The following is a 57,125-nucleotide window of genomic DNA, read 5'->3' on the forward strand; positions in this document are numbered from 1 at the left end:
GGGAGGTAAGGCGAGCGTGAGCGAGCCAGGGCGAGCCGTAGCCGGAGGCGAGGCGACGTGGCCGAGACCCTGACCCGGCCCCCGCTGTCCATGGCGCCCATGACGCCCGAGGATCTCGACGAGGTCTTGCCCATCGAGCGCGCCTCCTTCAAGACCCCGTGGTCTCGGGCCGCCTTCAGCTACGAGATCACCCAGAACCGCGTCGCCCGCTGCATCGTCGCCCGGGCGGACTCTCGGCTCGTGGGGCATGTGTGCCTCTGGGAGATCGGCCACGAGATCCACATCACCAACCTGGCCGTCCACCCCGAGTGCAGGCACAGGGGCATAGGCCGGGTCCTCCTGGAGACCGCCCTCGCCGAGGGGCGCGCCCGCGGCGTGCTCCTCGCCGTCCTCGAGGTCCGCCCCACCAACATGGAGGCCATCGGCCTCTACCAGAGTCTTGGCTTCCGCGTGATAGGCCAGCGAAAGGGCTACTATTTCGACACTGGCGAGGACGCCCTGGTCATGGAAGCCGACTGGCGGGCGTCACAGGGGGAGTCTCCGGCCTCGGACGGCAGATAGGGGAACGACCCGCGGAGCCCTCACCGCTGAAGTCTCTGGCTGCGCCGTCGGGCTCCCGTACCTCGTCGAATCTCGGCCGGGGGCTCCCGCCTCTGAAGGGCCGGCTGCCGGACACACCCCACACACGGAGGATGGAATGAAGAAGCGTCCCATGCTGCTGACTCTGCTCGTGGTGGCCGTCGCCGCCTCGACCGCGCTCCCAGCCTCGGCGGCCGAGATCGCGTTCAAGCTCCTCCCCACCTACTCCCGGGCGACGTACAAGTCGGACGCCCCGCTGGAGACCATCGTCGGGACCACAGCCGGACCCGGGGTCACGGGTTCCCTCGCCCTGGACCCCGCCCGGCCCCAGGGCGCGAAGGGCACGGTGAAGGTGGATCTGACCACGCTCAACTCCGGTGTGCCGAAGCGGGACGAGGATGCGCGGAGCCCGCAGTATCTCGACACGGCCAACGAGGCGAACCGCCACGCGGTTTTCGAGCTGAAGAGCGTGGACATCACGGGCCCGCTCGATCCGGGCAAGGAGATGCCGGCCAAGGTCCGGGGTATCCTCACCATCAAGGGCAAGCCGGTTGAGACCGAGGCCAAGGCCCGTGTCACCTACATCAAGCTGACCCCCGAACAGGTGGAGGGCCAGAAGCGCTTCGGCTTCACCACCGACAACGTGAAGGTGAGGGCGACCTTCACCACCAGCTTCACGAATCACGGCATGCAGATCCCGCAGCTCCTCTTCCTCAAGGTGTCCAACGAGATCCAGCTGGAGACGGACCTGACCTTCGTCCGGCAGTGACGGGCAGGCGGGAGGCCGCCGCCGCCGGCTCCCCGCCTCCCCGCCGGCTGTTCTTGTCGTCCGGGGCCGTGTGCCTTAGAATGCCTGGGTGCGACCCGACCCCGCGTCCGCCCCGCTGCAGTCTCTCTGAGAGCCATGGATCTCGTCACGCGCATGCTCGACGGCGATCGGCTGGCGCTCGCGCGCCTCATCACGCGGGTCGAGAACCGGTCGGACGAGGTCCCCGCCGTCATGCGGAACATCCATCCCCGCCTGGGTCGTGCCTACGTGCTCGGCATCACCGGTCCTCCGGGGGCGGGGAAGTCCACGCTCGTGGACCGGCTGACGGCCGGGCTTCGCCGCGCGGGCGCGGCCGTCGGCATCATCGCCGTGGACCCCTCGAGCCCCTTCACCGGGGGCGCCGTGCTCGGCGACCGGATCCGCATGCAGACCCACACGCTGGACTCCGACGTCTTCATCCGCAGCATGGCCACCCGCGGCAGCCTGGGCGGGCTCGCCCGCGCCACTGGCAACGTGGTCAAGCTCATGGATGCCTTCGGGTTCCCGTGGATCATCATCGAGACCGTCGGAGTGGGGCAGACTGAGCTGGACATCATCAAGCAGGCCGACACCACGGTGGTGACGCTGGTGCCGGAGTCGGGCGACGCCGTGCAGACCATGAAGGCCGGGCTCATGGAGGTGGCCGACATCTTCGCGGTGAACAAGGCCGACCGGGACGGGGCGCATCAGCTCATGGCCGACCTGCGCTTCACCGTGCACCTGCACTACACGAGTACGGTCTCGCCCAAGGACATCGACTGGGAGATCCCGGTGCTCGCCACCCAGGCGGTCAACGACACGGGCGTCCCGGAGCTCTTGGCCCAGATCGAGCGCCACCGGGTCGCCCTGGAGGCCGGCGGGGCCCTGGAGAAGCGCCGCCAGGCGCGGCGGCGGGCGGAGCTGGAGGCACTGCTGGTAGAGGAGCTCAGCGCGCAGGTGATGGAGCGGGTGCACGCCGACGAGGATCTCTCGCGCATCCTCGAGGCGGTGACCGGCGGCGCGCTCGATCCGTACTCCGGGGTGGGCGAGATCCTCGCCTGGACCCTCCGCCGCCCTTGACAGGGCGCTCCACCCGCTTCACTCTACGCTTACCGGAGGCTCGAACTACGCTTACCGGAGGCTCGAAGGGGACGAACCGCCGAGCCGAGTGAACGTATAACAGCACCAACGAAAAGAGTCGCGCCGAATGTCCCCCCCTCATCAGTGGTACGGGCTCATCCCGGGCTGGCTCCCCTTCTACGCGCTCATCCTCGTGGCCCTCGTCCTCTTCGGGCGGCGGGTGAACTACCTCGTCCGCGTCATGCTCACGGGCAAGCCGGCGGCGCGCTGGGACGACGTCCCGTCGCGGCTCCGTGCGGTGCTCGTGTTCGTGCTGGGCCAGTTCCGGCTGATCCGGGGAGACTTCTGGCCCGGGCTCATGCACGCCACGATCTTCTGGGGCTTCTGCACCCTGACCCTCGGCACCCTCGAGTTCTTCGGCCGCGGCGTCACCGAGTCCTTCGCGCTGCCCTTCCTCTCCGACACGCCCGGCTTCCTCGTCCTCGAGGATCTCTTCACGGTGGCCGTCGTGGTCGCGGTGGGCTACATGGCGTTCCGCCGGCTGGTGACCAGACCCAAGCGCCTCACGCTCTCCCCCGAGGGGCTGCTGATCCTGGGGCTCATCTTCGGCCTCATGGTCACCGATCTCCTCGCCGATGGCGCCCGCATCGCGCTCGCGCCGGCCGCCACCGATCGCTGGGGCTTCGCCGGCAGCGCCGTCGCCTCCGGGCTCGGCGGGCTGCCGGGGGGCGCTCTCCAGGGGGTCTTCCACGTCTCCTGGTGGCTCCACGCAGTGATCCTGCTGGGCTTCCTCGTGTGGCTGCCGTACTCCAAGCACACCCATGTCATGTCCGCCCCGTTCAACGTCTTCTTCGCCCCGCTGGGCCCCAGGGGGCGCTCCTCGACGCCGGACCTCGAGAACGCCGAGAGCTTCGGGGTCGGCCAGGTCACCGAGTTCACCTGGAAGGATCTCTTCGACCTCTACAACTGCACCGAGTGCGGGCGTTGCACCTCCCGCTGCCCCGCCAACATGAGCGGCAAGGAGCTGGACCCGAAGATGCTGATCCTGAACCTTCAGGAGCATCTCCTCGAGCGCGGCCCCGGGCTCCTGGCCCCCGCCCCGGCCGGGCAGGGGCATGCCGAGGGAGCGCCCATGGTGGGCGGAGTGATCGCCGACCGCGTCCTTTGGGCCTGCACCACGTGTCGCTGGTGCGTGGACGCCTGCCCGGTGTTCATCGAGCACGTGCCGAAGATCGTCGACATGCGCCGCTGGCTCGTGCTCACCGAGTCGCGCTTCCCGGCGGAGCTCGCGCCCACCTTCCGCAACCTGGAGAACAACGGCAGCCCCTTCCAGGTGGCGTGGCAGACGCGGGCCGACTGGGCGGCGGACCTGGGCGTCAAGCTCATGAGCGACGTGAGCGAGGCGGAGTACCTCTACTGGGTCGGCTGTTACGGATCCTTCGATGAGCGCAACCGGAAGGTCGCGCGCGCCTTCGTCCGGCTGCTGCAGGCCGCCGGCGTGGACTTCGCCATCCTGGGGAACGAGGAGAAGTGCAGCGGGGAGCCCGCCCGGCGCCTCGGCCACGAGTACCTGTTCCAGACGCTGGCCCAGGGGAACGTGGAGACGCTCAAGCAGTACAGGTTCCAGAAGATCGTCACCGCGTGCCCCCACTGCTTCAACACCCTGCGCCACGAGTACCCGGACTTCGACGGCCGCTTCCAGGTGATCCACCACTCGGAGCTGCTGGACGAGCTCATCGCCGCGGGGCGGCTCCGCGTCTCGCGCGAGCGGCGCGAGCGGATCACCTATCACGACGCCTGCAACCTGGGCCGCTACAACGACGTCTACGAGGCGCCGCGGCGGGTGCTCGGCTCCGTGGCGCGCACCGAGCTGGCCGAGATGGCGCTGTCCCGCTCGAGTGGCTTCTGCTGCGGCGGGGGCGGCGGGCGCGCCTGGATGGAGGAGAACGAGGGGCGGCGCGTCAACCAGCTGCGCGTGGAGCAGGCGATGGAGGTCAGACCGGACATCCTGGCCTCGGCCTGCCCCTTCTGCCTCACCATGTTCGAGGACGGGGTGAAGGCGAAGGAGGTCGGCGACAGGATCAAGACCCGGGACATCGCCGAGCTGCTCGCCGAGAACCTGACGCCGCAGGCGAGCGGACGGCCCGCGTGAAGGACCTTCTCCTGCTCCTGCCCCGGCTGGCGCGCATGATCGCCTCGCTCCTGACCGATCGCGAGGTGCCGACGGCGGCGAAGGTGGTGCTGGCCGCGGTGGCCCTCTATCTCGCCAGCCCGGTGGACCTGATCCCCGATTTCATCCCGCTCGTGGGCTACCTGGACGACGTCCTCCTCGTGGCAGTGGTCGTGGACGGGCTCCTGAACTACCTCGACCGGCGGTTGCTCATCAAGTACTGGCCCGGCGGGGTCGCCTCACTGGACGCCACCGCCGCCGTGGCGCGGCGGCTGGCGCGCTGGGTGCCCCGCCGCGTCAAGGCGCGGGTCTTCACGGGGCGCTGAGCGTTCGCGAGAGGTTGCCCATGGACGCCTCCTATCACGACCTGATCCGCCGCCGACTCGAGCTCCCGTACGAGGAAGGGCCCGACAAGACCTGCGCGCTCGAGGAGGCGGTGCGGCGTCACGTCAAGGCGGGCGACGCGTTGTACCTGGGCGCCGCCCACGGGCGGGCCAACCCGCTCGTGCGCGAGGTGGCGCGCCAGTGGTGGGGGAAGACGCCGGGCTTCACCCTCGCCACGGTGGGCATCAGCTCGCCCTGGACGGCGCTGATCCACGGCGGTCTCGTCACCCGGGCCATCACCACCTTCATGGGCGAAGGGTATCCCTTCCCGACGCCCCAGGCGCTGATCTCGCGGGCCGTGCTCGACGGCCGGCTCGAGGTCCAGAACTGGTCCATGCTGACCTTCCCGCTGCGTCTCCTGGCCGGGGCCATGGGGCTGCCGTTCCTGCCGACGCGCTCGCTTCTGGGCTCGTCCATGGAAGAGGAGAACGCGCGCGCCGGGGATTTCATCGCGACAGACGACCCCTTCGGGGGCGAGGGGCGCGTGGGCTACGTGAAGGCGCTGGTCCCCGACGTGGCGCTCATCCACGCCTGGGCCGCGGACCGGGCGGGCAACGTCATCATCGCGCCGCCCACGAACGAGAGCCTCTACGGCGCCATGGCCGCCCGCCGCGGGGCCGTGGTCACCGTCGAGAAGATTGTCTCGACGGAGTTCATCCGCCGCCACGCGAGCCTGGTGAGGCTTCCCTCCCAGTACGTCCGGGCCGTGGTGGAGACACCCCACGGCGCGCATCCGGGAGGCATGTGGGGGATGAACGTGCCCGAGTTCGAAGGCTATGCCGAGGACCTCGACTGGATCCTCGACTGCCGCCGGGCCTTCAGGAAGCCTGACTCGGCGGCCGCCTGGATCCGCGAGTGGATCCTGGAGCTGCCGACGCATCAGGCCTATCTGGCCAAGGTCGGCTACCCGAAGCTCATGGAGGCCAAGGGGCGGGCGCATGCCGATGCCTGGGCGCCAGAACTCGAGTCGCTGTCGGCGGCGCTGCCGTCGGGGCCGGCGGGGACCGGGACCGAGTGGATGGTCGTGGCCGCCTCCCGACTGCTCGCCGAGAAGGTGCGCGCGAGGGGCTACAAGACCTTCCTCGCCGGCGTCGGCAACTCCAACCTGGCGGCCTGGCTCGCGGCCTACGAGCTCAAGCGGAGCGGCGTGGACGTGGAGCTGATGGCCGAGACGGGGATGGTCGGGTACCTGCCGCGCCCCGCCGAGCCCTACGTCTTCTCCTTCCGCAACTTCCCGTCGTCGAAGATGCTCACGGACATCCTGCACGTCATGGGGATCTTCATGGGCGGGCGGCACAACCAGTGCATCGGCGCCCTCGCCGCGGGGCAGGTCGACAAGCTCGGCAACATCAACTCCACGATCATCCCCGGCGTCACCTATATCACGGGCTCGGGCGGAGCCAACGACATCACCTCCTCGGCGCGTGAGGTGGTCGTCTGCCTCGAGCAGCGTCCCACGCGCTTCGTGGACAAGGTGCCGTACATCACCGCTCCCGGCCGCGCGGTGCGCACCGTCGTGTCCGACCTCGGCGTCTACGAGAAGGACCGGGAACACGACGAGCTCCGGCTCACGGGGATCTACGGCGAGGGAGACGGGACGGAAGCTGTCAGCCGGGCGCGCGCCGGCTGCGGGTGGGATCTCGAGGTTGCGCCCCGGCTTCGCCGCTTCGCGGCGCCGACAGGTGATGAGCTGGGACTGATCCGGCTCTTCGACCCGCGCCGCTACTTCCTCGGGTAAAGGGTCAGGTCTTGCAATCCGACACGCAGCCCCGGCGCAGCCGCTGCTGCGCTCCCGGGGGTACACGATGCCCAGTGCCTGACCTCCATCACAGTCTCCGATCGCGCGCATACGGTGTCGTAATGCAAGACCTGACCCCGTGATCGGCATCGTCTCGGCGGGAGCCTATGTCCCGCGTTACCGGCTCGGCGGCAAGACGCTCCAGGCCGTGTGGGGCAGCGGCGGCGGCGGCGAGCGCGCCGTCGCCGGCTACGACGAGGACAGCCTGACCATGGCGGTGGAAGCCTCCCTGGAGGCGCTGGCCGGCCGCGAGGCCTCAGGCGTGGGCGCCTGCCTGCTGGCCTCGACGACGGCGCCCTATGTCGAGAAGTCGAGCGCCACGCTCCTGGCCACCGCCACGGACCTCGGCGCCGAGGTGCTCACGGCCGACCTCGGCGGCTCTCTCCGCTGCGGCACCACGGCGCTCAGGCTGGCGCTGGACATGGTGCGCGCGGGCTCGGTGCCGCAGGCGCTCGTGGCCGCCTCCGACATGCGCCCGGTGGCTCCGGGCTCCCCCGAGGAGGTGCTGCTGGGCGACGGCGCCGCCGCGTTCCTGGTTGGGAGCGATGAGGTGATCGCCAGCTTCGAGGGCGCCTTCAGCGCCTGCCGGGAGTTCACCGACGTCTGGCGCGCTGCCGGCGATCGCTACCTGAACATCCTGCCCGACATGACCTTCGTCAAGGGCCATGGCCTGGACAGGCATATCTCCGAGGCCGTGGACGGGCTGCTGGCGAGGACGGGGCGCAAGCGGGAGGACATCGCGAAAGCCGTCGTCTACGGCCCGGACGCGCGCACCCAGGCGGCGCTGCTCAAGCAGCTCAGCTTCGCGGAGGCTGCCGCGCCCCGGGAGGCGGTGATGAGCCGGGCGGGGAACACCGGCTCCGCCGCCGTCCCGCTGGGGCTGGCGGCGGTCCTGGAGGAGTGCAAGCCGGGCGATCAGGTGCTCGTCGTCTCCTACGGCAACGGCGCCGAGGCCCTCCTCTTCCAGTGTACGGATGCCCTCGCCGGGCGCCAGCCCCGGCGGCCGGTCGCGGCCCAGCTGGCTGCCGGCAGGCCGCTCACCCAGTACGGCAAGTTCCTCAGCTTCAAGCGCCACGTCGAGACCGAGGTGATCCGCGCCTTCACGAGTATCCCGGCGCTGGTGCGCGAGGAGAAGCAGGACATGCGGCTCTACGGCCAGAGGTGCCAGGACTGCGGCGCCGTGTCGTACCCGCGCCGCCACCTCTGCTGGCAATGCTCCTCGACCAGGTTCGCGGACCACAAGCTCTCGCGCCGTGGGAAGGTCTTCACCTTCACCAAGGACCACCTCGTCCCGAACCCCGATCCGCCGACGATCATGGTCTCGGCGGATCTCGACGGCGGCGGACGCTTCTACACCCAGCTCACCGACTGCGATCCGGCCGCGGTCGCCTTCGAGATGCCCGTGGAGCTCTGCTTCCGGCGCGTCCACGAAGGCGAGGGGATCATGAACTACTTCTGGAAGTTCCGGCCGGTGCTGGCTCCCTGACACCGATCGCCGCCCTCGTGGCGGCGGCGCGGGACCACGGCGAGATCCTCGGCGTCCTCCCGGAGGCCCACGGTACCGCCTGGGCCGGCGCGGCGATCGTGCCCGTCGCGAACGGCGGGAAGTCCACGCCAGGCCGGGACGTCCCACCACGCCCGGATGCCCATGCCCGAATGCTGGTACGTTCGGGGTCCCGGCCACTGACAGGAAAACCCCGACCAGGGTGTGACCCTCGCTGTCACGGTTGAAGGCGATACAGGAGCATTCGCGGTTTCCGGGTGCCACCCGCGCCAGTGAACTGGGAACCTCGACGTGGCGGCTCGCCCGGGCCTTGTCACGGGGGCCGCAACGCGGTACACAATGGTTCCGATGCCCGATCCGCGCCGGGGCCGGAGGAGGGCGGTGGCCATCTGCCTGGTGGGGCTTTCGCCTGCCGTCGTCACCGAGACGCTGTACGCGCTGGCGGTCGCGCAACGCCCGCGCATCGTGCCGGACCAGCTCCACGTTGTCACGACCCGCACCGGACTCGCGGCGGTCGCGGCCACCCTGCTCGGAGCAGATGGCGCGCTCAACCGGCTCCGCCAGGAGTACCGGCTCCCGGCGGGCGCCTTCCGGTGTCCCGCCGAGAACCTCCACGTGCTCGCCGACGGGCGGGGAGATCCGCTGGACGACATCGTCACGAGCGAGGACAGCGAGGCCGTCGGCGAGCAGATCAGCCGGCTGGTGCAGGGCCTCGCGTCCGACCCTGACACCACGCTGCACTGCTCGCTCGCCGGCGGGCGCAAGACGATGGGCGCGCTGCTCGCCACGGCGCTGCAGCTTCATGGGCGCCCGGGCGACCGCCTCTACCATGTGCTGGTCTCTCCGCCGTTCGACCGCGTGCCCGACTTCTTCTTTCCGACGCGGCGCCCCTGCCGGCTGACCGGACCCGGGGGCCCTGTCGACGCCAGCCATGCGCACGTGTCGCTCGCCGCGGTGCCGATCGTCCGGCTGGGAAGCGCGGTGCGCGAGCTTGGCCTGATCGGTTCCGCGCTGGTGCAGGTGGCGGCCGAGGTGGAGGCAGATGCGGCGGGACGCCTGCGCCTCGACCCGCTGCGGCTCGACCTCCGACACCGGTCCGTCGAGGTCGGTGGACGTCGCATCTCGCTTCCGCCCCAGCAGATGGCACTGTATCTGCGGTATGCCGACCTCCGGCGCCAGTGCCGCGCCGGGCGCTGCGCCAGGGGAGACCGCTGCGCGCGCTGCCAGCCGACAGACGACGAGGTTTACGATCGCCGCGATCAACTGCTGGCGCTCTACCGCGAGATCCGCGGCGGAACCGGGATCGGCGTCGCACCGGCGAGCAGCGGGTCGCCCCCGGAGAGCCTCGAGGACTTCCGGCCGTGGCTCCAGCAGACGCGCAGCCGGGTCAATACATGCATTAGGAGGGTGCTCGGCGCCGGCCCGCGCGGCGCGCGCTACACCGTCACCGAGGTGCCAGCGCAGCCGGGCGCACCGCGCCGGCGCGGCCTCGCACTGCCGCCCGGCCTCGTCCGCGTGGCGGGGCGGCAAGGTTGACGACATGCCACGCCAAGCTTGTTTTCCGTCGCGGAGCGCGCACGGGCGCTACGCTGCCCTCGTCGTGGCAGGGGGCCGGCTGGCACGGTCCCGGGCCGCGACGGGCCGGAGGCTGCGGGCCGTGCGGGCCGACCGATCCTTCGCCGCGGCGCCCGCGGGACCGTCGTTCCTCGACGCCTCCGCCGTGGCACTCGCCACCGCAATCCCGGCCCTTACTGAACGATGAACTGGACATCCATGCCGCTTGACGATTACCTGGACGGCCTCGTGATCCGGCGGCGCACGCTCCGGCTGCGGGCGGTGACGCCGGTGGAGATCCCAGCGTTCTCCGGGGCCCTGTGGCACGCGGTGCTGGGGCCAGCTCTCAAGAAGGTCGCCTGCCCCGCGCCGCGGGGGACGTGTGGGGCGTGCCAGCGGAGGCCGGGATGCCCCTATCCGATCGTCATGGAGGCGGCGCCGGGCGATGGCGGGCCGGCGCCGATGGCCGGGCTGGCGCGTATCCCCGGCCCCCTGGTCTTGGATGCGGGGCCGTGGCGAACCCGGCGCTTCGAGCCGGGTGAGGAGTTCACGGCGGCCTTCGCGCTGGCCGGCCACGACGGAGCACTGATCGAGGCGGTCACCCGTGCGCTGGCGGTCGCAGCCGAGGAGGGCCTGGGGCGGTCCCGAGGGCGTGCGCGCTGCGAGGGGTACACGCACGAGGAGTGGCCATGTCCGCCAGGCGCGCGCGGGGAAGGCGCGACGGTGATCCTGAGGCTCTTGACGCCGCTCCGCCTGGTGCGCCGCGGCGCAGTGCTGACGACGTTTGATCTCGTCGCGCTCACCCGGGACCTCTCGCTGCGCGTGGCCGCGCTCGGCCACTACCACGGAGGGTTGCCCTGGCCTGCGCCGTGGCCCGAGGTGGCAGCAGAGGCGGCGGCCGCGCGGGCGCAGCCGATGCGCCTCCGGTGGATCGACGCGAGCCGCTTCTCGGCCCGCCAGAGGCGCCGAATCACGCTCGGCGGACTCGTCGGTGAGGTCGCGCTCGATGGCGTCGGCCCGACGCTCAGACGGCTCCTGGAGGCGGGCACGGTGCTGCACGGGGGCAAGGGAGCGTCGATGGGGTTCGGACAGCTTGCGCTGGCGCCAATGGCGCGCGCGGAGCGGAAGGGGACGTGACGATGAGCACCTGCTCGATGGACCTCACACTGGAGCTGCTGTCGCCATGCTTTCTGGGGGGCGCCCACCAGGACCCGGAGTTCCGCATCGCCAGCCTCCGGGGCGTGTGGCGGTACTGGTACCGCGCGCTCTACGGGCACGGGAACGAGACGGCGCCGGCGGACACCGAGATCCGCATCTTCGGCAGCACGAAGCGCCGCGGCTCCGCCCGAATCGTGCCCCGCCACCCGGTCGGGTCGCTCGAAACGACAACGTGGTCGAAGCGGGGCGGTAGGGACCAGCGGGGGGCGGACTACCTGCTCTTCTCGATGCACACGCGGGCGAAAGGCGAGGATCGGCAGCGGGCTTACCTCACGCCTGGGCAGACGGTGAACCTTCGGCTCATCCTCGGGGAAGAGGATACCGAGGCCGAGCGCGCGCTCAGGAGCCTGGGGGCTGCCTGCTCGTTCTCGGGGCTGGGCGCCCGCGCTCGGCGTCTCGCGGGGGCCGTCTCGCTGCGCACAGACGCAGGGGGTGTAGTGCGCAAGGCGCCGTGGATTGCCGACGTCCCCGCGAAGGACACCGAGGAGTTGGCCCAGCGGGTCCGCGGGTTGCTCGGCCCGGCGCTTGCGCGGGCGTGCCAACGACCGCAGTACCACGTCGTCGCACAGGGTTGGTTCTCGGCGGGCGTCGTAACGCGGACCTTCCCTGGCTGGGAGATGGCGCTCGACGATGTCGGCTCTGCGTACCGCCTTTTCCGGCAGTTCGACCCCCCGGGAAGTCAGCGAAGGCGGCGCCCGGATTACGACGTCGTCAAGAGCGTCGTGGCGAGGCAGCCGCCGCCACCCGGGCAGACGGTCACACGGGCTGCCTTCGGCTTACCCATCGAGTTCCGGTTCAATTCACTGTCAGGTAGCCCCAAGGAGCGGGTGACGCTGCCTTCGAGAGAAGGTGAGAAGCCGGGAGAGACGCGCAGGGGTTCCCCGCTGTTCCTCACGCTAGACAAACTCGCCAACGGGCGGTTGGCGCTGATCTGGTGTCTTTTCCGCTCTCCGCTGGCACCCGACGGCCGGATCAGAGTGGGACCGACAGATTACCCCGCGCCGGACCTTTCGCGGTCAATCATCGACGAGATGCTTGGGCAGCCGTTCTGGGCGTCCCACCGCATTGCGTGAGAAGGAAGGGCAATATGGACCGCGAGCTGGCAGAGAAGAAGATCGAAGCGCTGCTCCACGATCCTCCAGGCAAGGCGCCGACCCTTTGGTACCGGAGTCACGAGGCGTTCTCCGCGGGGCTCATCGAGCTGGTGCTCGGGCGGCCGCCACGCCACGAGGAGGTTGTCCGGAAGGCGGACCGGCTGGCGTCCGCCGTGGATCGCGTGGTGCTTCGGGACCCGGTCTCGTACCGCGTGGATTTCCTCCGCGAGCCGGTGATCGCGCACACCTTGTCGGGGACGCCCTACCGCCTCGCCAGCCTGACGAACGAGCGACCGGAACACTTCGAGGCCGAGCAGCGTGGGGTGCTGGAACGGCTGGTGCACGACGCGGGCGGCAAGGGCAGCGAGCCCGAGCGCTTCTACTGGTACGTGTGGCGCGGCCTCGAGCCGGCCCTCCGCGCGCGGGGTGAGGTCGGAAAGCTGTGGAGCTATCTTCCCGCCGACACGCGGGTACCGGACCACGGGATCTGGGACCACATGAGGGTGACAGCGGCATTCGCCGGGGCCCTGCCCGAACCGGCGCTCGTGCTTTTCTCCTTCGGGCCGGTGCAGCCGCTGATCGAGGCGGCGCGGCGGACGGGGGACCTGTGGGCGGGGAGCTTCCTGCTTTCCTGGCTCGCGTGGTCGGCGATGCGCGACCTGGTCACGGAACTTGGCGCCGACGCCGTGCTCTTCCCGGACCTCTTCGCCCAGCCGCTCGTCGATGGCTGGCTCCGCGAGCAGCGCGGATGGAACGGGATCCCTGGCCTCGCAGAGCGACGAGGCGGGAGCCCTGTGGCCTCGCTTCCCAATCGGTTCCTCGCGCTGGTGCCCAGCGCCTCCGCCGAGAGGCTGGCACGGGCGAGCGAGGCGGGGCTCCGCGCGGCTGCGGCGGAATTTGTCCGCGGCGGTGCCGGAGGATTGGCGGGTTCGGACCAAGCGCGGGCTGATGAGTGGGGGGAACGGGCGGTCCAGCAGGCCGCACGGACATTCGCGTGTCACTGGTTCGTCCAGCCGTGGGTCACCGACCCCGCAGATCTCAGGCGGCTGTCGCTGAACAGCGGGGGCACCTCCATGGCGCTCTTCTGGGAGACGATGGATGCGCTGGCCCAAGCCCAGCTTTACCGCCCGAACCTCGGCAGCCACTTCGCCGCGCAGAGCGCTCTTGTTGAGGTGGGCCACGCGGCCACAAAAGCGACGCGCCGATTCAGCCAAATCGATGAGCGAGGTAGTCGCTGCACGGTGTGCGGCGTCCAGGAGGCGCTCTGGACGCGCGATGCAGAGCGTCCGGCGGCCAGAGCCTCGGGCGTCCGGCGCGGCGAGCGGCTCTGCGGCCTCTGCGCGGCCCGGCGGCTCGCACCGAAGAGCGCGTGGGCTGAGCGTGAGGCTGGCCGGACCGTGATCTTTCCGTCGACACACAACCTGGCCGCGGGCCGCTTCTTCCGTGAGGTGCTGGACTGCCTCCGCGGTGAGGGCCGCGACGGGGGCAAAGCGCCCGAGCAGTCCATCGTGGACGCCGTCCGGTTGGTCGTCGATGCTGCCGGAGAGGGCGATCGGCAGGCCTACGCGACCCCGGCGCTGATGCGAGCCGCCAGGCAATGTGGCCGCCACGCCGATCTGGCCGAGGCTTTCGTCAAGCTTCCGGCCGAGCTGCTGGACCCGGCGACGCTCGATCCTCAGCAGGTGCGCGACGGTGCCCCGGAAGAGCTCGGATTCAACCCTGCGGCCGCGGCCCGCCTCCGGCAGGCGTTGACCGCCCTGCGAGAGGCGCGTCGAGCGGCCGGGATCCAGGCGCCACGCAAGTACTACGGGGTTCTCGTCATGGACGGCGACCGGATGGGCCAGTGGCTGGCCGGGGAGCGGGCGCCGGAGATCCGCGAGGTGCTGCACCCGGGAGCGCGACCGCTGGAGGCGGCCGTGCTGCTGAGCCGCCGGCGACCGCTGTCGATGGCCCATCAGATCGCGGTGAGCCGTGCGCTGAACCAGTTCTCGCTCGACATCGTGGGGCCCGTGATCGAGCAGGTGCACGGCGGGGTGGTCGTCTATGCGGGCGGCGACGATGCCCTGGCGATGCTACCTCTGGATTCGGTCCTTCCGTGCCTCCGGGACTTGCGGCGCCTGTACTCGGGGCTGCCGCTGGCGGGCGACAGCCTTGCTCGGGGAGACGGATGGGAGAGCGAGCGCGGCCATGTCCGGCGGGGAGATCGTCTGTGGCGCGTGATGGGGGAGCGGGCGACGTCCTCGACCGGAGTGGCGATCGCGCACGAGAAGTGGCCCTTGCGGCACGCGCTCCAGACCGCGCGCGAGATGGAGCGGCTCGCCAAGGACGGGCTCGGCCGGAACGCGGTGGCCATCGCCGTGCTGCGACGCTCGGGAGGGCACGAGCGCTTCGCCGCCCGTTGGGGCGAGGAGGACATGGTCAGGGACCCGGACCCGCTCGCCGTGCTGGAGGAAGTCGCGACTGTGATCGGGCGTGGCCTCGTGAGCCGGCGCTTCGCTTACGCGCTGCGCGAGGAGGCGCGCGTGCTGTGGAGTCTCGGGGAGGCGCTTGCCGAGAGGGCCTTCTGGCTCCTGCAGCGGCATCGCCGAAGGGATGCCGACGGCCTGGAGGACGGCAGGATGAAGAAGGCCGCTCTCGGCCTCCAGGACCTCGCTACATGGCTCACCGCTACGCCGCAGCGGGCTCCGTTCGAAGAGGCCGGACCGCCGGGACTTGACCGCTTCGTTGCGGGCGTCGGGCTGGCCGAGTTCATCGCGCGAGGCGGGGAGGCCGGGGAATGACAACAACGTTCATCGAGCCCTGCGACATCGTGTTCTTCAGGGACGACCTGCCCTTTGGCGACCAGGGCAGCCAGGTTGCGCGTTGCCAGTTTCCACCGCGACCGTCCGTCATTGCTGGCGCCCTCCGCACCCGGATGCTGGTGGACCAGCAGGTGGATTTCGACGCCTTCGCCGCCGGCGCGGTGTCGGAGTTGGTTGCGCGCGAGTTCGGTCGTGCACGGCGGGAAGGCGATGGGTCAACCCTCGACGGCGGGGCGTTCAGGCTGGTTGGCCTCTGGCTCGGGCAGATCGGTGGGGATCACCCTGGCGCGTGCTTCCGTGCCGGCCGAGACCTGGTCGCCGGCGGCAAGCAGGCGGTGGAGGGTACGCCAGCGCTGCTCGCGCCGTCGGCCCGAGGGGCGGGCGGAGGCGTGTCGTCGCTGCCGGCACTCGAACCGGTCGGTGTGCGGCTGGGCTCGACGCCGATCGATGGCTGGCTCCGCGGCCCCGACTACGCGCGGTACCTCGCCGGGACCGCGCCGCCCTCGCCAGAGCAGGTCGTCCGCTGGCGAGACGTGCTGGACTGGGACTACCGCGTGGGCATCGGCCTGGATGAGGGCGCGCGGACCGTCGACGAGGGGCGCCTGTTCAGCAGCCGCGGCGCCGTCCTGCGCCCGGGCTGGGGATTCGTCGCTCAGGTCGACGGGTGCTCCGCGGTGCCCACGTCAGGGCTGATGAGACTCGGCGGGGACGGCCGCATGGCGCGGCTCGCGCCCTGGCCTGTCGCGGAGCCCGACTGGTCGGGCGCCCGCGGCGCGGTCGTCGGCGAGAGGAGGTTCCGCTGGGTGCTGCAGACGCCCGCGATCTTCACGGGTGGCTGGCTGCCGGCACCCGTCCGTGAGGAGGCAGGCCGGCTCGTTTGGGAGCGCGACGGGTTCCGGGCGCGTCTCGTGAGCGCGTCCATCGGCGCGCCGGAACTCGCGGGCGGCTGGGACTTGGTGCGGCGAGGGCCAAAGCCCTTCCGCCTCATGGTCCTGGCGGGCAGCGTCTACTGGTTCGAGATCGAGCAGGGGAGCGGGGAGGACGCCTGGCGGCTGTTCCACGGCCAGAGCGTCTCAGACGAGCGCGCTAACGAGGGGTTCGGGATCATTCACGTGGGAGGGTGGGCGCATGTATGAGAGAGCGATGCTGATGTTCCTGTACGCGAACTCGCCGGTTCATTTCGGCGCCGGGGTGAGCCTCGGCGCGGTGGACCTCCCGGTGCAGCGCGAGCGGCACACGGGCTATCCCATGGCGCAGGGCTCGGGGCTCAAGGGCGCCATCCGTCACCATGTCGCCGGTCGGGCCACGGGCGACGAAAGGGAGGCCAGCCAGTGGGTGTTCGGGCCAGACGGCGAGGACCGCCAGGCGAGCGCACACGCCGGGGCGGTGGCCTTCGGCGACGGCCGTCTCCTGCTTTTCCCCGTGAGGAGTCTGGTCGGGACCTTTGCCTACTGCACGAGCGTGGTAGCGCTCGGTCGCCTTCGCCGCGACGCGGAGCTGCTCGGTGCAGGTATCGACTGGGCCGTGCCGTCAACGCCCCCCGATGGCACGGCCTGGGTGACAGGTCAGGACGCGCTGGCCTCGGGCAAGGTCGTGCTCGAGGACTTCGATCTCAAGGGTGAGGTGAGCGAGGACCTCCGGAAGGTGGCGGCCTGGATCGGAGCGTGCGCGCTGCCGGTGGCTCCGGCCTTCGAGCACTTCCGGAAGCGGATCGAGACGCACCTGGTCGTGCTCAACGACGACCTCTTTGCGCATCTCACTCGCCTGGCCACCGTCGTCGAGCCCCACGTCAAGATCGACGACGACACCGGCACGGCATCAGGGAGTGCGTTCTTCTATGCGGAGCACCTGCCGCCGGATTCTCTGATGTGGAGCCTGGTGGGTGTCGGGCGGCCGCACGTCCGAAGGAACGGCGATGACGGTGCCGACCTGGCACGGCTCGGTATCGCCGACGCCGGCGGGGTGGGCCGCTGGCTCAGGGAGCGGCTGGACGGGAAGCCCCTGCAGGTTGGCGCCGAGGCGACCACGGGCCGCGGGCTCGTCCACGTCCGGCTCGTCACGGAGGGGCAGCCATGAAGAGCCGGGAACTCGAGCGCGCGCAGCACATCCAGAGCTGCCTCGACGGGCTCAGCGGCGGCGATCTTCTGACGAAGTACACCGACCGGCTGAAGGGCGCGCCCGCCGAACTGATGGACAACGGCCTGCTGCAGACGCTCGCGTTCTTCCACTCGAAGAAGGAGGTCGAGTACGGAAGGATTGCTGGTGACATCGAGGGCTGGCTGGCGAAGTGCGGCCTCCTCGCTGCGCAGGATTCTCCCAGGGCGCTCGCGGCGCTCGACGCCGCCCCCTACCGACGCTGCAGCGAGGAGGCGATCGCGTGGCTCAACCTGGCCAAGCGCCTCGCGGCGGCTCGCGTGACCATGCGAGGCCCGTCGTGAGCCCGCCCTCGCCGGGCCGGGGCCGGCCGGGGCCACCCGGCGGTCAGGGGCGAGGCCCCGGCCGGGGTGGGGCGCCCCCGCCTGCCGGTGGCGAGCCCGCACTGCGCCGGGCGCTGCGGGATGGCGTCGAGAATCTGATGAAGGTCCCGCAGATCCGTCGCCAGATCTCACCCGGCTTCTACTTCCAGCGATGCCTCCAGATCTGGCAGCCCGACCTGCGCCAGATCGACAAGCAGCAGAAGGCGTCTGCCATGGCGCCGCTGGAAGGACGCAACGGGCAGGCCATCACAGGCGACGCGGCCCTGCATGCGGCGCTCCTCGCCCGCCAGGCGGCTGCCTTCGCGGGACTCCGCGATCGATTCCCCGGGATCGGGTGGCGGCTCCAGAGCCTGACGCCGTTCGTCACCGGGATTGGACAGCCGCATCCGCTCGAGAACGGGTTCGCGTTTCTCAAGCCGTACGGGCTGCCGTATCTCGCCGCATCCGGGGTGAAGGGGGCGGTCAGAGCAGCTTGCCTGAGCGTCTGGCGCGAACGGCACGGCAGCGACGCGGAAGCCGTCCGGCGGCTGTCAAAGCATTACTTCGGCAGCGAGGACAAGGAGATCGAACGCGGACGGGCGGTGGAGCACACCCGCGGGGCGCTCGTGTTCTTCGACCTGCTGCCAGAGCCGCCTGCGGCCGGGAAGAAGCCGCTCTTCCGGCTGGACGTGGTTAACCCCCATTACGCCAACTACTACGGCGGGCAGAAGGGGGACGTGCCGGCGGACTGGTACTCGCCGGTGCCCACCTACTTCCTGACCCTGCGAGACGATCTCGCCTGGACCCTTCGCGTGATCTACGCTCCGGTGCGGCCGCAGGACGCGCGCCCCGACTGGCTCGGCGAGGTGGGGCCCGGGATCGAGCGTGCGCTCACCGAGGGCGGGCTCGGAGCGAAGAAGACGTGGGGGTACGGGCTCTTCGCGCTTCGGCGCGAGGAGGAGATTCAGGGCGAGGCTGTCGGCGCCGGGCCCGACCGCGCGGCCGCGTTGCAGAGCAGACCCCCAGCGACGCCGCCGGTGGCCACACCGGCGCAGGAGAAGACCACCAGCGCCCGTGCCGCAGAGGACGTCATCCGCACGCTCAGGGCGAACGACGTCAGGTCACGGCTGTCAGCGATCGAGCAGTACGTCCGGGGGGCTTCGCCGGAGGAGCGGCCTGTTCTCCTCGACCTCCTGGATCGCCGGCTCCATGAGCTGGGGCTGAAGAACAGGGAGGTCGCGGAGATGCTCCAGCGAGTGCGCACGCGCATCAATCCGCCGGCGGACAGCAATGCCTGACCCGGAGCAGGCCACGACCGGGGCCGGGGCGGCACGGGCGCTGGTCGTCCCCGTCGGCGGCACACCGGGGGCGCCGCTGCGGGCCATCCAGGAGGTCGCGCCGCGGTGGGTCGCCTTCGTCGCGAGCCGTGACACCGTCACGAACATCGGCGAGATCGAGCGGCTGCTCGGGCGCCAGCTGTCCTGGAAGCGGGTGATCACGACGCCGGACCCCCAGGACCTGAACGCGACGTACCGGCAGATCGCGATGGAACTGCCGCGTGTCCTCGCGGAGTGGGGCGTCTCGTGGCCGCAGGTGACGGTGGACCTCACCGGGGGAACGAAGGTGATGACGGCGGCGCTGATGCTGGCCACGATCCACCGCGCGCAGCGCTACCTCTACGTCGGCGGGGAGGAGCGGGACCGCGGCGGCACGGGCGTTGTGGTCGCGGGCCGGGAACGACCGGTCCAGGCCATCAACCCGTGGGAGCAGTTGGCCACCGACAGTCTCAGGCAGTTCGCGTGGGCCTTCAACCGCCTCCAGTTCGCCGGTGCGATCGCGACTGCTCGGCAGGCCGCCGAGCGGGCGGGGATCGAGCGCCGGGCGTACCTGCGGGCTCTGGCCACGCTGGCCGAAGGCTTCGCCGCCTGGGACCGCTTCGACTACAAGCGCGCCCAGGGCCTGGTCGGGAGATGCGTCGCCGCCCTGGCCCAGGAGTGGGCGCACGCCGAGACCCACCGCCCGCTGATCGCCCAGCTCGAGCGGTGCAAGCGGGCGATCGATGACCTGCTTGCGACGGCTCGCCAGGAGGCCCCGTCTCGACTGCTGCTCCAGGATCTGCTGGCCAACGCCATCAGGCGCGGCGAGGTCGAGCAGCGCTATGACGATGCCGTGGCGCGCCTCTACCGCTTCGTGGAGGGCCTGGCGCAGCAGGCTCTCTGGGACGACTGCCACGTCTCCACTGGGGCCGTTCCCATGGAGGCGCTCCCCGAGATCGGAGAGTTCGGAGATCTCCGGCGACAGGCTGCGGCGGCCGGCAGGCGCACCGTGGCGATCCCGCTACAGCGCGCCTACGAGCTGCTGCAGGCGAATGGGCATGCCCTCGGCGCGGCGTTGTCCCGCGTCCAGCGAGACGGCCGGCTCGGCAAGTGCCTGGTCGCGAGGAACCGAAGCCTCCTGGCGCACGGCACGGAGCCGGTCGGCAAGGAGACGTTTGAGCGATTGCGCGACGAGTGCCTGGAACTGGGCGGCTGGAGCCGCGGGGGCCTGATCACGTTTCCAGCGCTGCCCGAGGACTGACCCTCCGGCGGGGCGAGTGATGACGCGCGCGCTAATCGACCGGCGTGGGGTGGAGGCCCAGCGGCTGGAGCCGTGCGGCGAGGGTGATCTCGTGGCCGCCGGGGCGGAGACGGGGACCGATGGCAGCTAACACCCGGTTCGTCGGAGGCACCGCCCACCACCTCCTCGCCAGCGTGGCCGAAGGCGCCCGGGCCGGGAGCGCCGAGGCGCTCGCGCGTGTGCGGGAGGCCGTGGCCGCGCGCCGCGCCGAGCGGGGCGGACACGACGAGTGGGCGCGCCTCTGCGAGGAGGCCGGGGAGTTCGGGCTGGCGCTGTCCGAGTACCAGCTGGCGATCCGCGACGACCCGGACGACGCGGATGCCCTCGGGCGCCTGGCCGCGCTCTACGAGGAGCGTGGCGAGCCGGAGCACGCGGTCGAGTGCGCCGAGCGGCGCTTCCGCCTGCGCCCCGAGGACATCGGGGCGCTGGGGGCGCTGATCGACCTGCTCATCGGCGCGGGGGCGTTGGAGCGGGCGGGTGAGGTCGTCGAGTCGGCCCGGGGGCGGATCGATCCGGTCCAGGTGGACGCCGTGGCCGGCCGGCTCCGGACGGCGCGCAGCGTCCTGGACGACGAGGAGGAGGGCGATGCCGAGGAGCCGGCGGCGCCCACGGATGCCGATGTGGTGCGCTTTGCCCACCTCTTCGCCGGCCGCGAGAACGTCTACGCTCGGCAGTGGTGGAACCAGGATGGGCGCGGCGGGTACACGCCGGTGCACGAGCCGTTCACCTTCCAGGTGGCGCGCAACCACCTCCTCGGCAACGTTACCGTCGGCACCTACCCGATCCGGCTCGACGGCACGGCCACCTTTTTCGCCGTGGATCTCGACATCACCAAGCGCGCCCTGGAGACGGCACGCTCGAGCGTGGCCGAAGCGCGGCGGCTCCGCGACCTGGTCGCACGCGAGGCCCGCCGGATGCTGGATGACCTCGCGGTGCTGGGCCTGCCCGCGGTGCTCGAGGACTCCGGCTACAAGGGGCGGCACCTGTGGGTGTTCCTGGAGGCCCCCGAGGACGCCGCGGTCCTGCGGCAGCTGGGCTCACTTCTCCTGGGAGCCTGCGGACCCACCTCGCCCGATCTCCACGCCGAGTTCTTCCCCAAGCAGGCCAGCACGGGCGCAGGCATCGGCAACCTGATCAAGCTGCCGCTGGGCATCCATCGCCGGACGGGTCGCTGGAGCCGGATCTTCCGGGCCGACGGCCTCGCCGAGCCCGCGCCGCACGCGGCGCTGCGCCAGCACCCGCGGGTGTCCCGAGAGGCGCTGCACGCGGCCATCGCCGCGCTGAAGCGCCGCGAGTCGGGACCGCGGCCGGCGGCGCCGGAGGCCGGGGAGGGCGCCGAGCAGGCGCCCGCATGGACGGCGGCGGACTTCGACACGCATCCCGAGGTGGGCCACCTGATGGGACACTGCCCGGTCCTGGTGGCCCTGCGAGACAAGGCTGAGAAGAATCGGCGCCTGACCCACGACGAGCAGGTCGTCCTGGCTCACACCGTGGGTCACAGCGGGGCGGGCGTCCTGGCCGTGAACTACCTGCTGGACCGCTGCGTGGACGTGGCCCCGACGGCGGCGCTCAGGACGCCCCTCTCGGGCAACCCGATGTCGTGCGCGAAGATCCGCAAGCGAATCCCGCACGTGAGCGGATCGGTGGCGTGCAACTGCCGCTTCGACTTCGCCCAAGACCACTACCCGACCCCGCGCCTGCACCTGCGAACGCTCGATCCGGCCGCGCTGGCGCAGCCCGCGCCCCGCGTCGAACCGGCGTGGGACCCGGCCGAGCGGGCGCGCCTCCTCGGCGGCCTGCGCCGACGCCAGGCTGAACTGGAGCGGGAAAGCAAGACGGTCGAGGGGGAGCTGCTCTGCCACCTCGAGCGCTCGGGGCTCGACATCCTCGAGCTCGATGAGGGAGTCTTCCGCGTGCGCCGCGATGGGATCGTGGCGGCGCTCGAGTGGGAGCCGAAGACGGCGTGAGCCGGCTGGCGCTGATGGAGCAGGGCGTGGCGCTGGGTGTGGACGGCGAGGTGCTGACCATCGAGCGCGGCGACCGCGTGATCGACCGGGTGCGCGTCGCGGAGATCGACCAGGTCCTGGCTTTCGGGGCGATCACCCTGCTGCCCGGCGCCGTCGCACTGCTGCTGCGGCGCGGCATCGACACCGTCTACCTGACGGCGCGCGGCCGCTACCGGGGGCGGCTGGTGGGCGGCTTCAACCGGAATGTCGAGCGGAGGCTCGCCCAGTTCGAGCGGCTCCGGAGTGGGCCCACCGCAGTGGATCTGGCGCGGAGGATCGTTGCCGGGAAGATCGCCAACCAGCGGGCGCTCCTCCTGCGCGCCCAGCGGGAGCACCAGCAGCCGGAACTGGCCCAGGTCGCCGGGCAGATGCGGCGGGCCATGGACAGCCTGCCCGCTGCGGATGACCTGGATCGGATCCGCGGCGCCGAGGGCCAGGCCTCGGCGGCCTACTTCGGCGCCTTCGGGCGGTGCCTCCGGAACCCGGCCTTCACGTTCAGCGTCCGGACTCGCCGGCCGCCGCGCGATCCCGTCAATGCGCTCCTGAGCTTCGGCTACGCCATGCTGACGACCGTGGTGGAGTCCGCAGTGCTGCGCGCCGGGCTCGACCCCATGCTAGGCTCGCTCCACGCCCCGGAGTTCGGGCGGCCGTCGCTGGTGCTGGACCTCATGGAAGAGTTCCGTCCCGTGCTGGTGGACGCCCTGGCGCTCCGGCTCGTGAACCGGCGCGCGGTGGCGCGCGAGGACTTCGAGGAGTTCGTCGAGGAGCCCGGCGACCCGCTCGGGGAAGCAGAGAGGGAGGAAGACGGCACTGCCCCCGCCGTCTGGCTCGGAGAGACGGGACGGCGTATCTTCTTCCGGGCGTGGGGCCGGCGCCTGCGCGAGACGCACTGGTACGAGTCCAGGCGCCAGACGCTGACCTTCGAGCAGATTGTGCGGCAGCAGGTCTATCATCTGGTGAGGGTGCTCATGGGCGAGGACACGGCGTACTATCCCTTCACGGTCAGGTAGGGCAATGGGATCCCGGCACCTCGTGATCAGCTACGACGTGACCGATGACCGGATCCGCGCGCGGCTGGCCAAACGGCTGCGAGGGTACGTGGACCGAGTCCAGAAGAGCGTGTTCGAGGGCCCCGTCGAGGAGGGGCGGCTGGAGGACCTTCGGGCGGGGATCCGGCAGGCCATAGACCAGGAGGCGGACTCGGTTAGGGTCTACAGCCTGTGCGCCCGGTGCCAGGGGGCGACGGAGATCATAGGCACGGGCGTGTACGTCGAGCGGGAGGAGGGCGATGTCATCGTCTGATGGGCGCGGATCTCGACGGGCCAGGGGGGCGTCGCGGAAGTGGGCATCCCTCCTCACCTGGGCCATGACGATCCGCGCGAGCTGTAAGGGCTTGAACGGGAACACGTGTTCGGCTGACCGGGCGCGTGCGGGGAGGGGGTGGTCCGCGACGAGAGGCAGGGATCCGCGCTCGACAGTGCTCGATGTCCCGTGCGACGAGGGTTTGGCAGGCGCGGGGACCGAATGGACGCCCCGAACGAAAGGGGATTACGACGCGCGCAATTCCTCTAATACGTACATGCTGCACGACCGAATGGACGCCCCGAACGAAAGGGGATTACGACGAGCCGGATCTCGTTCTGTCCAACGCGGATGAGAGACCGAATGGACGCCCCGAACGAAAGGGGATTACGACCGCGTGATCAGGAGGATGGGCATGATCAGGCTGGGAGACCGAATGGACGCCCCGAACGAAAGGGGATTACGACTCGAACAACGGCTCGCACTCCCACTCCTCGACCTCGACCGAATGGACGCCGCGAACGAAAGGGGATTACGACCTTGGCCATTCTTCCAGTCGCGAGCCGAGGGAGTCGCCGACCGAATGGACGCCCCGAACGAAAGGAGATTACGACCCCCATCAGCGTCGGTCCCGGCTTTGCCGCGCGCCGGCGAGCTGACCGAATGGACGCCCCGAACGAGGGGGATTACGACCACCTGCGCCTCCAGGTGCCGGATGCGGTCGGCGGGACCGAATGGACGCCCCGAACGAAAGGGGATTACGACATCGGGCCGGCCATGAGTCACGCCTCCAAGGTGCTGCGTGGGAGACCGAATGGACGCCCCGAACGAAAGGGGATTACGACGTCCATCAGCGCGCCGAGGCCGAGGGTGGCGAGACACAGACCGAATGGACGCCCCGAACGAAAGGGGCGTCCAGATCCGAGAGGCGGCGCCGCCGACTCGGCCATGGGGGCGGGACACTCGCGGAACGGGCGGCCGCCTTCGGTGTTTCGCCTGCGCGCGGCGGCGCGAGATCGGCCGGGCTCGCACGCGGCCTTTTTCGGTCAAGGCGAGCGAGGATCCGTGAGAAGATCGGGCCGCTCGCCGCGCCGCGGGATCGGCGAGGCGAGCCGACGCTCTCCACGGGGTACTGTGGCGGGGGCGTCAGCCGGCACGGAGTGGACTTGCGCTGCCGCCCGGGGGGAGCGCCGGGGGGGACGAGGATGACGAAGGGGCACGACGTCGTCGTCGTGGGATGCGGCATCGCCGGGCTGGCGGCGGCGGCCAGCGCCACCGAGGCCGGAACGCGGGTCGCTCTGCTCGAACGGGCGTCGCGGGATGAGCGCGGCGGCAACTCGCGCTACACGGAGTCCTACTTCCGGATGCGATCCGAGAGCCAGGTGTCCGAGGACTTCCAGTCTGGCCTGGAGGCCAATGCCGGCGGATACCTGGATCCGGAGCTGGTGAAATCGGTTCTCAAGTCGCCCGATCAGTGGCCGCCCCTGCTGCGGTCGCTCAGCTTTGTCGATCCCGAGCTGATCGCCGAGTTCGCGCGCGAGGTTCCGGGGGCCGTCGCCTGGCTGAAGCGGTCCGGCGTGCGCTTCGAGCTCCTGCCCACGCAGTTCATCACCCAGACCACGCCCCGCCTCCTTCCGGTGGGCGGGGGCCTCGCCATCGTCGAGGCGCTGGCCGAGCTGGCCGAGCGCCAGGGTGTCGCCTTCCACTACGAGACCACCGCCCTCTCGCTCTTGACGGGGGACGATGGCTCCGTGGTGGGCGTCCAGGCACGCTCCAGGGCCGCGGGGAGCATGGAGTTCCGCGGCCAGGTGGTCCTGGCCTGTGGAGGGTTCGAGGGGAACCCGGAGATGCTCACCCAGTACCTCGGGCCGGGTGCCCATTTCGTGAGGCCCGTGGCGCGCGGCGGCCACTACAACAAGGGCGAGGGGATCCGGATGGCCCTGGCTCTCGGTGCGGCCCCCGCGGGGGAGTACGGGAGCTTCCACGCAGAGCCCATCGACCCTCGCTCCGGGGCCTCCGAGCCGTCCATCATGATCTTCCCCTACGGTATCCTGGTCAACCGCCGGGGCGAGCGCTTCGTGGACGAGGGGGCGGACCGGGTGGACCGGATCTACGAGGAGGTGACGCGCGCGATCTGGCGGCAGCCTCAGGGCATTGCCTATTGCGTGTGCGACGCGCGGGTGCGGGAGATCCCGGGCTACATGCGCGCCATCAGGACCGACCAGCCGGCCGTCGAGGCCGACAGCCTGCGGGCCCTCGCGGAGAAGCTGGAGCTGCCCGTGGAGGTCTTCGAGGCCACCGTCCGCCGCTACAACGCGGCCGCCGAGCCCGGCCCCTTCGACCCCATGGGGCTCGACGGCCTGCGCACGCGGGGGCTCGTGCCCGCCAAGAGCAACTGGGCCGTGCCGCTGGAGCGGGCGCCGTTCTTCGCCTACCCCATCATCTCCTCTGTGGTGTTCACCTTCGGGGGGCTCAAGGTCACGCCCCGGGGAGAGGTGATCAACGCCGACGGGGACCTCATCCGCGGCCTGTACGCGGCGGGGGAGGTCATCGGCATGTACTACGGCTCCTATCTGGGCAGCACCTCGGTGCTCAAGAGCCTGGTGTTCGGGCGCATCGCCGGCGCGGTGGCCGCAGGAGCGCCGCGTCGCTCGTGACGCGAGGCGTGGCCGCTCTCCGTCTCCCAAGAGGACTGACCCATGGCGAGCAGTGACATCCGGATCTGGCATCAGAGCTTCACCGTCCTCGAGAAGCTTCCCGACTATGCCGCCGCCCTCCGCGCGCACATGGCGAAGGTCTCGCGTCCGGGCACGGAGGTCGTGCTGCACGGCATGCACCCGGAGACCTACGCGACGGAGTACCCCGGAGCCGACATCCGCTTCGGCTATCTCTACCTGCTCCATGCCCATCAGTTCGCCGTCAACGGGCTCGCGGCCCAGCGCCAGGGATTCGACGCCTACGCCATCAGCACGCTGCCCGACCCCGTGCTCCGGGAGACGCGGAGCCTGGTGGAGATCCCCGTGGTGGGGTACGGCGAGGCCGCGATGCACCTGGCCTGCTTCCTGGGGCAGCGCTTCGGGATCCTCGTGTTCATCGACGCGCTGGTGCCGCGCCTCGAGGAGAACGCCCGCCGCTACGGGCTTGCCGGGCGGATGGCGGGGGTGCGCCACGCGGGGTTCCAGTTCAGCGACGTGGCGGCGGCGTTCGCCAACCCGCGTCCGATCGTGGAGCGCTTCCAGGAGGCCGCCCGGCGGATGATCGCCGACGGGGCCGACGTGCTGATCCCCGGCGAGGCGGTGCTTTGCGTGCTTCTCGCCTCGCAGGGGGTGAGCCGCGTGGACGACGTGCCGGTGGTCGATGCGCTGGCCGCCACGGTGAAGATGGCGGAGGCGCTGGTGGACCTGCGCCGGATCACCGGGCTCGAGGCGAGCCGGAAGGGGCACTTCGCCGCGGCGCCGCCCCGCGGAAGGGTCGAGGAGCTGCTTCGCTTCTACGGGCTGGACCGATTCGGGCACCAGACGTGAACCAGGGCTGTTTCACGGGAGGGAAGGCGCCATGAGCAGGACACGAGCATGGATCGTCGCCGCTGTCGCGCTGGCCGCGACCGCGGCCGGAGCCGGGCCGGCGGCCGCGCAGCAGGTCGTGGTGGTGTCGGGCCCGATCGGGGGCGTCTGGTACCCCGTCGCCAGCGGCATGGCCGAGATCCTCCAGAACAAGGTGGGGGTCACGGTGACGCAGCAGCCGGGCGGCGGCATCTCGAACGTGTTCAACGTGGCCGCGGGCAAGGCGCAGCTGGGCTTCACGACCGCTGACGCCGCCGGGGCCGCCTTCGCCGGGGCGGGGGACTTCAAGGGCAAGGCGACGCCGAACCTCAGGCTCGTCGGGGTGCTGTACGGCCAGCAGTACAACCTGGCCGTCTTCGCCGACAGCCCGATCAGGAAGGTCCAGGACCTCAAGGGCCGCGCCCTCGTGACGACGCCCCGCGGCTCGTCCACGGAGCTCATGACCCGGCGCGTGCTGGAGGCCCACGGGCTGAGCTACGAGGACCTCAAGAAGGTCAACTACGGGAGCAACACCGACGGCGTGAACATGATGAAGGACGGGCACGCCGAGGTGATGTCGCACCTCATCACGAACCCCGCGGCCTACCTCATGGATCTGGCCTCCGCCAAGCCGATCCGGCTGATCTCGCTCGACCCCGCGGCCGTCGACCGCCTGGTGAAGTTCCCCGGGTACACGCGGGCGACGATCAAGGCGGGGATCTACAAGGGCCAGGACCAGGAGGCGCTGACGCTCAACTCGCCCGTCATGCTCGTGACGCGGGCGGAAATGGCCGAGGACCTCGTCTACAAGCTCACCAAGGCGCTCTTCGAGAACCGCGCCCAGCTCGTGAACGTGCACAAGGTCATGGAGCACTTCGTTGCCCAGGACGCGGCCCGGGACCCCGTTGTCCCGGTCCATGCGGGTGCCCTGAAGTACTACAGAGAGGTGGGCGCTGTCCGATAAGCCGCCGCTCGGCGCGCGGCTCGACGAGGCCCGGGGCGTCCACGAGGCGGCCCGGCTCGAGACGCCGGCCTTCTCCCGGCCCGGCGGCTGGGCGGGGCAGGTCGTTCGCGCTCTCGCGGTGGCCTTCTCGCTGTACCAGCTCTACACCGCTGCTTTCGGAGCCTTCGAGCAGTCCATCCAGCGCTCGGTGCACCTGGCGTTCGGCCTGGCGCTGCTCGGGCTGACCTACCCGCTCCGGCGCCGGGGTGCCGGGACGGCGGGGGCCCCGCCGCTGGCGGACTGGGTGTTCGCCCTCCTCGGGGCCCTGTCGTCACTGTACCTGGTCCTCCAGTACGAGCGGCTGACGACCCGGATCTCCATGGTGACGCCCCTCGAGACCCTGGATCTGGCGGCCGGGGTGATTCTCACCGTCGTGGTGCTCGAGGCCTGCCGCCGGACGGTGAGCCTGGGCCTGGCGCTGGTGGCGGTCGGCTTCATCGTCTACGGGTTCGTCGGGTGGCTGATCCCGGGCCGCTTCGGGCATCCCGGCTTCCTCTTCGATCAGCTCGTCGAGGTCGTCTTCCTGTCCAGCGAGGGGATCTTCGGGATTCCCCTCGGAGTCTCCGCCACCTACGCCTTCCTGTTCATCGTCTTCGGCGGCTTCCTCATGCGCCTCGGGCTGATGTCTTTCTTCGCCGACCTGGCGCTGGCGCTGGCCGGGGCCACCTCCGGCGGGCCCGCCAAGGTCGCCATCGTCTGCAGCGCCCTCTTCGGGACCATCAGCGGCAGCGGCATCGCCAACGCCATCACGACGGGGAGCTTCACGGTCCCGCTCATGGTGCGCGCGGGCTACCGGCCCCACTTCGCGGCCGGCGTCGAGTCCGCGGCGTCCATGGGCGGCAACATCATGCCTCCCGTCATGGGGGCCGCCGCCTTCATCATGGCGGACTTCCTCGGCGTGCCCTATCAGCAGGTGGCGGTGGCCGCCATCATCCCCGCCGTCCTCTACTTCTTCGGGGCCGGGGCGATCGTGCACTTCGAGGCGCTCAAGCGGGGGATCCCCCGCATTCCCCGCGCCGAGCTGCCCCCCCTCGGCCGCGTGCTCCGCGAGCGGGCCTACCTGGCCATCCCCGTCGCGGGGCTGATCTACTTTCTCATGAGCGGGCGGAGCGCCATCTTCGCCGGCTTCTGGGCCACGGTGCTGACCATCCCCGTGAGCTACCTGCGCCGGGAGACCCGGATCACGCCGCGGAAGATCGTGGAGGCGCTGGAGTGGGCGGCCCTGACGGCGTTGCCCGTGATCACGGCGTGCGCCGTCGTGGGCATCATCCTCGGACTCGTCGCGCAGACGGGCGTGGGCGTGAAGATGGCCAGCGCGATCCTGGCCCTCGCCTATGGCAACATGTTCGTCACGCTGGTCCTGGCCATGCTCGCCTCGCTGCTCCTGGGGACGGGCCTGCCCACGACCCCGACCTACATCATCACGGCGGCGCTCACGGCGCCCGCCCTGGTGAAGTTCGGGCTGCCGCCGCTGGCGGCGCACTTCTTCGTCTTCTACTACGGGATCCTTGCCGACATCACGCCTCCCACGGCCATCGCCCCGTACGCGCTCTCGGCCATCGCCCGGTCGGACCCGAACCGGACGTGCTGGGCCGCGTGCCTGGTGGCCCTGTCCGGCTTCATCGTTCCGTTCATCTTCGCCTACGAGCCCGCCATGCTCGACCCGCTCATGGCATGGCCCGGGACCAGCGCGTACCGGGTCGTCGGCGTGGCGCTCTCGGCGGTGCTCGGCGTGCTCATGCTGAGCGCCGCCCTCATCGGCTGGCTGCGCAGACGCGCCACCATGCTGGAGCGGCTGCTGCTCCTCGCAGGAGCCGTCGCGCTCATCACGCCCGGGCTCGCGACCGATGTCGCGGGCCTGTCGATGCTCGCCCTGGTGCTGGCGCTGCAGGCCTGGCGCGGGCGCGCCCGCCCCTGAGCGCTCCGGCTTCAGGCCCCTGTCAGCGACGCTGCCGCGGCCTCACGTGACCATCCGGCCGCCGTCCACGTAGATGATCTGTCCCGTCAGGTAATCGGCCGCCGGAGAGGCGAGGAAGAGGGCGACCCCCGCGACGTCGGCCGGGGTGCCCATCCGGCCCATGGGGATCCGGGCCAGGATGGTCTGCCGCTGCTCCGGGATGGCCAGGACATCGGCGTTCAGGTCCGTGGGGACGGCGCCCGGCGCGATGGTGTTGACCAGGACGCCCTGGGCGGCCCACTCGAGGGCGAGCATGCGGCTGAACTGCCAGATCGCAGCCTTCGTCGCTCCATACACGGTACTCTTCCAGGCGCCCGCGGCCGCCGAGGTCGAGGAGATGTTGATGATGCGGCCGCTCCTGGCGGCGACCATCGCCTCGCCGAGGGCCTGACAGCACAGGATGACCCCCTTGACGTTGATGCCGAGCATGGCGTCGCACTCCTCCTCGGTCAGCTCGAGGAGCGCTTTCCTGGCCAGGACCCCTGCGCTGTTCACCAGGACGTCGATGCGACCCGCCTCGCCCAGGCAGGCGTCCCGGAAGGCGCGGACCGAGCCCCGGTCGGTGACATCCAGAGGCTGGAAGCGCACGGCCCCGCCGCCCGACCGAAGGCGCTGCGCCAGCGCCTCGCCCGCCTTGGCGTCCCGCGACCCCATCCACACCGTGGCCCCGGCGCCCGCGAACGCCTCGACGATGCCCCGGCCGATGCCGCGCGTGCCCCCCGTCACCGCCACCACTGTCCCGCGCATGTCCCACGTCACGCTCGCCATGTCGTCTGTCACCCCGCCTTTCGCCTGGACGGCTGCCCACCTGTCATGACCCTGTCCCGCGTCCCGCCCCGCCCGGGCCCAGCCGAGCCTCTCCCGCGACGTGACGGCATCCGCCGCTCGGTACCAGGGCGGGCGCCACCGGCGCCACGGGACAGGCGCCAAGCCGGCGAACATATTGGCATGCACGTCCATGCGAAGGGAAGCGGGAGATGGGGGGCAAGTTTTCTCTTGATCGGCGGCGAGGATAAGTTCATCCTTCGGGGTGCTGTTGACCGTTTAGTCAGTTTGAACGCCGGGTCGAATCCCATGGTGAGATGGACCGACGAGTCCGCCGAAAAGAAACAGCGCCACGAGCTCCGGCGGGAGACCATCCTGCAGGCGGCGGCCCACTGCTTCAACAGGAAGGGCTACCGCGGGACGACCATCGGGGCCATCGCCCAGGAGCTCGGGGTCAGCAAGGCCGCCCTGTACTACTACGTGGAGAGCAAGGAAGAGGTGCTCTTCCTGTGTCACCAGGCCTCCATGGATCTCGGGATGGAGGGCCTGCGGCGGGCGGAGGCGCTGGGGGGGACGGCTGGCGAGAGACTTCGCGCGGCGCTGGGATACTTCATCGAGCAGATGGCGGAGAACCTGAAGGGGTGCTTCGTGATGCTCGAGGGGGGCATGCTGAGCCCGCGGCTCCACCGTCAGGTCGTCAGGCGACGGGACGAATACGAGCATCGGCTCCGCGATCTCGTCGCCGAGGGAGTCGCCTCCGGGGCGTTCGTGCCGTGCAATCCGAAACTGGTCGTGTTCGCGATCCTCGGAGCCGTGAACTGGGTGCAGAAGTGGTACTCGCCTGACGGCGAGGTGGCGGCGAAGGACATCGCCGAGACGTTCGCGGCCTTTCTGACGCGTGGCCTCGAGCGGCGAGGCGTGGAGGTCCCCCTCGACACGGGCGGCGAGGCGAGGGTGCCCATCACCGCTGCCGAGGGGTTCCGCATGAGGACTCGGGCCAACGGAGGGAACCATGTTTGACAAGGGCTTTCTCGAGCAGTTGCGGCAACGGCAGGCAGCCTGGACCGCCGCCCATCAGGGATCCTTCGAGACGGAAGTCAAGAAGGAATTCGTGTCCGAGGCGGGCGTGGTCACCCGACGCCTCTACACCCCTCTCGACCTGGCCGACCAGGGGGTCGACTACTTCGAGGATGTCGGGTTCCCGGGGGATTTCCCGTTCACGCGAGGCCTCTCCCCCGTGGGGTACCGGGCCGGGCTGTGGAAGATCGCTCAGTACTCCGGTCAATCGACCCCCGAGGAATGCAACGCGCTCTGGCGGGATCTCGCCGCTGCCGGGCTCAATACCGTGTATGCCGCCTACGACCTGCCCACCCAGCTCGGCTACGACCCCGATCATCCCATGGCGGAAGGCGAGGTGGGGCGGACGGGGGTGTCGCTGGTGTCGCTCCGTGACTGGGAGATCGCCTTCGACGGCATCGACCTCGGCAAGACGATGGTGAGCACGGTCTGCAATGCGCCGGGGGCCCTCGTCATCGCCATGAACCTGCTCACGGCCCAGCGGCAGGGCGTGGACCTCAAGACGCTGCAGGGCAGCTCGCAGAACGACATCCTCAAGGAGTACACGTCGCGCGGCAACGTCATCTTCCCGCCCGAGCCCTCCATGCGCCTCGTGGTGGACACGCTCGCCTACTGCTCGTCCGTGGCGCCCAACTTCTATCCCATCACGGTGTGCTCGGTGCACCAGTCGGAGTTCGGCGCGAACCATGTCCACGAGGTGGCCTTTGCCCTCGCCGACGGCATCGCCTACGTGGAGAGCGCCGTCAACCGTGGCATCGACGTCGACGTGATCGGCCCCGGGATCATGTGGACGACGAGCCACGACCACCACGCCTTCTTCCACGAGATCGCCAAGCTCCGCGCCATGCGGCGGCTCTGGGCCAAGATCATGCGGGGCCGGTTCAAGGCGCGGAAGCCCGAATCCATGATGTGTCGCCTGTACTCATCGGTCGGCGGCACGAGCCTGATGAAGGAGCAGTACCTGAACAATATCGCCCGCAGCGCCCTGGCGGCCCTGGCCGGCGCCCTGGCCGGTGCGCAGCGGATCGACTTGCGGACGTACGACGAGCAGTGGGGCATTCCCACGAAGGATGCCGAGATCACCAACATCAGGTGCCAGCAGATCGTCGGGTACGAGTGCGGGGTCGGCGAGACGGTCGACCCGCTGGCCGGCTCGTACTACGTCGAGTGGCTCACGAACGAGATGGAAGGACGCTTCGCCGCCGAGATCGAGAAGGTCGACCAGATGGGCGGCACCCTCCGGGCCATCGAGAACGGGTACATCAAGCGGACCATGCTGGAGGACGCGTACAAGTACCAGCTCGGCGTGGAGACGGGGGAGATCCCGCGGGTCGGCCACAACATGTTCCGGCAGGAGAACGACCAGAGCCGGCCGGTCCGGGTGTACCGGGCGGACCCGTCGGTCGAGCAGCGGAGAATCGAGGCGGTCAAGGAGCTCCGCCGGACGCGGCACGACCGGGAAGTCAGCCGAGCGCTCAAGGGGCTCCGCGCGGCGGCGGCCGAGCCGGCGACGGCGGACAACAACCTCATGCCCGCGATCATCGAGGCGGTGCAGGCCTACGCGACCATCGGGGAGATGTGCGACGTGCTCCGGGACGTGTGGGGCGAGTTCAGGGAACCGAAGGTCTTCTAGAGGAGAGCGGGTATGGGGACTCGGGTCGCGGCTCGGCGAATTCGCGTGCTGCTTGTCAAGACGGGGCTGGACGGCCACGATCGCGGAGTGCTGGTGGTCGCCAAGGCCCTGAGCCGGGCGGGGATGGAGGTCATCTACGGCGGGCTCCACCTCCGCCCCGTGCAGATCGCCAAGATGGCCGCGGAGGAATCGGTGGACGTGGTGGGGCTCAGCAGCCTGTCGGACAATCATCGGGCGCTGGTGCCGCGGATCATCCAGGAGCTGAAGACCGTGGGCCTGGACGATGTGCTGGTGCTCCTGGGCGGGTTCATCCAGGACGAGGATGTGCCGGTGATGAAGGCTGCTGGCGTCGCGGAGGTGTTCGGCGTCGGCACTCGGCTGGAGGACATCGCGACGTACATCCAGACGCACGTCCGGGCGGGATGATGTCGGACGGCGTCGGACCAGGGGCCACCGTCGAGGGTGTGCGCATGAACATTGCCAGGTGGCTCGAGCGTGGTTCTCAAGGCGGGGCAAGCGGCCACCGTGGAGGAGGTCATCACGGACTGTCGAAGCAAGATCGCGGCGTTCAAGGTTCCCCGGGTCATCGAGTTGGTCCGGGAGCTTCCGAAGACTGCCACGGGGAAGATCCTCCGGCGCAGTCTGCGGGAGCACACTCCAGCCTCGTAGAGAAGGAGGACGGTATGCGAAGCGTTCCTGCAGCACGTCGGGAGTGGGGATACGTGGCTGCCGCGGTCCTGCTGGCGCTCGGCGCCGCGCGCCTTCGCCGAGACCGCGCGCATGGCCACCGACGAGGTCAACGCGCGGGGCGGGGTGGACGGCGTCAAGATCCGGCTCATCGTGGAGGACACGGCGGCCGACCCGAAGCAGGGTATCGCGGCCTTCCAGAAGCTCGTCTCGGTGGACCGCGTGCCCATCGTCTCGAGCGCGTGGAGCACGGTCATCATGGCCACGGCCCCCGTGGCGGACCGCGAGAAGGTGCTCCTCATCAACCACGGCGCCAACGCCCCGTCGATCCGCGGCGCCGGCAAGCTGCTGATCAGCTTCTTCCCCCTGGCGGACCTGGACATCAAGCATCTGGCCCGCTACGCGGCCACGAAGCTCGGCAAGAAGCGGGGCGCGGTCATGTATGTCAACAACGACACCGGCCGCCTCAACGCCAAGGTCTTCCAGGAGAACTTCGAGGCCGCGGGCGGCAAGATCGTCGCCGTCGAGAGCCACGAGGCCGACGCCATCGAGTTCGGGGCGCAGGCCGCGAAGATGCGCGCCGCCCAGCCCGACATCATCCACATCCCGTCGCTGGTCCAGGAAGCGCCCCGGATCGTCAAGCAGTTCCGGGAGATGGGAATCAAGGCGCAGTTCACCAGCTACTCGGTGGCCGAGAGCAAGGAGATGCTGAGCGTCGCGGGCGAGGCCGCCGACGGCCTGCTCTACACCTCGCTGGCTCCGCCGGCGGACCAGCCTGGGCCCAAGGCGCTCATCGACCGGTACAAGGCGACGTACAAGAAGGACCCGGTGGCCACCGCATACCTCATGTACGTGTGGGACCTCCACAACACGGTCCTCCCGGAGGCGATCCGCTACGCCAAGAAGCAGGGGTGGGGGTACAGCGGCGAGGCCATCCGGCGCGCGATGCTGACGCAGAAGGCCTACGACACGAAGGCGAGCGGCAAGACCGTGTTCGAGGGTGACGGCACTGTGAACAAGGTCGTCTACCTGAAGCGGGTCAACGTCAAGGAGAAGAAGTTCGAGTACGCGGCGACGCTGGACTAGGCGCTCCGCTGCGCGGATGGACGCCTGAGCTCAAGGACCCGGCGAACGGCCACCGAGAGAAGACTGGAGGGAGATCCTCGTGGAGTTGCTGCTTCAGCTGCTGTTCAACGGGGTCGTCGTGGGGGCGGTGTACGGGCTGCTGGCCGTCGGCTTCGGACTGATCTTCACGACGACCCGGATCTTTCACTTCGCCCACGGCGCGGTGTACACCCTCGGGGGGTACATCGTGTATTCTCTCACCACCACGCTCGAGTGGCCGCTGGCCGTGGCCATCGTGGTCGCCATGGGCGTCTGTGGCGTGCTCAGCGGCGGGATCGAGGTGGCGATCTACCGCCCGCTCCGGGCGAGAGGCGCCTCCCCCCTGGTCGTGCTCATCGCCTCGCTGTCCATCCTGATGCTCGCGCAGAACCTGCTCGCGATCTTCTACGGGAACGAGATCCGGAGCCTGGCCGGTGCCGTGGTGTTCTCGGGCTTCGAGGCCGGTCCGATCTGGGTCACGTCCATCCAGCTCATCACGATCGCGACCTGCGCCGTGATGTTCGGGCTGCTCAAGCTGTTTCTCCGCTATAGCCGCTACGGAAAGATCATCCGGGCGCTGGCCAACAACTACGAGGCCGCGCGGATCATCGGCGCCGACGCGGACCGCACGTTTCTCGTGACCTTCGTCGTCGGCGGGATCCTGGTGGTCCCGGCCGCCGTGCTGGTCGGCATGCTCACCGGGCTCAAGCCGTTCGGGGGGACGTCGGCCGTGCTGGTGGCCGCGATCGCGGTGATCGTCGGGGGGATGGGGAGCATCATGGGCGCGGCCCCGGGGGCCTTGATCGTCGGCATCAGCGAGAATCTCGCGGTGTGGCGGATCGCGACGGAATGGCAGACGGCTGTCGCGTTCTCGGTGCTGCTGCTGTTCATCGTGTTCAAGCCCACGGGATTCTTCGGTCAGAGGGTCCGGAAGATGGAAGTCTGAGTCGTGGGCACATTCCTCCTTCACCTGCTGGTGCTCACGAACATCTACGTGATTCTCGGTGTCTCCTACAACCTGTTGATCGGGTACGCGGGCCTGTTCTCCATCGCGCACGCGGCGTTCTTCGGGGTCGGCGCGTACGTGTCCATGGTCGTGGTGCTCAGCCTGGGCTGGCCGTACCTCGTCGGACTCGCGGCGGCGGTGGTCATCGCCGCCGTCGTGAGTGGCGTGCTCGCGTTTCCCGCGCTGCGGGTCTCGGGGGATTACCTGGTCATCGCCTCCCTCGGATTCCAGGTGATCATCTTCAACGTGTTCATGAACTGGGAGTCCGTGACCGGGGGGCCCGCCGGCGTCCCGGGGATCCCGAGGCCGGGCGTGCTGGTGTGGACGGTGGAGTCGCCGCTGGCGTTTGGCGTGGTCAGCAGCCTGATGGCGGCGGCCGCGTACCTGTTCGTCCGCCGGGTCGTGTCCTCGCCGTTCGGCCGGGTGCTGCGGGCCATCCGGGAGGACGAGGTGGTGACCCAGGCGCTGGGCAAGAACGTCACGGGCGTCAAGGTCGTGGTGTTCATGGTGTCCGGTGGCGTGGCGGCGACGGCGGGGAGCCTGTTCGCGCATTACACCACCTACATCAACCCGTACTTCTTCACGCTGGAGGAGTCGATCCTGATTCTCTCCGTGGTGATCGTGGGAGGCGCGGGGAACCTCACCGGGTCCATCCTCGGTGCCGTGGTCCTGACGCTCCTGCCGCAGGCCTTGCGGCTGGTGGAGCTGCCGGAAGCGCTTGCGGCCAACCTGCGCCAGATCATCTATGCCGCGCTCCTGGCGGGGTTCATGTTCTTCCGCCCGCAGGGGATCCTCGCGGAGCGGACCCTGACACTCGCCGGGAAGGACTGATGGAGCGCCTCCTGAGGGTGGAGGAGGTGTCGAAGAACTTCGCCGGGATCCAGGCGGTCAGCGGGCTGTCCGTCTCGCTGGAAGAGGGGCGGATCGCCGGGCTGATCGGACCCAACGGCGCCGGCAAGACGACTCTCTTCAACCTCATCACCGGGTTTCACGCCGTCACCTCAGGGCGGATCTTCTACCGCGACGCCGACATCACCGGGCTGGCGCCGTACCGGATCGCGGGCCAGGGGATCGCGCGCTCGTTTCAGGACCTGCGCCTGTACACCAAGATGACGGTGCTGGAGAACTGCCTGGTCGCGCAGCCCCGGCAGGCGGGCGAGCGATTGCGCAACGTGTACCTCCGACCCGGCTGGGTGCGCCGGCAGGAGCGCGAGTGCCGGCAGCGGGCCATGGAGCACCTGACGTACGTGGGTCTCCAGGGGCAGGCGGACCGGAAGGCCGAGGACCTGGCGTACGGGGAGCAGAAGCTCCTGGCCATCGCCCGGCTCCTCGCCACCGAGGCGAACCTGCTGCTCCTCGATGAGCCGACCTCCGGGCTGGATCGTGGATCGTTGAGCGACATGATCCAGGTGATCAAGGGGCTCGTCGGCCAGGGGAAGACGATCTGCGTCATCGAGCACAACCTGGACGTGGTGCGCGCGGTATCGGACTGGGTGGTCTTCATGGATCAAGGGAAGGCCCTGGCGAGCGGAGAGCCGGAGGCCGTCCTGGCCGACCGATCCCTGGCGGAGATCTACTTTGGCGTCTGAGGCATCGAGGGCGCTCCTGGAGCTGACGGAAGTCCGGGCCAGCTACGGCAAGAAGCAGGTCCTCTCGGGCGTGAATCTCGCCGTGCGGGTGGGAGAGATCGTGGCGCTGATCGGCCACAACGGCGCCGGAAAGTCCACGACGCTCAAGACCGTCCACGGCTTGCTGCCGACCGGTGGGGGCCACATCTCGTTCGACGGACGGCCCATCGAGCACCGAAGCGTGAACCGGAACGTCCGGACCGGGATCAGCCTGGTGCCGCAGGGACGATTCGTGTTCTCGGAGCTGCCCGTCGGCGAGAACCTGGAGGTCGCGGCCTTCGTGCTCAAGGTGTCGGCGGAGGAGATCCGCGTGCGGATGGCGGCGGTGTTCGGGCTGTTCCCCGCGTTGGCCGAGAAGCGCCGGGAGCTGGCGGGGGCGCTCAGCGGCGGGCAGCAGCAGATGCTCGCGATCGGGATGGCCCTGATGCAGAAGCCGAGGCTCCTGTTGCTCGACGAGCCGTCGATCGGCCTGGCTCCGCTCCTCGTCCAGCAGGTGATGGAATCGGTGCTCAGGATCCGGGACACATTCAACACCTCGGTCCTGATCGTCGAGCAGAACGTGCGACAGGTCCTGCGGGTCTCGGAGCGCGTGTTCGTGATGAAGCTCGGGAAAGTGGTCCTGGAAGCGCCGTCGGCCGAGCTCCTGTCGCGCCAGGATCTCTGGGATCTCTTCTGAGGTCGCACGGGCACGGGGAGGTGCCGGGCCTCCGCCCCGGCGCGACGGGGCGTGGTCCTCATCAGGCCTGCTGTGAAAGGGCGAGCGCACATGGCTAACCGGCTGCAATTCGGGATCTACATGGCGGTGGCGGACCCTCCCGACGGCAAGGCGCTGGTTCGGCGCGTGGAGGAGACGCGCCGGGAGGCGGAGCTCGCGGAGCAGTGTGGGTTCGATTTCTGCCTGGTGGGCGAGCATCATCAGGATCCGGATGGATTCCTGCCGTCCCCCCTCCTGCTGCTCGCCGCCATCGCGGCAAGGACCGAGCGGCTCCGGCTCGGGACGGGCGTCCTGCTGCTTCCTCTCCAGCACCCCTTCAAGGTGGCGGAGGACGCCGCCACGCTGGACGTCATCTCGAACGGCCGCTGCATCCTGGGCGTCGGGGCGGGCTATCAGCCGCGGGACTTCACGCCCTTCGGCGTCCCGACAGCGCAGCGCGGGTCGCTCCTGGACGAGGGCTTGCAGATCATCCGCGCCTGCTGGACCGAGGAGGCGTTCAGCTTCAAGGGGCGACACTTCGTGCTCCAGGATGTCAGCCAGCGCCCCCGGCCGGTGCAGAAGCCCCACCCGCCGATCTGGGTTGGCGGCTCCAGCCAGAAGGCCCTCGAGCGTGCGGCTCGGTGGGGAGACGCCTGGGTGACGGATCCGCTGCAGCACCTGGCGGTCATCAAGCCGCAGCAGGCGCAGTACCGGAGGCTGGCCGAAGGCCAGCACAGGCGCCCGTGTACCGTCCTCATGCGCGACGCGTGGGTGGCCCGGACCCGCCGGGACGCCTACGAGGAGGCAGCGGGGAACATGCTGCACATGTTCCGCTATTACTGGAGGAACAAGGCCTTCGTGGACGAGCTGGATCCGGCGCTGCGGGGTATTGCCGCCGAGTCGGACCTGACCTTCGACGGGATGGCCGAGGACCGTGTTCTTCTCGGGTCAGCGGCCGACTGCGTCGCGCAGATCAAGCGCTGGCGGGAGGAGACCGGGGCGGAGTGCCTCGTCCTCAGGCTCCGGCAGGCGCATGCGGACGGGCCGCCCCACGAGAAGATCATGTCGGCGCTCCGGATCTTCGGAGAGGAAATCATCGGACAGTTTGCATGACACGATGTGCCCCGACGGCCCTCGCCCATCCCGCCCGGCGGGGCGGCGAGGCCGGCACGACCCAGGAGGAACGAGCGTTGGCGACGTACAAGGACATCTTCTACGAGAAGAAGGACCACGTGGCGCGCATCACAATCAACCGCCCGAAGCAGTACAACGCCTTCACGGGTGACACGCTGAAGGAGATGACGCTGGCCTTCGAGGCCGCCGGTGGGGACGGCGAGGTGGGGGTGGTCGTCCTCACCGGGACCGGGGAGAAGGCGTTCTCCGCCGGGGGCGACGTGAACTGGGAGAAGGAGGGCGGACTCGAGCGGCAGATCCTCGAGCCGTACTTGATGCACCAGACGGTGTCCCAGTGCCCGAAGCCCGTCATCGCCCGCGTCAACGGCTACTGCATCGGCGGGGCCAACCACCTGGCCTACTTCTGCGATTTCACCATTGCCGCCGAGCACGCCATCTTCGGCCAGAACGGGCCCCGGGTGGGCAGTCCCGCGTGCGGCGCCATCGTGAGCTACCTCACGCGAGTGATCGGCGCCAAGCGCGCGCGCGAGATGTGGATGCTCTCCCGCCGATACAGCGCGAAGCAGGCGCTGGAGATGGGGCTGATCAACGCGGTGGTGCCGATGGACAGGCTCGACGAGGAAGTGGACAAGTGGTGTCAGGAGCTCCTGGCGCTGTCGCCCACGTGCTTGCGGATCCTCAAGGCATCGTTCGTCGAGGAGTTCAGCTATCTCTCCGGACAGGGAGACCAGCTGCGGCGGTATCTGACCAACCGCGAGTTCTGGGAGGAGGAGCAGCAAGAGGGGGCGCGCGCGTTTCTCGAGAAGCGGCCTGCGGACTTCTCGAAGTTCCGCCGGGCGGACCGCTGACGGACCAGGACAGGTGAGGACCCGAGGCGCGGGCAGGGAGCGACCCCGTTGACGAGCCGTGCGAGCTGGGACCAGGAGGTGGACGTGCTGGTGATCGGGGCCGGCGGCTGCGGGCTCGTCGCTGCCATCGCCGCCCACGACGCCGGCGTGCCCGGGGTGGCCGTCGTCGAGAAGTCCCCGCGACTTCGCGGCGATACCTCGATGAGCACGGGCTCGGTGGCGGCCGCGGGCACCCGGTTCCAGCGGGCGGCGGGGATCGAGGACTCGGCGGAATCGATGCTCGAGGACTTCATGCGCCTGACTGGTCCCCACGAGATGAGCGGGCTCTGTCGCGTGCTCGTGCGGGAGTCGGCCGGCCTGGTCGAGTGGCTGGTGGACGAGGTCGGAGCGCGCCTGGAGATCATCACTGCGTATCGCCACGTCGGCCACTCCGTCCCGCGGCTGCATGGACCGAGATCGCGGCGAGGTCAGGACCTGGTCGATGATCTGCTGCGCGCGGCGGAGAAGCGCGGGATCCCCGTGGCGCTGGCGAACCCCGTGCAGGACCTGGTCGCGGATGAGGCGGGTGCCGTGATCGGCGCGGTGGTGCGCGGCGATCGCACGCGGGGGACGCGGATCGGCGCTCGCAAGGTCATCGTCGCGACCAACGGGTTCGGAGCCAATGCCGAGATGATGCGCACCTACTGCCCGGAGATGGCCGGTGCCCAGTACTTCGGGGCGGAGGGGAGCACCGGCGAGGCGGTGCTCTGGGGGCGCCAGGTGGGGGCTGGATTCGCGAACATGGCGGCCTACCTGGGGTACGCCGCCGTGGCGTACCCGCACGGCTCGCTGCTGTCGTGGACGACGATCGAGAAGGGAGGGGTCGTCGTGAACGCCCGCGGGGAGCGGTTCGGCGATGAGTCGGTGGGCTATTCGGGCTTCGCCGGCGCGGTCATGCGGCAGCCGGCCCCGACCTTCGCGATCTTCGACGAGCGCATCCGCGAGGTCGCGGCGCAGGAAGAGGAGTTCGGCAAGCTCCTCGAGATGGGCGGTGCCACGCGCGCCACGTCGATCGGCGGCCTGGCCGCCGCGACCGGGCTCGATGGAGAGGCGCTCGACGCGACCCTGCTGGCGTACAACCAGGCTGCGCGGGCCCGCACGGCGGACCGCTTCAGCCGGTCCAGCTTCGGTCTGGCTCCTCTCGGGCCGCCCTACTTCAGCTGTCGGATCGTGCCTGGTCTGTTCAACACCCAGGGGGGCCTCACGGTCGACGCCGGGGGCCGCGTGCTACGCCCCGACGGGCACGCGATCCCCAACCTGCTGGCCGGCGGCGGTGCCGCCGCCGGCATCGCGGGGCACACCGGGGGCGCCGGCTACGCCTCGGGCAGCGGCCTGCTCGCTGCGCTCGGTGTGGGTCGGCTGGCCGGCCGCACAGCTGCGCGCGAGATCCAGGGCCGTGCCTGACGGGACGAGGAGGCCTGTTCATGACTAAGAGGGTCGCCATCGTCGGCACGGGAATGACGCCGTCGGGAACCAGCGCCATGCCCTCCTGGGACCTCTTCGCGACGGCGGCCAAGGAGGCGGTCGGAGAGGCGGGCCTGCCGCTCTCGCGCATCGAAGCCCTGCACCTCGGCAATGTCTACAGCGACTTCACCGAGGCGCAGACGAACATGGCGCCCAAGGTGCTGTCGGCCATGGGGGTCCAGAGCCTCATCCCCTGCGTCCGGTACGAGGCCGCCTGCGCGAGCGCGAGCATCGCGTTCCGCCAGGGGTATCTGAACATCCTCAGCGGCATGTACGATGTCGTGCTCGTCGGCGGGACCGAGCGCCTCCGGGCGGTGCCCGGCAGTGTCGTCCAGCAGGCCATGGCGACCTCCATGGATCTGACCGAGCGAAGCGCCGGGCTGACCTTCGCGGCCTACTGGGCCTACGTCGCCAGGGCGTACGCCCGAAAGCACGGGCTCACCGAGACGCGACTCCAGGAGCTCCTCGCGCATATCTCCGTGAAGAACCACTGCCACGGTGCCGTCAACGGGAAGGCTCACCTCCAGAGGGAGGTGACGCTCGAGGACGTCATGAGCAGCCCGCTGGTGGCGCCGCCGCTCCGGGTCATGGATTGCAGCCCGTTCTCTGACGGGGCGGCCGCGCTGGTGCTCGCCTCGGAGGACGCCGCCGCGCACTGCGCGAAGCCCATCTGGATCGCCGGATCAGGGCAGGCCTCCGGCGGCTTCGCGATCGCGGAGCACGCGGATCTCGCCGCCAACCCCGCCATCGGCAAGGCCGCCGCCGACGCGTACCGACAGGCGGGCCTGGGACCGGCCGATATCGATGTCGCGGAGGTGCACGATTGCGTGAACATCCACGAGGTCGTGTGCCTCGAGAGCGCGGGGTTCTTCAAGGAGGGCGAGGGAATCCGCGCCGCAGAGGAGAGGCGGACCTACTTCGACGGAGATGTCCCCGTCAACCTGTCGGGTGGTCTCAAGGCGCGGGGCCATCCGGTCGGGGCGACGGGGGCCTATCAGCTCTGCGAGATCGCGCGCCTGCTGCGTGGAGACTTCCAGGGGAAGCAGGCCCGGGACCCGGAAGTCGGGCTCACCGTCAACGTGGGTGGGACCGGCACCGCGGTGACGGTGAACATACTGCGCAAGGGGTGACCCGGTCATGGCTCGAGTGTCGGACCAGCCTTTCTCTTATTGCTTCCGCTGCCGGACGTGTGCGTACACGAGCGCAGTGGTCAAAGCCGTCTGCCCGAGCTGCGGCACCAGCGGGGCGATGGCTCCGGAGGCCGCGACCGGCGGCCACGTCGTGGACTTCGTGCCCGTCCTGTACCCGCCGGAGAACCTGAAGGGCCTGGGACGCTACGTCAGCGTGCTCGTCAGGCTGGACAACGGCTGCCAGGTGTTCGGCGTGTTCCGGGGCGACCCGGAGCGCATCCGGGTCGGCACCCCGGTGGTCGTCTCGCAGGGCGACGCGGCCGAGAAGGTCCCGTTCTTCGACGTGGCCACACCGACGCCGGATGCCGAGACATGCTCCAGCAGAACTTCGCCTACCTCGTAGACAAGAGGCGGGAGGTGTGCGCGCAGGACGTCGCCGTGGTCGAGGCGCACAGCGGCAGGCGACACACCTACGACGACCTCTGCCGTCGCGCGCGCGCCCTCGCCGCCGGGTTGCAGGCTGAAGGGATCAGGCGGGGCGACTGCATCTGCTGTCTGACGGGCAACACCGTGGAGTACCTCCATCTCTTCCTGGCCGCCGCCCGGCTGGGTGCCATGGTGAGCCCGATCAACCACCGCCTGTCGTCATCGGACGCGGGGCGAATCCTCGCCGATGCCCGGCCCCGGGTCTTCGTGTTCGACCGAGCGCTCGACGGCCTGGCCAGGGAGCTCGTCGGTGACGGCAGCCAGTTCGGCAGGGTCCTCTCCTTCGGGGACGGCGACTCCCGCTGGGCCGACGACCTGGAGACGTGGGTGGCCCGGTACCCGGACGACGCCGGAGAGATCGCCGGCGATTCGGAGGACCCGCTGCTCCTGCTGTACACGGCTGGATCGACGGGGACGCCGAAGGGCGTGCCGCTCAGGCAGAGCCACCTCTTCTTCAACGCGATCAACTGGATCATCGATGTCGGCATCGGCAAGCGCGACTACGGCCTCACGGTGATCCCGCTCTTTCACATCGGCGGCCACATGCTGTGGACCCTGCCCCATCTCATCGTGGGGGGGCGGGTGCTCCTGCAGCGGCGGTTCGAGCCGGAGGAGACCTTGCGTCTCCTGTCGCAGGAGCGGATCACGAATGCCTTTCTCCTGCCGACGATGCTGAAGATGATGCTGGCCGTTCCGGGCTGGCGCGAGTACGACCTCGGCAGCCTCCGCTTCATCGGGGCCGGAGGCGAGCCCGTGCCGGAGCGGATCACGCGGGCATTCGCGGAGATCGGCATCCCGGTCCTGAACGCCTACGGTCTCACGGAGACCTCGGACGGCACGACCGTGCTTCGGCCCGAGCACGCGGCCACGAAGCCCGCGAACTGCGTGGGCAAGCCGTTGACCATGGTGGATGTGCGGATCGTCGACGGGGCGGGCCGGGACGTCGGACCCGGGGTCGAAGGCGAGCTGCTCCATCGGGGGCCGTCGGTCGTGGATGCGTACTGGAAGAAGCCCGAGGAGACCGGCAGGGCGTTCCGCGACGGCTGGTTCCGGACGGGCGACCGGGCGGTTCGCGACGAGGAAGGCTTCATTCATTTCCTGGGCCGAAAGGACGAGTTGATCATCACGGGCGGTGAGAACGTGTATCCGGCCGAGGTGGAGGAAGCGATCCTGAGCCACCCGGGGGTCGCGGACGTGGCCGTCGTCGGCGTGCCCGACGAGCAGTGGGGGCAGACGATCAAGGCGATCATCGCGCCCAGGGGCGGCGTCACCCTGTCCGAAGGGGAGATCGCCGAGCACCTGAAGGGGAGACGGAGTCGCTTCAAGCGGCCGCGGATCGTCGAGTTCACGGACGCGTTGCCGAAGATGGGCAGTGGCAAGCTCGACCGTGTCAGGATCCGAGTGCTCTACGCGGCAGGCGCGGACGGGCGGACGCCGCCGTTGACGCCATGACGGGCTGCCGCGCGCGCGAAGGCGTGGTCCGCATGCTTCTGACCACATATGACGTAGGCTGCGAGGACGGGAACACGGGGACGGCGTGCCCCTCGGCCCGATCCTGGAAAGGCTCGATCGCATGACGGCGAATCCGATGAAGCCCTGCGTGGCCGTGGTCAAGAGCGAGGACGTCGCCCTCGGGGTTCGGCGGGCCGTGGAGCATGTCGAGGCGGCGGAAGGGGTGCGCGTCCGGGGCACGGTGCTGGTGAAGCCCCTGTGGGACTACTACTCGCTCGGCTGGGATGCCGGCCTGCGGGAGCCGCCAGCGGGCTGGAGCGAGGCAGGCGGCCTCTTCCAGCCGTACACGGACCCCCGGGTGGTCGCGGCCCTGGTGCGGCTCTTCCTGGAGCGCGGCGCCGCGCGAGTCGTCGTGGGCGACGGGCCGTTGCACGAGACCCCGGCCAGATGGTTTGCCGAGCGGACGGGCATGGACCGGGTGGTCAGGGAGGCCGGGGGGGAGCTCGCATACTTCGACGAGGAGCCCCTGGTCGAGGTCGCCGTGCCGGACGCGCGGGTCTTGCCGACGATCCAGCTCCCCAGGGTGGCCCTCGAGTGCGACCTGTTCGTGAACGTTCCCAAGCTCAAGACACACCCGATGCACGGATTGACCGCCGGGTTCAGCAACCTCTACGGCCTCCTGCCCCACGAGGAGAGGCATCGGATCCTGAAACAGCCGCAGTTCTCCTTCGCGATGATCGACGTGATGAAGCTGTTCCGGGAGAAGGCGCTGACGGTGGTGGATGCGGTGATTGCCATGGAGGGGGATGGGCCCCGGCTCGGCAATCCGGTCCGGATGGACGTGGTGCTGGCGGGGCGCGATCCCGTGGCCGCGGACACCATCGCGGCGATGGTGGCGGGCTTCGATCCGATCGAGGGTCCACTGGAGGTGATCCCCGCCGCACGGCATGCCGGGCTGGGCGTCGGGGACCCCGCGATGATCGAGATCAGGGGCGAGAGCGTCGCCGCAGTGGCCCGGCCGCTGGAGCGGACCGCGCACCCGTGGATCCACCCGAGCCCCAATGTGAAGACCTACGCCGGAGGGGACTCGTGCGGAGCCCGACCCTGGATCCAGTACACGCCGATGCCCTGGGAGATCGAGGCGGGGAAGCGATACGCGCTGGTGCTGGGCCGCACGCCGGCCGTCCCGAAGGACCTCGACGTCGATGAGGTGTGGGTGCTCGGGGATGTCACGCTGAAGTCGGTGAAGGTGAAGAGCCTCGAGGCCCGGGGCATCCGCGTCAGGGTCGTTCCCGGCTGCCCTCCCGCCCGGCTCAAGGAGTACCTCAGGCTCCACAAGTGGGAGTACCCTGTGGAGCAGGTGCGCTGCAAGTACGAGTGCTGCGCCTCGATGCGCGGCTGACGTCGGAGGCTCTGATGACTCACAGGGAGGATGGCGGGCGATGACGAAGGAAGGGCTGACCGGGAAGTCCGTCGTGTCGATGGCGCAGGACGCCGACCCCCACCGCGCGGTGGCCGGCGCGCTGGACCTGATCGGCGGCGCAGGCCACCTCCTCCGGGGCGCCAGGACGGTGCTGATCAAGCCCAACGTCGGCTATTACTCGCTGGGCGTGGAGACCGGGCTCAAGACGCTCCCGGAAGGCTTCGACCCCGACGGGAACTTCCTGCCATCCACGGACAAGAGGGTGGTCGGAGCGCTCGTCCGGCTGTTCAAGGAGGCGGGGGCGGAGCGGGTGGTGGTGGCGGATGCGCCCGTGCACGAGACCGACGGGGCATGGGTCTTCGCGCGCACCGGCCTGGCGGAGGCGGTCACCGCCGCGGGCGGCGAGATGCGCGACCTCGCGCTGGAGCCCAAGGTCAAGGTCGAGGTGCCGGGCGGGACGGTGCTCAAGACGATCAAGGTGCCGAAGGTGGTCATGGACGCCGACCTCTTCGTCAACGCTCCCAAGCTCAAGACCACGCGCGTCGGGCTCCTGACCCTCGCCTTCAAGAACATGTTCGGCGTCCTCCTGCACGAGGACCGCCACCCGTATCACCGTCTCCCGGAGCACTACTACGTCCTCGCCGACCTGGTGAAGCTCGTGAAGGGCCGCGACCTGACCGTGGTCGACGCCGTGATCGCCATGGACGGCTACGGGCCGCGGTTCGGAGATCCGGTCCAGATGGACCTCGTCATCGCCGGCCGCGACCCCGTGGCCACGGAGGCCGTCGCCTCCATGGTGGCGGGCTTCTCGCCCGCCGAAGGCCCCATCGAGGTGCTCCCGGTCGCCGAGCGCGAGGGCCTTGGAACCCGTGATCTCGCCGCGATCGAGGTGCGGGGCACGCAGATCCAGGAGGTGCGGCGGAGCTTCAAGCGGCCGCCGATGCCGTGGCTCCACCTGGACCCGCGGGTGAAGACCTACCCGGGAGGGACCTGCTGGGGGTGCGGGCTCTGGATGCAGTACAGCCCCATCCCCTCGGAGCTCGAGGACGGGCGACGCTACGCCCTCGTCACGGGCCAGGCCCCCGCCCTCCCGGACAGGCTCGACGCCGACGAGGTGTGGCTCCTGGGCAACTGCGCGATCGAGTCGGTGAGCATCGGAAAGCTGCGAAAGAAGGGGCACAAGGTGGTGTCCCTGCCTGGCTGCAACCCGTATCGCCTGGAGCCGTACCTCGAGGTTCACAAGTGGGAAGCGCCGTACTCGCCCGTGTGCCGCCATCCGTGCTGCCGGCCCGGCAAGGTCGAGAAGGAGCCCGCCTCGCCCCGCGCGTGACGGCACGGCGGCGGCGCGGGGGCTCCTGACCGGCGGACCGGAGGCGCCGCCTCGATGACCGCGCGGGGCTACCGGGCCCGAGGGCGGCGGTACTCGCGCGCCGAGGCGGGGAGAGCGATTCCTGCGGCCAGGCGCGGGTCCGGGACAGGCGGCTGGACCGCGAGCCGGAGAGGGAGCACTCCCGCCCAGCAAGGCAGCGCGTAGTCCTCCTCGTCGTCGAGCGGCGGGCCAGTCCGGATCTTCGCCGAGGCCTCGCTGATGGGCAGCCGCAAGACCATGGTGGCCCGCAGCTCCTTGACGCTCGGCTGGCGCACCTCACGCCAGCGGCCGGGCAGCACGTGCTCGCTGACCGCCTCGAGGCCCTCCAGCCGCTCGGCCGGGTCCGTGACCTCGACGGCGGTACCGAGCACGACCACCGAGCGGTAGTTCATCGAGTGGTGGTAGGCCGAGCGGGCCAGGACGAGCCCATCCAGGATCGTCACGGTCACGCAGACGGGAACTCCGTCTCGCAACGAGCGGAGCATGCGGCTGGCGGCCGAGCCGTGGAGGTAGAGCCGGTCTCCGATGCGCCCGTAGTTGGTGGGGATCACGTAGGGCTGCCCCTTCACCACGAATGCCACGTGACAGACCAGGCCCTCGTCGAGGATGGCCTCGATGGTGGCCCGGTCGTAGGCCGCGCGCTCTGGCACCCGCCGTACCTGCGTCCGCTCGCTGGGAGCATTGGCCCCGGTCATGTTCCTGGCTCCTCCTCTCGGAATGTCCCCCCGGCCCCCCGGCGATGAGGCCCGGGCCGGCCGGGTGGTCAACCCGAGCCTACTCGAACAATGGCCTTGACGGGAGGGCCACTTTCTGACAAACGATCGAGCGACTGGCTGCCGCGCTCGCCCCCGACGATCGAGACACCGAGAGGCCGTGACCGCCTGGACTGGAGCTGCCATGACGCCATCCGATCTCTGCTGGACCCCGGCGACGGAACTGCGCTCCCTGATCCGCGCGCGGGCGCTGTCGCCGGTGGAGCTGATGCAGACGACGCTCGAGCGCATCGAGCGGCTCAACCCGCGGCTCAACGCCTTCTGCACGCTGGCCCCGGAGAAGGCGCTCGAGGCGGCGCACAGGGCGGAGCAGGCGGTGGCCCGCAGTGAGGCGCTGGGCCCGCTCCACGGCATCCCGGTCTCGGTCAAGGACCTGGCCCTGGCGGCCGGGATTCGCTTCATGTCGGGGTCGGTCATCTTCGAGGGACGCGTGGCGGGTCAGGACGCGCCTTTCGTCCGGCGCCTCAGGGCGGCGGGGGCCATCGTCGTGGGCAAGACCGCGACGCCAGAGTTCGGCTGGAAGGCGCTCGGCGACAGCCCGCTCACCGGGATCACGCGCAATCCGTGGAATACGGCGATGACGACCGGCGGCTCGAGCGCGGGGGCGGCGGCTGCAGCCGCGGCGGGCCTGGGCCCGCTCCACCATGGCTCGGACGGCGCGGGCTCCATCCGCATCCCGTCCGCCTTCTGCGGCATCTTCGGCTTCAAGCCCTCCTATGGTCGGGTGCCGCAGTGGCCGGTGTCCAACAACGACTACTCGACCCATCACGGCCCCATGACGCGCACGGTGGCCGATGCCGCGCTGATGCTCTCGGCCATGGCCGGGCCCGACGAGTGGGACCGCACCTCGCTGGACGGCGCGCCGGCAGACTACGTGGGCCGCCTGCGCGAGCCGGTCCGCGGCCTTCGCGTGGCGTGGAGTCCCACGCTGGGCGGGCTGCGCGTGGACGCCCAGGTCGCGGCCGTCGTGGCACGCGCCGTGCGGGCCTTCGAGGAACTGGGCTGCGCCGTGGAGGAAGTGGACTCGGGCTTCCCCGAGTCGGGCCCGCTCATCCGCGGCATCTGGTCGGCCCACGAGGCGGGCAACTACGGGCCGTACGTGGCCGAGTGGGGCCCGCGCATGGACCCGGGGCTCCTGGCCTGCATCGAGGACGGTCTGCGCCTCGGCCTCGTGGACTACGCCCGGCTCCGCGGCGAGAAGATGGCCTACTGGGACGCGCTCCGCCCCCTCTTCGAGCGCTTCGACCTCCTGCTCACGCCAGCCGTGTCGGTGCCGGCCTTCGAGGTCAGCCGGCTCAACCCCGAGGGCTGGCCGCAGCACGCCTGGGACTGGTTCCCCTGGGCCTCGTTCAGCTATCCGTTCAACTTCACCGGCCAGCCGGCGGCGACGCTGCCCTGCGGCTTCACCGGGGGCGGGATGCCCGTCGGGCTACAGCTGGTCGGCCGCCGCTTCGCCGACCTCACGGTGCTCCAGGCCGCCGCGGCCTTCGAGGAGGCGCGTCCCTGGGGAGGGCGCCGGCCGCCCGTGGACGGGGTTGCGGCCGGCTGATCGCGCGGCGCGGCAGCCTCCACTCTGAAGGGCGCCCGGTGGCCCGACCGGCGCCGGAAGACGTGCTCACCTGAACCTGGAGGTGGCGACGATGTCGGAGGGAGCGCATACGGCGGAGAGGCGGTACGTGACGCTGCGGCTGGAGCGGGACGGTGCGGTGGACTGGCTCACCCTCCACCGGCCCGAGCAGCTCAACGCCATGGACAACTGCATGTGCGACGAGCTGCAGGACTACTTCGCCGGCCTCCGCACGCGGCACGCCACGCGTGTCGTCGTCCTGCGCGGCGCCGGCCGCGCGTTCTGCGCGGGGTTCGACCTCAAGGCGCCGCAGGAGGTCTCGGCCGGGCCCGCGCCGGGGCTGCGGGCGCAGCGGCGGGTGACCGAGGTGATCCTCAGCATGAGGCGCTGCCCGCAGCCCATCATCTGCCTCGTCCACGGCGCGGCCGCGGGCGGTGGATTCGCCCTGGCGCTGGCCTCCGACATCCGTCTCGCCGCCCCCAGCGCCCGCATGAACGTGGGGATGGTGCTCCTGGGGCTCACGGGCTGCGATGCCGGGATCAGCTACTTCCTGCCCCGCGCGGTGGGGACCTCGGTGGCCGCCGAGCTGATGATGACGGGACGCTTCATCGGGGCCGAGCGGGCGCTGCGGGTCGGCCTCGTCTCCGACGTCGTCCCCGAAGAGGGGCTGGAGGCTGCGGGGGGTGCCCTGGCGGCGGAGATGCTGCGGACGGCTCCGCTCGGGCTCAGGCTCACCAAGGAGGGGCTCGGCCTGGCGCTCGACGCCCCGAGCCTCGAGGCCGCCATCGCCATCGAGGACCGGGGGCAGATCCTCTGCGCCTCGGGGGGATATTTCCGGGAGGGGATCGCCGCCTTCCGTGAGGGGCGCGCCCCCTCGTACCCCGAGGAATGACAGCGGTGCCGCCTGGCACAGAGAGGTCATGACCCATGCCGAAGACCTATCGCGGGAGAACCTGGGACGAGCTGACCGTGGACCAGGAATTCTGGACCGGCGGCCGCACAGTGACGGAGGGGGACGTCCTCGGCTTCTCGGGCCTCACGGGGGACTTCAACCCGCTGCATACCGACGAGGAGTTCGCCCGCGCCGCGAGCCCCTTCGGCACCCGGGTGCCGCACGGACCGCTGGTCCACGACATGTACCTCGGGCTGCTGGACCGCCTGGGCCTCGTGGAGGGGACGGCGCTGGCCTTCCTCGAGCTCCGGTGGAAGTTCCTGGCGCCGGTGCTGGTCGGTGACTCCGTCCATGCCCGCGTGCGGATCCGGGAGAAGCGCGAGCTGAAGAAGCCGGACCGCGGCATCGTCACCTTCGCGATCACCCTCTTCAACCAGCGGTCGGAGCCCGTGCAGGAGGGCGAGCACACGCTCCTGATGCTCAGACGCCCCGGCGCCGCCTGAGCCCGCCGCTGATCCGCTCCTGAGGGCGCCGCGCGCCCGGCCTCCGCAGGCGGCGATGTCGGAATGCAAGACCTGACCCCCCGGTTGCCTCATCAAATTGAGCCAAATGGTTGATTGATCGCTCCGACAACCCCGACTACCGTGGCTCAATCTCGGTCACCTACTTACAAGAATATGAGTACCCGGGTCGTCTTCATGGGAGTGATCGCGACCGTGACGGGACGGAAGGAACTGGTCCTGGAGACCCGGCCCGGCGCGACACTACGCCAGGTGCTGGATGACCTCGAGTCGCGGTTCGGCCCGGACTTCGGCCGCCGCGTGTTTCGCTCGCAGACCCCGCCCCGTCCCCTCCAGATGCACACGCGGATCTTCGTGGACAGCGCGCTGCAAGCCGACGAGAGCCTGGACCGGCCGCTGCCGACAGGCGGCGACGGACAGGGATCGCCGGAGGTCCTCATCTATCTCATGCCGGCGGCGAGCGGCGGGTAGCAGGGGAAGCCGACGAGAGGAGAAGCCATGAACGCATCGAAGAGCGCGGGCCAGGGGGCGACGAACGGCCCCGCGGCGCAGGAAGACCGCTGGATCCCCTCGGCGTGCACCATCTGCTACGGCGGGTGCTCCATCCTCGCCCACCGCGTGAACGGCACCATCGTGAAGATCGAGGGGAACCCCGCGAGCCCGGTGGGCAAGGGACGCATCTGCGCCAAGGGATTGTCGGGGATCATGATCCTCTACGATCCGAACCGGGTGAACACCCCGCTGCGCCGCACGAATCCGAAGAAGGGCATCGGTGTGGACCCGGGCTGGAAGCCCATCTCCTGGGAGGAGGCGCTGGAGGAGATCACGGTCCGCATGGAGAAGATCCGTGCCGAGGACCCCCGCCAGCTGATGATCCAGGTGACGACGACGCTGGCGCCGTCCTCGCTCCTCTTCTTCACCTTCGGCTGGGCCTTCGGGACGCCCAACATGTGGGTTGCGGGCGGCGGGATCCACTGCGGCAACGGGGCCCATGCCGTGGGCGGCATCATGCACGCCTCCTGGTCGCTGGTGCCGGACTTCGAGCACTGTAACTACGCGCTCTACTTCGGCGCCTCCAAGGGGCACGGGGCCGGGCACGCCTCCACGCCCAACATGGAGCTGGCCGCCGATGCCCGCGCGCGGGGCATGCGCATGGTGGTGGTGGACCCCATGTGCAACTTCGCCGCGGCCAAGGCCAGCGAGTGGGTGCCGATCCGCGTCGGGACGGACGCGGCGCTGGCTCTCGCCATGGTCAATGTGCTCCTGAACGACCTGGGGATCTACGATGCGGAGTATCTCAGGCGGCACACCAACGGCCCGTACCTCGTCAGGCCCGACGGCCGCCACGCCCGGGATGCCGCCTCGGGCAAGCCGCTCGTCTGGGACGTCGCGACGGGGACGGCCCGGCCCCACGACGACAAGTCGGTCGGCGAGGCTGCCCTCCTCGGCGAGTACGAGGTGAGTGGCGAGAGGTGCCGGCCGGCCTTCGCGCTCCTCAAGGAGCACGTCAAGCAGTTCACGCCGGAGTGGCAGGAGAGGCTCACCAGCGTGCCCGCGGCGCAGGCCCGGCGCCTGGCCCGGGAGTTCGGCGAGGCCGCGCGCGTGGGCAGCACCATCGTCCTGGACGGCGTGCGGCTGCCCTACCGGCCGGCCGCCGCCATCTACTTCCGCGGCGCCCAGGGGCACAAGAACTCCTCGCACATCTGCTTCGCGGTGGATCTCCTGAACCAGATCGTCGGGGCCGCCGACGTGGTGGGCGGGGCGCTGGGCTTCAACCCGGTCTGCCACGGCCACCCGGACACGGGCCGGCCGCGCTACGTCCCGCGCGCGGAGAGGGACGGGCTCATGACGCCGGGGACGTGGATGCTGCCACACCTGCCGTACCCGCCCGCCGAGCCCCGGCACCCCGACTCCATGGGCTTCATCGAGACCTACCCGCTCTCCCACGTCTCGCCGCTCATGGCCTCCGCCGACCAGGCCAAGTGGTGGGAGCGCTTCGAGCTGCCCTACCGGCCGAAGATGATGATCAACTACGGCGCCAACTCGCTCATGAGCGTCGGCAACAAGGACACGGTGGCCGAGACGCTCGCCCGGTTCGACTTCATCGTCTCCTTCGATCTTTTCCTGAACGAGTTCTCCGACTTCGCCGACATCATCCTGCCCGACGGCTCCTATCTCGAGGTGCTCGACCCGCGGCCCAACTTCCCGTTCATCTTCAATCACCCGGCGGGCCGGGGGCAGTGGGGGTGGCCCATCCGCCAGCCGGTGGCGCCCCTCACCCACGAGCGCAGGAGCGCGCGCGAGGTGCTGCTGGGCCTCGGCTACCGCATGGGGCTCGGGCCCGAGCTGAACATGGCGCTCAACGTCTTCTACGGACTCGACGGCCCGCAGATGCTCGACCCGACGAGGACCTACACCTTCGAGGAGATCACGGACCGCGAGCTCCAGCACAAGTTCGGCCCCCAGCACGGCCTCGAGTGGTTCAAGGAGCACGGGGTCATCACCTGGCCGAAGAAGGTCGAGGAGGTGTACTGGCGCCCCTTCGTGGACGTGCGCGTGCCGATCTACTGGGAATTCATGCTGGACCTCGGAGAGAAGATCCGCGCGGTGACGGAGCCCCGGGGCATGCGTTTCGACCGCGCCTACTATAGCCCTCTCCCGCAGTGGATCGCCTGCCCCTCCCACGAGGTCGAGGACCCGGCCTACGACCTCTACGCCTTCTACTACCGGGATGTCCTCCACACCAACGGCTTCACCATGGAGAACCCGTGGCTGGACGAAGCCTCGCGCATGGACCCGTACTCCTACACCATCGCGCTCAACACCCAGACGGCGCGCGCCCGCGGGATCAAGGACGGCGACACGATCTGGGTGGAGTCGGCGGCAGGCCGCCGCGTCGCGGGCAAGGTCCGGCTCACCGAGGGCATCCACCCCGAGGGCGTGGGCATCGCTGCCTGCGCCGGTCACTGGACCAGGCATCAGCCCATCGCTCAGGGCAAGGGGGTGTTCTTCAACGAGCTGCTGGAGGTGGACTTCGAGCACACGAGCCCGGTGAACCTGAACCTGGACCTCTGCGCCAAGGTGAGGGTGGGCCGATGAGATACGGGATGGTGATCGACCTCAAGCGCTGCTTCGGCTGCTACGGGTGCCAGCTGTCCTGCAAGGCCGAGCACGCGACCCCCCCCGGCGTCTTCTTCGCCCGGGTGGTCAAGCGCGAGTCGGGCACGTACCCGAACGTGAGGAAGGTCTTCCTGCCCCTGCTCTGCATGCACTGCGAGACCCCGCCCTGCGAGGCGGTGTGCCCCACGGGGGCCACCTCCAAGCGGCCCGACGGCATCGTGGACATCGACCGCGAGGTCTGCGTGGGCTGTCGCTACTGCATGCAAGCCTGCCCCTACGAGGCGCGCTACTTCCACGCGAAGACACGCTACTACTTCGGCGCCCAGGGGCCCACCGAGTACGAGGCCGTGGGCTACGCCAAGCACCCCACGGGCGTGGTGATGAAGTGCAACTTCTGTGCGCACCGGCTCGCGCGCGGGGAAGAGCCGTCCTGCGTGCTCACGTGCCCCACCCACGCACGCACCTTCGGCGACCTCGACGACCCGCAGAGTGCCGTGAGCCGGCTCATCAAGGAGCGGGGCGGCGAGCCGCTCCACCCGGAGCTTGGCACCGGGCCCTCGGTCTACTACCTGCCCGCCTGACCGCCGGAGGCCGCCATGAGCGTGTTCACGGATCCCTTCGATCGGCTGATGGACGATCTCCAGGAAACCGCCCGCCCCCAGCGCGAGTGGGTGGACGGGCGGGGGCTCCTGCTCATCGCGGGGCACTTCCTCTCCGGCGTGGGCGCGGGCGGCTGGGCCTTCTCGAGCGCGCTGGGCTTCCTGCCGGGGGAGATCACGAGCCTCATCGTGGTCGGGCTCGGCGGGCTCGCGCATCTGCTCTTCCTCGGCCGCCCCGAGCGCTTCTGGCGCATGGTCAGGGTCCGGTCCTCGTGGGTGGGGCGCGGCTTCGTGGGGCTGAACATCCTGATGGCGGCCGGGGTGGTGTCCCTCGCCCTGCGCGCTACGGGTCTCGGCGGCGGCGGGTGGGCCAGCGCGGTCTGGGGGCTGTCGCTGGTGGGCGCGGGCATCGTCATGCTCTACAAGGGCAATGTCTATGCCGTCTGCCGCGCGATCCCGTTCTGGAACTCCTCGCTGCTGCCCGTCCTCTACGTGGCCTATGCGCTCCGCGGGGGAACGGCGCTCCTGCTGCTCTTCCTGCCCTGGACGCCGCTCAGCGCCGACCACGGGCTCATCGAGGTGCTGGAGCTGTGGATCGGGCTCTCGGCGGGCGTCTGCATCCTCTTCTACCTGACGATCATGGCGAACTCCTCGGTGGGGGCGCGGCGCTCGGTGGAGGACCTCCTCCGGGGCCGCGTGGCGGCGGCGTTCTACGGGGGCGTGGTGGCCGTGGGCTTCGTGATCCCGGTGGCCATCGGTCTGCTCAACGCGGTGACCCCCGTGTCCATGGGCGTCCTGGCCCTGGTGGGGCTCGCCTCGCTGGTGGGTGACTTCTACGTGAAGTACGCCATCGCCAAGGCCGGCCGCTACCTGCCGCATGTCTACCAGGCCCGGTGACGGCCAGCGCATGAAAGAGATCCGCTTCCACGGACGGGGTGGGCAGGGCGCCGCGACGGCGGCGGAGATCCTGGCCGCCGCACTGGTCCGCGACGGCCGATACGCCGCCGCGTTCCCGATGTTCGGGTTCGAGCGACGCGGCGCTCCGGTGACGGCCTTCCTCCGCTTCGACTCGGCGCCCATCCGCGAGCGCACCCAGGTCTATGCCCCGGACTGCCTCATCGTGCTGGACCCCGGTCTCGCGCGCGGCGGAGCGATCTTCGAAGGGCTGAGGCCGGGGGGCACGCTGCTGGTGAACGGGACCATGCTGCCGCCGTTGCCGTCGGAAATCGAGGTCGGCCTGGCCGGCACCGTCCGCGCCGGGGCCATCGCCCAGGAGGAGCTGGGGCGTCCCGCGGCCAACACGGCCATGCTCGGGGCCCTGGCGCGGCTCACGGGCTGGGTGTCGCGCGAGAGCCTGCTCGGCGTCCTGCCGGACTACGTGGACGGGGAGGCGCTCCCGGGGAACCGCCGCGCCGTGGAGCGCGGGTATGCGGAGCTGCGGGTGGCGGCCGGGGAGACGACGCATGCGCTTCCGTAGCCCGTTCGAGGGCGCCTGGGCCGATCCAGAGACGATACACACGATCCGCACCGGCGACTGGCGGCGGGAGCGGCCCCTGACGCGCGAGGGGCGCTGCTCGCACTGCGGGCTCTGCTTCCTCTTCTGCCCCACGGGCTGTGTGCGCGACCGCGGGCGCCACTTCTCGGCTGACCTCGACTTCTGCAAGGGATGCGGCGTCTGCGCGCGCGTCTGCCCCGGGTCGGCCATCGTCATGGTGGAGGAGGCCGGGGCATGACGACGACAGCGCTGCGCGTGATGGACGGCAACAAGGCGGCGGCGGTCGGCGTCATCCTCTGCCGACCCGACCTCGTCGCCTCCTACCCGATCTCGCCGCAGACCCCGCTGCTCGAGGCCCTCTACCGCGC

At 70.2% G+C, this 57,125-nt stretch carries 52 protein-coding genes and 1 CRISPR repeat array (1 of these 53 running past the window's edge); of the genes, 50 read left to right on the forward strand and 2 right to left on the reverse strand.

Going from position 1 to position 57,125, the window contains the following annotated elements:
- Positions 1-90: 90 nt before the first annotated feature.
- From rimI to HYV93_23515, 23 genes are all read left to right on the forward strand, one after another.
- Entirely contained in the window at positions 91-561 is a 471-nt protein-coding gene (gene rimI / locus HYV93_23405; protein ID MBI2528916.1) for a ribosomal protein S18-alanine N-acetyltransferase, read from the forward strand.
- A gap of 136 nt (positions 562-697) precedes the next feature.
- A complete protein-coding gene (locus tag HYV93_23410; GenBank protein MBI2528917.1) occupies positions 698-1,348 on the forward strand; it encodes a YceI family protein in 651 nt (216 codons plus the stop codon).
- A 135-nt stretch (positions 1,349-1,483) separates the two neighbouring features.
- Entirely contained in the window at positions 1,484-2,446 is a 963-nt protein-coding gene (gene meaB / locus HYV93_23415; GenBank protein MBI2528918.1) for a methylmalonyl Co-A mutase-associated GTPase MeaB, read from the forward strand.
- 127 nt (positions 2,447-2,573) lie between these two features.
- Positions 2,574-4,598, forward strand: a complete 2,025-nt coding sequence (locus HYV93_23420; GenBank protein ID MBI2528919.1) for a (Fe-S)-binding protein — start codon at positions 2,574-2,576, stop codon at positions 4,596-4,598.
- A 35-nt stretch (positions 4,599-4,633) separates the two neighbouring features.
- A complete protein-coding gene (locus tag HYV93_23425) occupies positions 4,634-4,942 on the forward strand; it encodes a DUF1232 domain-containing protein (GenBank protein MBI2528920.1) in 309 nt (102 codons plus the stop codon).
- A 20-nt stretch (positions 4,943-4,962) separates the two neighbouring features.
- Positions 4,963-6,738, forward strand: a complete 1,776-nt coding sequence (locus HYV93_23430; protein MBI2528921.1) for a glutaconate CoA-transferase — start codon at positions 4,963-4,965, stop codon at positions 6,736-6,738.
- A 139-nt stretch (positions 6,739-6,877) separates the two neighbouring features.
- Positions 6,878-8,284 (forward strand): OB-fold domain-containing protein, encoded by a 1,407-nt coding sequence (locus HYV93_23435; GenBank protein MBI2528922.1) that lies wholly within the window; start codon positions 6,878-6,880, stop codon positions 8,282-8,284.
- Positions 8,285-8,683: 399 nt separating this feature from the next.
- A complete protein-coding gene (locus tag HYV93_23440; GenBank protein ID MBI2528923.1) occupies positions 8,684-9,838 on the forward strand; it encodes a TIGR02584 family CRISPR-associated protein in 1,155 nt (384 codons plus the stop codon).
- Between the two features lie 237 nt (positions 9,839-10,075).
- Complete coding sequence (cas6, locus tag HYV93_23445; GenBank protein ID MBI2528924.1) at positions 10,076-10,993, forward strand: CRISPR system precrRNA processing endoribonuclease RAMP protein Cas6; 918 nt, start codon at positions 10,076-10,078, stop codon at positions 10,991-10,993.
- Between the two features lie 17 nt (positions 10,994-11,010).
- Positions 11,011-12,147, forward strand: a complete 1,137-nt coding sequence (cmr1, locus tag HYV93_23450; GenBank protein ID MBI2528925.1) for a type III-B CRISPR module RAMP protein Cmr1 — start codon at positions 11,011-11,013, stop codon at positions 12,145-12,147.
- 14 nt (positions 12,148-12,161) lie between these two features.
- Positions 12,162-14,948, forward strand: a complete 2,787-nt coding sequence (cas10, locus tag HYV93_23455; GenBank protein ID MBI2528926.1) for a type III-B CRISPR-associated protein Cas10/Cmr2 — start codon at positions 12,162-12,164, stop codon at positions 14,946-14,948.
- Entirely contained in the window at positions 14,945-16,105 is a 1,161-nt protein-coding gene (locus HYV93_23460) for a hypothetical protein (protein MBI2528927.1), read from the forward strand. The genes cas10 and HYV93_23460 overlap by 4 nt, the downstream gene beginning before the upstream one ends.
- 7 nt (positions 16,106-16,112) lie before the next feature.
- Complete coding sequence (gene cmr4 / locus HYV93_23465; protein ID MBI2528928.1) at positions 16,113-17,045, forward strand: type III-B CRISPR module RAMP protein Cmr4; 933 nt, start codon at positions 16,113-16,115, stop codon at positions 17,043-17,045.
- Positions 17,042-17,407: a type III-B CRISPR module-associated protein Cmr5 gene (cmr5, locus tag HYV93_23470; GenBank protein MBI2528929.1), complete on the forward strand. Its 366-nt coding sequence runs from the start codon at positions 17,042-17,044 to the stop codon at positions 17,405-17,407. Before cmr4 ends, cmr5 begins: the two co-directional genes overlap by 4 nt.
- Before the next feature lie 137 nt (positions 17,408-17,544).
- Positions 17,545-18,723 carry a type III-B CRISPR module RAMP protein Cmr6 gene (gene cmr6 / locus HYV93_23475; GenBank protein ID MBI2528930.1) on the forward strand — a complete coding sequence of 393 codons (1,179 nt, stop codon included), beginning with the start codon at positions 17,545-17,547 and terminating at the stop codon, positions 18,721-18,723.
- Positions 18,716-20,002 carry a TIGR02710 family CRISPR-associated protein gene (locus tag HYV93_23480; protein ID MBI2528931.1) on the forward strand — a complete coding sequence of 429 codons (1,287 nt, stop codon included), beginning with the start codon at positions 18,716-18,718 and terminating at the stop codon, positions 20,000-20,002. The genes cmr6 and HYV93_23480 overlap by 8 nt, the downstream gene beginning before the upstream one ends.
- Positions 20,003-20,121: 119 nt before the next feature.
- Positions 20,122-22,008, forward strand: a complete 1,887-nt coding sequence (locus HYV93_23485) for a hypothetical protein (protein ID MBI2528932.1) — start codon at positions 20,122-20,124, stop codon at positions 22,006-22,008.
- Positions 22,005-23,057, forward strand: a complete 1,053-nt coding sequence (gene cas1 / locus HYV93_23490; GenBank protein MBI2528933.1) for a CRISPR-associated endonuclease Cas1 — start codon at positions 22,005-22,007, stop codon at positions 23,055-23,057. Before HYV93_23485 ends, cas1 begins: the two co-directional genes overlap by 4 nt.
- A 4-nt stretch (positions 23,058-23,061) precedes the next feature.
- The gene (gene cas2 / locus HYV93_23495) at positions 23,062-23,349 is read left to right on the forward strand and encodes a CRISPR-associated endonuclease Cas2 (GenBank protein ID MBI2528934.1); all 288 of its coding nucleotides are present in this window, start codon (positions 23,062-23,064) and stop codon (positions 23,347-23,349) included.
- Between the two features lie 216 nt (positions 23,350-23,565).
- Positions 23,566-24,269: direct repeats of the CRISPR family, unit length 37 nt; unit sequence GACCGAATGGACGCCCCGAACGAAAGGGGATTACGAC.
- 285 nt (positions 24,270-24,554) lie between these two features.
- The gene (gene tcuA, locus HYV93_23500; GenBank protein ID MBI2528935.1) at positions 24,555-26,006 is read left to right on the forward strand and encodes an FAD-dependent tricarballylate dehydrogenase TcuA; all 1,452 of its coding nucleotides are present in this window, start codon (positions 24,555-24,557) and stop codon (positions 26,004-26,006) included.
- Between the two features lie 42 nt (positions 26,007-26,048).
- Positions 26,049-26,873, forward strand: a complete 825-nt coding sequence (locus HYV93_23505) for a racemase (GenBank protein MBI2528936.1) — start codon at positions 26,049-26,051, stop codon at positions 26,871-26,873.
- Between the two features lie 31 nt (positions 26,874-26,904).
- A complete protein-coding gene (locus HYV93_23510; protein ID MBI2528937.1) occupies positions 26,905-27,855 on the forward strand; it encodes a TAXI family TRAP transporter solute-binding subunit in 951 nt (316 codons plus the stop codon).
- 118 nt (positions 27,856-27,973) lie between these two features.
- Positions 27,974-29,812 carry a TRAP transporter permease gene (locus HYV93_23515; GenBank protein ID MBI2528938.1) on the forward strand — a complete coding sequence of 613 codons (1,839 nt, stop codon included), beginning with the start codon at positions 27,974-27,976 and terminating at the stop codon, positions 29,810-29,812.
- A 42-nt stretch (positions 29,813-29,854) separates the two neighbouring features.
- Here the strand turns inward: HYV93_23515 and HYV93_23520 are convergent, their stop codons facing one another.
- Positions 29,855-30,631, reverse strand: coding sequence for an SDR family oxidoreductase (locus HYV93_23520; protein MBI2528939.1), 777 nt, complete (start codon positions 30,629-30,631; stop codon positions 29,855-29,857).
- Positions 30,632-30,925: 294 nt separating this feature from the next.
- Between HYV93_23520 and HYV93_23525 the strand changes: the two genes are divergently transcribed.
- From HYV93_23525 to HYV93_23605, 17 genes are all read left to right on the forward strand, one after another.
- On the forward strand, positions 30,926-31,636 hold the full coding sequence (locus tag HYV93_23525; protein MBI2528940.1) for a TetR/AcrR family transcriptional regulator: 711 nt from the start codon (positions 30,926-30,928) through the stop codon (positions 31,634-31,636).
- Positions 31,629-33,326: a methylmalonyl-CoA mutase gene (locus tag HYV93_23530; GenBank protein ID MBI2528941.1), complete on the forward strand. Its 1,698-nt coding sequence runs from the start codon at positions 31,629-31,631 to the stop codon at positions 33,324-33,326. The genes HYV93_23525 and HYV93_23530 overlap by 8 nt, the downstream gene beginning before the upstream one ends.
- A 12-nt stretch (positions 33,327-33,338) precedes the next feature.
- Entirely contained in the window at positions 33,339-33,752 is a 414-nt protein-coding gene (locus HYV93_23535) for a cobalamin B12-binding domain-containing protein (protein MBI2528942.1), read from the forward strand.
- A gap of 51 nt (positions 33,753-33,803) precedes the next feature.
- Entirely contained in the window at positions 33,804-33,995 is a 192-nt protein-coding gene (locus tag HYV93_23540; protein MBI2528943.1) for a hypothetical protein, read from the forward strand.
- A gap of 111 nt (positions 33,996-34,106) precedes the next feature.
- A complete protein-coding gene (locus HYV93_23545; protein MBI2528944.1) occupies positions 34,107-35,099 on the forward strand; it encodes an ABC transporter substrate-binding protein in 993 nt (330 codons plus the stop codon).
- A gap of 79 nt (positions 35,100-35,178) precedes the next feature.
- Complete coding sequence (locus tag HYV93_23550; GenBank protein MBI2528945.1) at positions 35,179-36,063, forward strand: branched-chain amino acid ABC transporter permease; 885 nt, start codon at positions 35,179-35,181, stop codon at positions 36,061-36,063.
- Positions 36,064-36,066: 3 nt separating this feature from the next.
- The gene (locus tag HYV93_23555) at positions 36,067-36,954 is read left to right on the forward strand and encodes a branched-chain amino acid ABC transporter permease (GenBank protein MBI2528946.1); all 888 of its coding nucleotides are present in this window, start codon (positions 36,067-36,069) and stop codon (positions 36,952-36,954) included.
- The gene (locus HYV93_23560; protein ID MBI2528947.1) at positions 36,954-37,712 is read left to right on the forward strand and encodes an ABC transporter ATP-binding protein; all 759 of its coding nucleotides are present in this window, start codon (positions 36,954-36,956) and stop codon (positions 37,710-37,712) included. The genes HYV93_23555 and HYV93_23560 overlap by 1 nt, the downstream gene beginning before the upstream one ends.
- The gene (locus HYV93_23565; GenBank protein MBI2528948.1) at positions 37,702-38,427 is read left to right on the forward strand and encodes an ABC transporter ATP-binding protein; all 726 of its coding nucleotides are present in this window, start codon (positions 37,702-37,704) and stop codon (positions 38,425-38,427) included. Before HYV93_23560 ends, HYV93_23565 begins: the two co-directional genes overlap by 11 nt.
- Before the next feature lie 90 nt (positions 38,428-38,517).
- Positions 38,518-39,558 (forward strand): LLM class flavin-dependent oxidoreductase, encoded by a 1,041-nt coding sequence (locus HYV93_23570; GenBank protein MBI2528949.1) that lies wholly within the window; start codon positions 38,518-38,520, stop codon positions 39,556-39,558.
- Positions 39,555-40,427: an enoyl-CoA hydratase/isomerase family protein gene (locus HYV93_23575; protein ID MBI2528950.1), complete on the forward strand. Its 873-nt coding sequence runs from the start codon at positions 39,555-39,557 to the stop codon at positions 40,425-40,427. Before HYV93_23570 ends, HYV93_23575 begins: the two co-directional genes overlap by 4 nt.
- Before the next feature lie 48 nt (positions 40,428-40,475).
- Positions 40,476-41,870 (forward strand): FAD-dependent oxidoreductase, encoded by a 1,395-nt coding sequence (locus tag HYV93_23580; GenBank protein MBI2528951.1) that lies wholly within the window; start codon positions 40,476-40,478, stop codon positions 41,868-41,870.
- 20 nt (positions 41,871-41,890) lie between these two features.
- Entirely contained in the window at positions 41,891-43,060 is a 1,170-nt protein-coding gene (locus HYV93_23585) for a hypothetical protein (protein ID MBI2528952.1), read from the forward strand.
- A 118-nt stretch (positions 43,061-43,178) separates the two neighbouring features.
- The gene (locus HYV93_23590) at positions 43,179-43,463 is read left to right on the forward strand and encodes a hypothetical protein (protein ID MBI2528953.1); all 285 of its coding nucleotides are present in this window, start codon (positions 43,179-43,181) and stop codon (positions 43,461-43,463) included.
- Positions 43,433-44,998, forward strand: a complete 1,566-nt coding sequence (locus HYV93_23595) for an AMP-binding protein (GenBank protein MBI2528954.1) — start codon at positions 43,433-43,435, stop codon at positions 44,996-44,998. The genes HYV93_23590 and HYV93_23595 overlap by 31 nt, the downstream gene beginning before the upstream one ends.
- 121 nt (positions 44,999-45,119) lie before the next feature.
- Entirely contained in the window at positions 45,120-46,400 is a 1,281-nt protein-coding gene (locus HYV93_23600; protein ID MBI2528955.1) for a DUF362 domain-containing protein, read from the forward strand.
- 40 nt (positions 46,401-46,440) lie between these two features.
- Positions 46,441-47,751: a DUF362 domain-containing protein gene (locus tag HYV93_23605; protein MBI2528956.1), complete on the forward strand. Its 1,311-nt coding sequence runs from the start codon at positions 46,441-46,443 to the stop codon at positions 47,749-47,751.
- Between the two features lie 68 nt (positions 47,752-47,819).
- Here HYV93_23605 and HYV93_23610 read toward each other — a convergent pair whose 3' ends face one another.
- Complete coding sequence (locus HYV93_23610) at positions 47,820-48,485, reverse strand: pyridoxamine 5'-phosphate oxidase family protein (GenBank protein MBI2528957.1); 666 nt, start codon at positions 48,483-48,485, stop codon at positions 47,820-47,822.
- A 202-nt stretch (positions 48,486-48,687) separates the two neighbouring features.
- Here HYV93_23610 and HYV93_23615 point away from each other — a divergent pair, with 202 nt between their 5' ends.
- The 10 genes from HYV93_23615 to HYV93_23660 form a co-directional block, all read left to right on the forward strand.
- A complete protein-coding gene (locus tag HYV93_23615) occupies positions 48,688-50,112 on the forward strand; it encodes an amidase (protein ID MBI2528958.1) in 1,425 nt (474 codons plus the stop codon).
- Between the two features lie 91 nt (positions 50,113-50,203).
- Positions 50,204-51,022 carry an enoyl-CoA hydratase/isomerase family protein gene (locus HYV93_23620; GenBank protein MBI2528959.1) on the forward strand — a complete coding sequence of 273 codons (819 nt, stop codon included), beginning with the start codon at positions 50,204-50,206 and terminating at the stop codon, positions 51,020-51,022.
- Between the two features lie 35 nt (positions 51,023-51,057).
- A complete protein-coding gene (locus tag HYV93_23625) occupies positions 51,058-51,525 on the forward strand; it encodes a MaoC family dehydratase N-terminal domain-containing protein (protein MBI2528960.1) in 468 nt (155 codons plus the stop codon).
- 174 nt (positions 51,526-51,699) lie between these two features.
- Complete coding sequence (locus tag HYV93_23630) at positions 51,700-52,014, forward strand: MoaD/ThiS family protein (protein ID MBI2528961.1); 315 nt, start codon at positions 51,700-51,702, stop codon at positions 52,012-52,014.
- A gap of 27 nt (positions 52,015-52,041) precedes the next feature.
- Entirely contained in the window at positions 52,042-54,642 is a 2,601-nt protein-coding gene (locus HYV93_23635; GenBank protein ID MBI2528962.1) for a molybdopterin-dependent oxidoreductase, read from the forward strand.
- On the forward strand, positions 54,639-55,244 hold the full coding sequence (locus HYV93_23640; protein ID MBI2528963.1) for a 4Fe-4S dicluster domain-containing protein: 606 nt from the start codon (positions 54,639-54,641) through the stop codon (positions 55,242-55,244). Before HYV93_23635 ends, HYV93_23640 begins: the two co-directional genes overlap by 4 nt.
- 15 nt (positions 55,245-55,259) lie before the next feature.
- The gene (gene nrfD / locus HYV93_23645) at positions 55,260-56,159 is read left to right on the forward strand and encodes a polysulfide reductase NrfD (GenBank protein ID MBI2528964.1); all 900 of its coding nucleotides are present in this window, start codon (positions 55,260-55,262) and stop codon (positions 56,157-56,159) included.
- A gap of 10 nt (positions 56,160-56,169) precedes the next feature.
- Complete coding sequence (locus HYV93_23650; protein ID MBI2528965.1) at positions 56,170-56,739, forward strand: 2-oxoacid:acceptor oxidoreductase family protein; 570 nt, start codon at positions 56,170-56,172, stop codon at positions 56,737-56,739.
- A complete protein-coding gene (locus tag HYV93_23655) occupies positions 56,726-56,995 on the forward strand; it encodes a 4Fe-4S binding protein (GenBank protein ID MBI2528966.1) in 270 nt (89 codons plus the stop codon). The genes HYV93_23650 and HYV93_23655 overlap by 14 nt, the downstream gene beginning before the upstream one ends.
- Positions 56,992-57,125, forward strand: the 5' portion of a protein-coding gene (locus HYV93_23660) for a phenylglyoxylate dehydrogenase (protein ID MBI2528967.1). 1,054 nt of this gene lie beyond the right edge of the window; the window shows 134 of its 1,188 coding nt (coding positions 1-134); its start codon is at positions 56,992-56,994; its stop codon lies beyond the right edge, outside the window. The genes HYV93_23655 and HYV93_23660 overlap by 4 nt, the downstream gene beginning before the upstream one ends.

Source organism: Candidatus Rokuibacteriota bacterium (genome assembly GCA_016188005.1).
Lineage (GTDB): Bacteria > Methylomirabilota > Methylomirabilia > Rokubacteriales > CSP1-6 > UBA12499.

What these genes read in the sequence shown, in the direction of transcription:
- HYV93_23510 (MBI2528937.1), top strand. Translation starts at nt 26,905, where the DNA reads ATGAGCAGGACACGAGCATGGATCGTCGCCGCTGTCGCGCTGGCCGCG.
- meaB (MBI2528918.1), top strand. Translation starts at nt 1,484, where the DNA reads ATGGATCTCGTCACGCGCATGCTCGACGGCGATCGGCTGGCGCTCGCG.
- HYV93_23655 (MBI2528966.1), top strand. Translation starts at nt 56,726, where the DNA reads ATGCGCTTCCGTAGCCCGTTCGAGGGCGCCTGGGCCGATCCAGAGACG.
- HYV93_23425 (MBI2528920.1), top strand. Translation starts at nt 4,634, where the DNA reads ATGATCGCCTCGCTCCTGACCGATCGCGAGGTGCCGACGGCGGCGAAG.
- HYV93_23560 (MBI2528947.1), top strand. Translation starts at nt 36,954, where the DNA reads ATGGAGCGCCTCCTGAGGGTGGAGGAGGTGTCGAAGAACTTCGCCGGG.
- HYV93_23625 (MBI2528960.1), top strand. Translation starts at nt 51,058, where the DNA reads ATGCCGAAGACCTATCGCGGGAGAACCTGGGACGAGCTGACCGTGGAC.
- tcuA (MBI2528935.1), top strand. Translation starts at nt 24,555, where the DNA reads ATGACGAAGGGGCACGACGTCGTCGTCGTGGGATGCGGCATCGCCGGG.
- HYV93_23600 (MBI2528955.1), top strand. Translation starts at nt 45,120, where the DNA reads ATGACGGCGAATCCGATGAAGCCCTGCGTGGCCGTGGTCAAGAGCGAG.
- HYV93_23480 (MBI2528931.1), top strand. Translation starts at nt 18,716, where the DNA reads ATGCCTGACCCGGAGCAGGCCACGACCGGGGCCGGGGCGGCACGGGCG.
- cas10 (MBI2528926.1), top strand. Translation starts at nt 12,162, where the DNA reads ATGGACCGCGAGCTGGCAGAGAAGAAGATCGAAGCGCTGCTCCACGAT.
- rimI (MBI2528916.1), top strand. Translation starts at nt 91, where the DNA reads ATGGCGCCCATGACGCCCGAGGATCTCGACGAGGTCTTGCCCATCGAG.
- HYV93_23640 (MBI2528963.1), top strand. Translation starts at nt 54,639, where the DNA reads ATGAGATACGGGATGGTGATCGACCTCAAGCGCTGCTTCGGCTGCTAC.
- HYV93_23650 (MBI2528965.1), top strand. Translation starts at nt 56,170, where the DNA reads ATGAAAGAGATCCGCTTCCACGGACGGGGTGGGCAGGGCGCCGCGACG.
- nrfD (MBI2528964.1), top strand. Translation starts at nt 55,260, where the DNA reads ATGAGCGTGTTCACGGATCCCTTCGATCGGCTGATGGACGATCTCCAG.
- HYV93_23590 (MBI2528953.1), top strand. Translation starts at nt 43,179, where the DNA reads ATGGCTCCGGAGGCCGCGACCGGCGGCCACGTCGTGGACTTCGTGCCC.
- HYV93_23545 (MBI2528944.1), top strand. Translation starts at nt 34,107, where the DNA reads ATGGCCACCGACGAGGTCAACGCGCGGGGCGGGGTGGACGGCGTCAAG.
- cmr6 (MBI2528930.1), top strand. Translation starts at nt 17,545, where the DNA reads ATGAAGGTCCCGCAGATCCGTCGCCAGATCTCACCCGGCTTCTACTTC.
- HYV93_23605 (MBI2528956.1), top strand. Translation starts at nt 46,441, where the DNA reads ATGACGAAGGAAGGGCTGACCGGGAAGTCCGTCGTGTCGATGGCGCAG.
- HYV93_23570 (MBI2528949.1), top strand. Translation starts at nt 38,518, where the DNA reads ATGGCTAACCGGCTGCAATTCGGGATCTACATGGCGGTGGCGGACCCT.
- HYV93_23630 (MBI2528961.1), top strand. Translation starts at nt 51,700, where the DNA reads ATGAGTACCCGGGTCGTCTTCATGGGAGTGATCGCGACCGTGACGGGA.
- cas2 (MBI2528934.1), top strand. Translation starts at nt 23,062, where the DNA reads ATGGGATCCCGGCACCTCGTGATCAGCTACGACGTGACCGATGACCGG.
- HYV93_23505 (MBI2528936.1), top strand. Translation starts at nt 26,049, where the DNA reads ATGGCGAGCAGTGACATCCGGATCTGGCATCAGAGCTTCACCGTCCTC.
- HYV93_23585 (MBI2528952.1), top strand. Translation starts at nt 41,891, where the DNA reads ATGACTAAGAGGGTCGCCATCGTCGGCACGGGAATGACGCCGTCGGGA.
- HYV93_23575 (MBI2528950.1), top strand. Translation starts at nt 39,555, where the DNA reads ATGACACGATGTGCCCCGACGGCCCTCGCCCATCCCGCCCGGCGGGGC.
- cmr1 (MBI2528925.1), top strand. Translation starts at nt 11,011, where the DNA reads ATGGACCTCACACTGGAGCTGCTGTCGCCATGCTTTCTGGGGGGCGCC.
- cas6 (MBI2528924.1), top strand. Translation starts at nt 10,076, where the DNA reads ATGCCGCTTGACGATTACCTGGACGGCCTCGTGATCCGGCGGCGCACG.
- HYV93_23420 (MBI2528919.1), top strand. Translation starts at nt 2,574, where the DNA reads ATGTCCCCCCCTCATCAGTGGTACGGGCTCATCCCGGGCTGGCTCCCC.
- HYV93_23410 (MBI2528917.1), top strand. Translation starts at nt 698, where the DNA reads ATGAAGAAGCGTCCCATGCTGCTGACTCTGCTCGTGGTGGCCGTCGCC.
- HYV93_23525 (MBI2528940.1), top strand. Translation starts at nt 30,926, where the DNA reads ATGGTGAGATGGACCGACGAGTCCGCCGAAAAGAAACAGCGCCACGAG.
- HYV93_23610 (MBI2528957.1), bottom strand. Translation starts at nt 48,485, where the DNA reads ATGACCGGGGCCAATGCTCCCAGCGAGCGGACGCAGGTACGGCGGGTG.
- HYV93_23485 (MBI2528932.1), top strand. Translation starts at nt 20,122, where the DNA reads ATGGCAGCTAACACCCGGTTCGTCGGAGGCACCGCCCACCACCTCCTC.
- HYV93_23595 (MBI2528954.1), top strand. Translation starts at nt 43,433, where the DNA reads ATGCTCCAGCAGAACTTCGCCTACCTCGTAGACAAGAGGCGGGAGGTG.
- cmr5 (MBI2528929.1), top strand. Translation starts at nt 17,042, where the DNA reads ATGAAGAGCCGGGAACTCGAGCGCGCGCAGCACATCCAGAGCTGCCTC.
- cmr4 (MBI2528928.1), top strand. Translation starts at nt 16,113, where the DNA reads ATGCTGATGTTCCTGTACGCGAACTCGCCGGTTCATTTCGGCGCCGGG.
- HYV93_23635 (MBI2528962.1), top strand. Translation starts at nt 52,042, where the DNA reads ATGAACGCATCGAAGAGCGCGGGCCAGGGGGCGACGAACGGCCCCGCG.
- HYV93_23460 (MBI2528927.1), top strand. Translation starts at nt 14,945, where the DNA reads ATGACAACAACGTTCATCGAGCCCTGCGACATCGTGTTCTTCAGGGAC.
- HYV93_23615 (MBI2528958.1), top strand. Translation starts at nt 48,688, where the DNA reads ATGACGCCATCCGATCTCTGCTGGACCCCGGCGACGGAACTGCGCTCC.
- HYV93_23535 (MBI2528942.1), top strand. Translation starts at nt 33,339, where the DNA reads ATGGGGACTCGGGTCGCGGCTCGGCGAATTCGCGTGCTGCTTGTCAAG.
- HYV93_23620 (MBI2528959.1), top strand. Translation starts at nt 50,204, where the DNA reads ATGTCGGAGGGAGCGCATACGGCGGAGAGGCGGTACGTGACGCTGCGG.
- HYV93_23430 (MBI2528921.1), top strand. Translation starts at nt 4,963, where the DNA reads ATGGACGCCTCCTATCACGACCTGATCCGCCGCCGACTCGAGCTCCCG.
- HYV93_23530 (MBI2528941.1), top strand. Translation starts at nt 31,629, where the DNA reads ATGTTTGACAAGGGCTTTCTCGAGCAGTTGCGGCAACGGCAGGCAGCC.